Below are 57,671 nucleotides of genomic sequence, written 5' to 3'. Positions count from 1 at the left end.
AGTGCAGTGCTGAGTGAGAAAATTTAGAGCGCGAGATATATATAGCAAAAACTTGTAAAACGGCTACAGAGTTGGTAACATTGTTAGTCAACCTTCCGAAGGGGATGAAATGAATTGGATAAACATGATCACGAGTGGCAAAAGGAGCAGGAGCGGGTAAACGGCATCACGGGGCTGCTGTCTGCCCATATCCGGCTGCTGTCAGAGGAGCTGGGTCTCCACCGCACGGATGTCGTGGATATGCGTAAAGACTTCTGGGAAGAGGTCACAGTGAACTTCAGCAGCCCCGACGACCTGGGGGAGACTTCAACCAGTCTGCGGCAGCAGGCACAGATTCTGAACGAACGCGAACGCCATCATCTGCAATCCAGCAAGGCGCTCAAAAAATATAAAAAGCTGGTGGTATCGCCCTATTTTGGCCGGATTGATTTCTCGGAGGCAGGGGATGCTGCGGCTGATACTATCTATCTGGGCATCGGTTCGCTGATGGAGGATAACGGAACCTTCCTGATCTACGATTGGCGCGCGCCCATCTCCAGCCTGTATTATGACGGGGCGCCGGGACCTGCTTCCTATGAGACGCCAGGCGGACAGATTACAGGCACCATGGAGCTGAAGCGGCAATTTGTGATTGATAACGGTGAGATTGAAGTCATGTTCGACACGGGCGTCACCATCGGCGATGAGCTGCTTCAGCAGGTGCTTAGTCACAGCGCCGATGACCGGATGAAATCGATCGTAGCCACCATCCAAAAGGAGCAGAATGCGGTCATCCGCAATGACCGGAGCCGGATGCTGGTTGTGCAGGGAGCCGCGGGGAGCGGCAAGACATCAGCGGCGCTCCAGCGGGTAGCCTATCTGCTCTACAAATACCGCGAGGTGCTTCAGGCAGATCAGATGCTGCTCTTCTCGCCGAACCCCTTGTTCAACAGCTATGTATCCACGGTGCTGCCTGAGCTGGGGGAAGAGAACATGCAGCAGACCACCTTCCAGATGTATCTGGAACACCGGCTGGGCCATGAATTTCAGCTGGAGGATGTGTTCAGCCAGACGGAGAGTCTGCTGAATGCCCCGGACGGGGAGGAAGCCTACATTCGCCGTGAGGGCATTGCTTATAAATCATCAGTAGCCTTCCTTAGCGCCATCCGGCAATATGTGAATCTGCTGGAGCATGAAGGCATGCTGTTCAAGCCATTGATGTTCCAGGGGAAGGCCGTTGCCTCTAAGGAAGAGATGGAGCGCCAGTTCTACAGCTATGACCCGGGCATCAAGCTGGCGAACCGGATTGAACTGATGACGGGCTGGCTGCTCAAAAAAATTGCGGCCTTCGGCGCAGAAGAGCGGAGTGCGGCATGGGTAGACGAGCAGATTGAGCTGATGGACAACAGCGATTATCAGCGGGCCTATAACCAGATGCGCCGCAAGGGCGGAGGACATAATGACAGCTTCGATGATTATGATGCGGAGCGAATCTTACTTGCCCGCTACGTAGTCAGCCAGCGTCTCAAGCCGCTGCGCGGCTGGACCAAGCGCGGACGCTTCGTGGATGTGAAGGCGCTGTACAGCCGCTTATTCGAGGATCGTGAGCTGATAGAGAGCCTGGATACCCGCCAGCCGCTGCCTGAAGCGTGGGATGAGATCTGTGCGCAGACGCTTACTGCGATCAGGGGGAATGAGCTGGCCTATGAAGATGCGACACCGTTCCTGTACTTGAAGGAGCTTAGCCAGGGCTTCCGGACGAACACGCTGATCCGTCATGTTATTGTCGATGAGGTACAGGACTACTCGCCGTTCCAGCTGGAATTCATGCGCCGTCTGTTTCCCCGGGCCAAAATGACCGTGCTGGGCGACCTGAACCAGGCGATCTATGCCCAAGGCGAGGTACTGGGAGATCTGGCCGGGCTGGTGAGTATCTACGGTGAAGAGAACACTGAGGTGATCTCTTTGACCCGCAGCTACCGGTCAACGTATGAGATTGTTGAATTCACGCGGGCGATGATTCCCGGCGGCGAGAAGATTGTACCCTTTAACCGCCGGGGGGAGGAGCCGCTTCTGACGGTGGTGGACAGTGAGGACGATCTGCTCTCCTTCGTGGAGCAGGATGTGCTTAAGCTTCATGCGGAGGGTTATCATTATGTGGCCGTAATCTGCAAGACCGCAGAAGAGAGTGCACAGGTGCACGGTGAACTGGAGAAGCGGCTGCCGGTACGGCTGGTCACGAAGGAAACGCCTAATTTTCAAAAAGGGACGCTGGTGCTTCCAGCCTACCTCGCCAAGGGTGTCGAGTTCGATGCCGTAATCATCTATGACGGTTCCGCTGAGAAATACGGGCGTGAACATGAACGTAAGCTGTTCTATACCGCCTGTACCCGGGCGATGCATCTGCTTCACATCTACAGTCTGGGACAGCCAAGCCCGTTCATGCCTGCTGCTGTGCGTGAAACGGTTACGGCTGGTACCCAGGAGAAGTGAGTAACTATAAAACCGCCTGCGCGTTTGACGCGAGGCGGTTTTGTCTTTTTATTAGGGAACCATAGTTTCTTGCTGCTGTGGAAAAGGTGTGTGTGACCAAATGTATGTCAAAAACAGCATACGTTGTACTCGCAGGTAGGCATATGGACCAAATGTATGGCAAAAACAGCATACGTTGTACTCGTAGGTAGGCATATGGACCAAATGTATATCAAAAACAGCATACATTGTGTTCGCCAGCAGGTACACGGCCTGGATGTATGTCAAAAACAGCATACGTTGAGCTCGTGAGAAGGTAATCTTATTTGCCCACAGGGTGATTTTGTCTATTTCACGTAAGCGTAATGCTATCCCTCTAAGGCAGCTTTACGTTTACTATTCTGCCGGGTCACGAGTACCAAGAGATAGACAGCGAGCAGCAGGAGAGGTGCCAATATGGAGTACCGGTACATTACGGCATAGCTGGTGAACATGGCGACAGCACCAAGCAGCATGGAGCCGATGGCGACACCGAGATCCAGGGAGTTCAGGAACATCCCGTTGGCTAACCCGCGCTGACGCGGCTCGACAGACTGGATCATCCAGGTCTGGAGCGCAGGCTGCATGGAGCCGAAGCCGAAGCCGTAGCATAGAGCGGCCGGGAATAAGCCCGCCGTTGTAGAAGCGAAGGAGAGCAGCAGCAGACCGGCGATGATGAACAGGCTTCCGGGGATGAGCAGGGCAGCCGCACCGTAGCGGTCGTAGATTCTGCCGGAGAGCGGCCGGATCACGACAATAGCTACGGCATTGAACAGGAAAAAGTAAGCGATATGCTGGAGGTGCGTCTCTTGCCCGTAGAGCGCCAGGAAGCCGAGCAGGCCGCCGTAAGAGATGGATAAGAGAAAGTTAAGCAGGCAGGGAAGCAGCAGCCTGCGGTAAGGATTGCTTCCGGCAGCTGCAGCCGGAACTGCGGACGGCTCCAAATGACCGCCAGGCAGTGACTTCGCCAGGCGGAAGCCCATCGGCAGGATCAGAGCAAGCGCGACAGCCGTCCCCAGGAGCAGGGACCCGAAGCCTGGTCCTTGCAGCAGGCTGAGTCCGATCAGCGGGCCAGCCGACATGGCGAGGCTGGTGGATAATCCGAAGTAGCCCATGCCCTCGCCCATCCGGCGGATAGGGATGACATCGGAGGCCATGGTCGGGAACGCTGTGCTGGCCATACCGAAGCCTATGCCGAACAGGATGCGGAACAGCAGCAGGGTGAGGATACTGCCTGCGAAATAATAGCCCGCTACCGCAGACAAGGAAACGGCAAGGCCGAGGAAGATCAGCAGGTTGCGCCCGCCCTTCTCCAAGGCTCTGGCGGAGAAGAGGCGGGAGGCAATCGCACTGAGGGCGAACAGACTGGTGACAAGGCTAACCTGCACGGGTGAAGCTTGCAAAGCACTTTCCGCATAAGCAGGAAGGGTAGATAAGGTCATCTGCAGTCCTATGAACAGCAGAAGGTTGCAAAGGGTCAGTGTAATGAAGGATGTGGTCCATAGACGTTCAGAGGATTGATTCAATTGGGTTGACTCCTATTCCTGATGTATATTTCCGGTGTTGTGATAGATCTGCTCCAGCATACTGCGGAGATCTTCAAGCTGCTGCGGCTCAAGCCCGGCTACAGCCAAATCTATAGTCTGCTGCTCCAGGGCTATAGTGTTCTCAATTAACGCCCGTCCCTCTCCGGTGGCATAGAGCTGGAACGCCCTGCGGTCCTCCGGGTTGGCCGTTTTGGTAATGAAGCCTTTCTTAAGCAGGAGCTCCACGATCCGGGCGGTGGTTGGCTGGTCTTTGGCGGAGGCAACAGCAACCTCCTTCTGGTTGACTCCGCTGCGGTCACAGATCATCAGCAGGGTGGACCATTGCTCGGGTGTGATGTCATACGGCTTCAGCGCCCGGGCGAAGCTCACTGAGATTCGCCGGTGGGTCGAGCCCAGCAGGAAGCCAAGGAATTGCTGGGGAGAGGAAAGAGTCATAGATGAACTGCTCCTTTGCATTTAATTGTTATAACAATTATAAGCATAACAATTAAATGGGTCAAGGAGGAATGGAGCACGCTCTGCCAAATTCAGCGCTTGAATGCTGCCCGTGTTACCTAATGCAGCATTAGGTGGAAAAAGGTCATTTGTTTTTATGGATTTCCTTCTTAAACTAGTGGAGAAAATCCACCTAATCATTGATCGGGGGAGTTCAAGCTCCTTTGCCACACAAAAAGCCCCGCTCCGCAGAATGCGAGGCCACTGAATAACTTACGATTTTTTTAAAAAGTACGAAAAAGCGGTAATGAAAAGACGGCTATCCTCCCAATGCTATGGGAGAATAGCCGTCTTTTCATGTATTTCCTCTTATTTTAATCTTGTCATTTACTCTGTCAGTTTCAATATTCGCTTCAGATTAACGGCGAATATCGCCATAGCACCTTGCAGTTGCATCCCTAAAAGACCTGAGGACGACGCTACATCGTACCCGTGTCGATGTTTCAGTTCACTGTTCTTCGCTTCAATTTTGTATCGTTCTTTCGCCTTGGTTTTAAAGTACTCCTTTTCCTGAAATTCAGCTTGTTCGGAGTGCTCGTCCGACAGCATGGTTACAGCGTACGTCTTGCTGGCTCCACCGTTGTAACACCCTTCCTTAAAAGGGCAACTCTTGCACTTTTCTACATCAAAGTAGTATACTTCCCTTTGATTTTTTCCGCCTTCTTTCTTCCTTCCTTGTTTGGCTTTCCGAATCGCCATATGGCCCGCCTTACATACGTACATTCCTGCATCTTTGTTAAACTCGAATTCATCTTCTTTCTTACGTCCGCCTTGTGTGATTTGCGGATTCAATTTTGCAATTAATTCAATATTGTTATGTTTGCTGTAAGCGATATTGTCTTTTTCTGAGTATGCCCTATCGCCAATCACCGTCTTCACGTCCATGCCCGCCATTTTGCTTTTCTCTATGAGCGTCTGTAGTTGCTTGCCGTCATTCTTCTCTCCAGTCGTGATTATGGCAGCTGTAATGATTCGTTCCTCGGTCATAGCGAGGTGCGTTTTGTAGCCAAAGAACGACGTGTCCGCGCTCTTGTGACCGACACGCGCATCTTGATCTTCTGAAATGCGTAGCTGTTCCACATTATCGCTTGTAGTTTCTTTGAGCAGATTTAGCGGTTCCGTAATTTTTGGCAATTGGGCAATTTCAAGTTGCGTCTCGACGGCCTTGGCAAGCTTCTCACAATATTCGATCTCTTCTTCGAGCGTATCGACTACGTTCTTGACGGGAAGTTTCTCTTTCAGGGATTCGTCTATAGAATAAATCGCTTTTCGTAACTTCCGGGAACGATCTTGCAAAATCTCTCTCGGAGATTTCTGATTGTAACGGGCTTTCGTATGCGTAGCGTCAACAATAATGGAATGGCTCTGAATAATATTCAACTGGATGGCCAGTTCTACCGTCTTACCAATAAGCATGTCTAACAGATCCATGTCCTTCAGCCGCAGTTTGCGGAATTTCGTCAGGGAGCTTGGGTCGATTACCGAATCTTCTGGTGCCATGCCAAGGAAAAATTTGAACGAGAGGTCATACTTCGAACGCTCGACAATATCGACGTCAGACAATTCAAAGATCGCTTTCAGAAGCAAGTATTTAAACATGCGAATAGGATCAATAGCGTTGCGTCCATTGTCCAAACAGTATTTTTCTTCCAGTTCTTCGTATATGAAAGTGAAGTCCACCCGTTCGTTAATTTGACGGAGCACATTGTCCTTCGGCACGACGATGTCATACAGTGCCGCATAAGGACTCAGAACCAAAGTTTGCTGTTGCCGAATCATCCGCACTCACCCGCTTTCATGATAATTCCATTATACTAAAAAAAGGTACAGCCTCTTCAATTTTATTGAAGGACTATACCTTTTTATATGTTGGACTTTTTCAGTGGCCTCGCAGAATGCGGAAGGGGGCTTGAAAGATTAGCTTTGTTTTTAAACCTGTGGAACCTTCTCCCAGTCCTTCAGGAAGCGTTCAATCCCATTGTCGGTCAGCGGGTGCTTCCAGAGTGATGGCAGGAGTGAGCCCGGGATGGTAGCGATGTGTGCGCCGGCGATGGCAGCTTGCTCTACATGGGCAATATTGCGGATACTGGCGGCGATGATCTCGGATTTCAGGTCATAGTTGGTCAGAATCGTCTTCAGATCCTTGATCAGCTTCATGCCGTCTACACCGATATCATCCAGACGTCCGACGAACGGACTGATATAAGTTGCTCCTGCCTTGGCGGCCATGAGGCCTTGAGCAGCGGAGAATACTAGCGTTACGTTGGTTTTGATGCCTTTTTTGGTCAGTTCATAACAAGCTTCCAGACCATCTTCGGTCATAGGCAGCTTGATGACCACGTTCGGAGCCCATTCAGCGATCTCGTAAGCTTCCTTAAGCATCTCTTCAGCTGTAAGACCGATAACCTCAGCGCTTACAGGACCAGGGACAATAGCTACGATCTCTTTGATTACGTCCTTAAACAATCTGCCTTCCTTGGCGATCAGCGACGGGTTCGTCGTTACGCCATCCACTAATCCGAGGCGGGTAATACGTTTGATTTCCTCAATATTTCCGGTATCCAAGAAAAATTTCATTTCCGGGTATCCTCCCTTGATTTCGTATGGATTGACAAAACAGCAGGCTCCACTTCATTATGAGACATGCTGCGTAAAGTTTCAACTGTTAATTTGAATCTTTCAAAATAACTTTATGGAATTCGCGCAAAAAAATGTTTTTACACGGGTAGGACCATTCACGGCTACTTCTGTCCATGATACTATAGAAGCGGTATTGTTCATTACAGGCGATGGGCTGGTGACAGGAATGTATACTTTAATTGCGGGAGTGGTGCTGTTTCTGCTGGTCACAGCCGGAATTATTGCTTACCAGAACAGCAGAATCCTTGCGGAGCAAGAGTCGGATGCTTCCAGAGCGCATACCGGCAATCTGATGTACTCGGTATATAATCAGAGATTCTCTGCGGGTGAGGAGCTGCCGGAGGCGGTGCCGCTGTTTCAATTCACGGTGGTTGAGCCCGGGGAAGAAGACCTGCCGGAGTCAGAAGCGGGAACCACCCGTGCCCTATGCAGAGTTGCCGCCGGTACGGGCGAGCTCGTGTTATCTGATGCGCAGAATTATATGCTGGGCATTCTCCGCCAAGCCGCAGTGCAGGGGGGCAGGCTTACGTATGTTTCTTTTTCAGGGAAGGCTGCCCGCAGGGGCGAGAAGGAACTGATTCAGGCGCTGGAGACTGCGGCTAAGGAGGAGAGCAGCTATGCAGATCAACGTTAATGATGTCGTCCTGTCGGTTTATGAAGGCGATATCACCTCCTGGCAGGGCGAGATGATCGTCAACGCTTCGAATTCCGGTCTGTATGGAGGCGGAGGAGTGGACGGGGCTATACATCGGGCTGGAGGCCCGGGAATTGCGGAGGAATGCGCGGTAATCCGCCAGAAGCAGGGCGGCATTCTTCCCGGCGAAGCTGCGTTCACCGGTGCGGGGCGGCTTTCTTTTCGCGGAGTGATACATACGGTGGGTCCGATCTGGAAGGGCGGTACGGCCGGTGAAGCAACTGTGTTGGCGAGATGTTATAAGAGCAGCCTTGATCTGGCTTGCGCTCATGGGGTGAAGAGCCTGGCTTTTCCGAATATCAGCACGGGCAATTACAACTTCCCGAAGGAGCTGGCCTGCAAGACGGCTCTGGAAGCTGTAGCCGGATATGTCCGTGCGAAGAGCCCGGCAGAGCTCCCGCTGCGGCAGATTGATTTCGTCTGCTTCGAGCACGAGAATGCCGGGCTGTACGAGGCCATGCTTGGGAACTATAGCTGAACGGCGGCTGGAGAGCCTGGAGAAGAGATGAAGGCCCGGCAGTCAGGCATGATATTTGCCCGCGGGAGCGTTCAGTACCCATTCCAGCATTAGTATCAGATCTTCCAGCCTGGTCAGCTGGGCGTCAAGTGCGGCCCGCTGCGGGTCATCGGGAGGCAGGGGAGCCAGCCGTGATTCCAGGGATCTGCGCTGGAGCGTCATTTCGTTGATTTTGGATTGGATCTGGTTCTCGGTTCTCATGCAGATGCCTCCTGATGGATTATTAGTGTCAGGTTGATGGTAAGGATAGGAATTCCTTGTGGACAGGCACAGCCGATTCCACTTCGTTCATTATAACGGATAACATGGAGGGAATAAAATGAGTATCAATGTGAAGCAGCTGGCAGCGGAGAAGGCAGTCGAATATGTGCAGGACGGCATGAAGGTGGGATTGGGTACAGGTTCTACTGCCTACTGGGCCATACGCAAGCTGGGGGAGAGGGTGAGCGAAGGCCTGCAGATTACGGCCGTAGCTACCTCGCAGGCATCTGAGGATCAGGCCCGCGAGCTGGGCATTCCTCTGGTAGCTTTCGGTGATGTGGATAGCCTCGACTTGACGATTGACGGAGCGGATGAGCTGGACGGGGCGCTGCAGCTGATTAAGGGCGGGGGCGGTGCGCTTTTGCGGGAAAAGATTGTCGCCATGGGCAGCGCCCGCATGATCGTTGTGGCCGATGAGAGCAAGGCCGTGACCACGCTCGGGAAATTCCCGTTGCCGGTCGAGATTGTGCCGTTTGCCTGGGAGTGGACGGTTGCCGCGCTCGCTAAGCTGGGCTGCAAGACGGAGCTGCGGCGCAGCGGAGAAGACCTGTACAAGACGGATAACGGCAATTATATTGCCGACTGCCGGTTTGAAGCCATTCAATCGGCGGCAGAGCTGGCGCTTGCCCTCCAGCGTATTCCGGGAGTCGTCGAACACGGACTCTTCATCGGGATCGCTGATCTGGCGATTATCGGCAAGAGCGACGGCACGATTGAGATAGTTGAAGGTGGTCAGGATCGCTAAGCCGCATGCAAGCCGCCGGAAAGGGAAGACTTCAGCCAAACAGGCACTGCCGCCCGGACGGCGCTTCCTGGCTTGGCTGCTGCTGATCGCATATAGCGGAATGCTGCTGTACTGGATGTTCCTCGGTTTCGGACGGACGGTTCAGCTGGACGGACCGCTCCGTTACAATCTTGAACCGCTGCGGACAGTGCGTTTATACTTTGATATGACCAATGGACTATCCTATGCCAGCAGGCTGGTAAATCTCCTGGGGAATGTGGCAGTATTCGCGCCTTTTGGCATTCTGCTTCCGCTGGTGGTCACCGGTTACCGCTCTTTTATCCGGCTGACGCTGCTGTCTGCACTGGGCATTATTGTACTGGAGCTGCTTCAGATGCTGCTGCATGTCGGAAGCCTGGATATCGATGATCTGCTGCTTAACCTGCTTGGGGTGTGGACGGGTTATGCGCTGCTGCGGCTGGTGCGGGGATAGCGGGACGTGGGGTCAGGTATACTTTTAGGAGGATGAGACATATGTTGATTGATTTGAAGCCGCTTGTCAGCACACCGCAGGTGAACGAGCTGCTGGCTTATGCGGTAATAGATGACCCGGATGCGCTGATACGCACCTCGGAGGAATATAGTAAGCTTGCAGCCCTGCAGCTGTGCGGCTGGGAGGAGGACGGGCTGCTGGTCGGACTAGCTGGATATGAAGAGACCGAAGACGGCTCACTCGACATCCGCCATATTGCAGTGCTCCCGGAGAACCGGGGCAAAGGGTATGCTCGCGGCATGATTCTTGAGCTGGTCACCTCCCGTCAGCCGCGTTACCTGGTAGCGGAGACAGAGGACGAGATTGCCGCTGACTTTTACCGCAGTCTGGGCTTCATGGTGTACAGCCTGGGCGAGAACGCTGCCGGAATCGAAATGTTCCGCTGTGTCTATGAGGTAGAAGAGACGGAGGACGAGGAGTAAGCGGACCGAAGCGGTATCAGGATATGCATCAGGTGAATTCACAGTATTAGCCACTCTGCACTTTGCGTGCGGGGTGTTTTTTTTGCGTCCTTGAAGCTGCTTAATCACCCTGATGAAGGACAATGTAAAATTCATGAAAACCAGTTGACTTTTAATGAAAAGGACAATATAGTTTTACTGTAAAACTGTTCTACACGTGAACTATAAGGACAGAAGGAGGAACCGGCTTTGAGAAAAGATGCAGAGCAATGGATTAACCGCTACGTAGAGGCTTATATGGTCGTTACCAGGCAGATCAACTCGCGGCTCCGGGATATTTTTGGAGAAGGCCTGACCTCGGATCAATTCCGCATTCTCAGGCTGATTGGCGGGCAGGAGAAGTGCACCTCCACCTATCTGGCTGAGGCTGTTGCGGTCGGCAAAAGCTCGATTACGGCCATCATCAACCGGCTGGATGAAGCGGGCATGATTCAGCGGACCCGGGATGAGAATGACCGCAGGCAGGTGTACCTGACGATGACGGAGCGGGGGAAGGATGTGTATGAGACCTCTCAGAAGCAGATGAATGAGCTGATCTCCCCGTATCTGTTCCATTTCGATGATAAGGATATTGAGCATTTTGTTGTGATGTTTGAGAAGCTGGCATTTCTGATGCAGGATACAGGGGGGAGAAGCAATTGAGAACGATTTTGAAGGCAAGATGGGCAGTTATCGCAGTGTGGGTGGCTGTGGCTGTAGTCTTATTCCTCACGGCTCCCGGCATGTCAGATCTGGTTCGGGAGAAGGGCCAGATCGCTGTTCCGGCCGGCTACACCTCTTCGCGGGCTGCGGAGATTATGAAGGAGGTCGCTGCGGCTAAGGACGGGGAGACGGTGCATCAGGTAGCCCTGGTGTTCCATAAGCCTGAGGGGCTGACGGCCGCAGACACCGAGAGTATTAAGCAGGGTGTGGAGAAGCTGGCCGGGAACAAGGATACCCTGAAGCTTGGTGCGATTACAGATCCTTTCTCCCAACCTGAGCTGAAGGATACGCTGATTGCGGGGGACGGCAAAACGATTATGGTGGCATTGTCGGTGCAAGGCGGGGAAGCGGCGGTCAAGGAGCTGCCGGGTAAATCCGCTGAACTGCTAAGTAACGTCACTGCGGAGCATTACATGACCAGCGAAGGGCTGATTACGGAGGATACGATTGCCAGCTCGGAAGCCGGTCTGAAAAAGTCGGAATACATCACAGTCGTGTTTATTCTGCTGATTCTCTTCGTGGTATTCCGTTCGTTCGTGGCTCCGTTCGTGCCGCTGCTGACGGTGGGGCTGAGTTATATCGTGTCCCAGTCGATTGTCGCGTTCCTGGTGGACCGCTTTGACTTTCCGCTGTCGACGTTCACCCAGATCTTCATGGTCGCTGTCATGTTCGGGATCGGGACTGATTACTGTATCCTGCTGATCAGCCGGTTCAAGGAGGAGCTTGCCCAGTCGGAGGATACGAAAAGCGCGATCATTGCCACTTACCGGAAGGCTGGTGGAACGGTGTTCTATTCAGGGCTGGCCGTCTTCGTCGGCTTCGTGGCCATCGGCTTGTCCAAGTTCATGCTCTACCGTTCGGCGGTGGCGGTGGCTGTCGGCATAGCGGTGATGCTGCTTGCACTGGTGACGGTCGTGCCGTTCTTCATGGCGGTATTGGGTCCTAAGCTCTTCTGGCCCTCACGCGGCAAGCTGGAGCACAGTGAGAGCCGGATCTGGGGAGCGGCCGGTTCATTCTCGCTGAAGAGACCCTGGGCTGCGCTGCTGATCGTTGCTGCGGTTGTGGCACCGTTCCTGCTTACCTACAGCGGGAAGCTGAGCTTCAACAGCATGGATGAGATCGGGCCTAACTACGCCTCGGTCAAGGGGTTCAATATTATATCGGAGAGCTTTGGTCCGGGTGAATCCATGCCGGGCAAGATTGTCATCAAGAATGATGACCGGATGGACACTGCTGAATATATGGGACTTGCCGAGAAGATCAGCCGCGAGCTGGAAAAGGTGGATGGTGTTAAGGCCGTACGCAGCATGTCCCGGCCTACCGGGGAGCAGATTAATGACTTCCTGATCCCTACTCAGGTGGCTACGCTGTCGGACGGTCTGGATCAGAGCAGTGAAGGGTTAACCAAGATCCAGAGCGGGCTGAGCGAAGCAAGCAAGCAGCTGAAGGACAACGAGCCTAAGCTTGCTGAAGCGGCCTCGGGCAGTGAGAAGCTTACAGAAGGAACGGCTGAGCTGAAAAAAGGCATTGACGCGCTGGGCACTGGCCTAACGCGGATCGAGGAGGGTATCCGCAGCGGCGGGGCCGGAGCGGGAGAGATCAAAGCGGGCCTTGCGCAGGCGGCAGCCAGTGCGAAGCAGCTGGCACAGGCCAATGCCGCGCTGCTCGAAGGCTACAAGAAGATCGGCAGCGGCCTGACCGCGCTGAACGGAGGCCTTACTGGTCTGCAGACGCAGCTTCAAGGTGTGGCAGATGCGCTTAACGGTCTGGGTGCTTCATTCACCGGCCTGGAAGCCGCCTATCCGGAGCTGCTTCAGGATGTGAATTACCAGACGATCAAAGGCACAGTTACGCAGAGCGGTACGGGAGCAGCGGGACTGGCCGGAGGACTGGGCCAGATCTCGGCTCAGTTGAGCGGGGCGGCGGCCGGATTGACGGAGGCCAATGCAGGGTATTCCAAAGCGGCAGCAGGGCAGGCTGCGCTGGCGGAGGGGCTGGATCAGCTGGTAGCCGGCATTGGCAAGCTGCAGTCCGGGCTGAAGCAGGCGGCTGACGGCCAGGGGCAGATTGTCGGCAAGCTTCCGGCGATTACCGCCGGGCTTACACAGCTTCAGGGCGGGCAGAAGCAGCTTGCCGACGGATTCGGCGAGCTTACGGGCCAGCTTGGACAGCTGACGGACGGACTGACGCAAAGTGCGGACGGTCTGGGACAAATCACCGGAGGCTTAAGCTCGGCGCAGGATTACCTTAAGCAGATTCAGGATGCCAAGGATGATGAGCTGAGCGGGTTCCTGGTTCCGGCAGAGGCGCTCAAGGCCAAGGGCATGCAGCAGGTGTTCGATACCTATCTGTCCGGGGACCGCAAGGTCATGACCCTGGATGTGGTCTTCGCCGGGAATCCGTACAGCGCGCAGGCTATTGACAGTGTCGGACAGATTCAGGCTGCGGTGGACCGTGCTGTGGCCGGAACCAAGCTTGCGAATGCGGAAACAGCCATGAGCGGCGTGACCAGCACCTACAATGATTTGCAGACCATCTCCAATGAAGATTACACGCGTACAGTAATTCTGATGCTAAGCGGTATTTTCATCATCCTGGTGGTGCTGTTCCGCTCGATGATTATGCCGCTGTACATCATTGCCTCATTGTTAATCACTTACTTTACAGCACTGGGCATCACGGAAGCGATCTTCGTGCATCTGCTGAACTATTCAGGCATCACCTGGACGACGCCGTTCTTCAGCTTCGTTATGCTGATTGCCCTCGGGGTGGACTACAGTATCTTCCTGATGGACCGCTTCAACGAGAACAAATCCTGGGATGTGCGTGAAGCCATCCTGCACGCCATGCGCAATATGGGGACAGTGATTCTCTCGGCTGTAGTGATTCTGGGCGGTACCTTCGCTTCGATGTACCCTTCCGGGGTTCTGTCGATGATGCAGATTGCGACGGTTGTATTGTCCGGTCTGGCGTTGTATGCGCTGGTATTCCTGCCGTTCTTCGTGCCGGTCATGGTGCGGATGTTCGGCCGGGCCAACTGGTGGCCGTTCCGTCCGGCGGCTGGAGACGATCAGCCTAGATCGCTGTATATGTAACGTTCTGCACCACAAGAGATGAAACCATAAAGAGCAGGCTTCCCGGTTATTTGGGGCCTGCTCTTTGGCTGTTTACAAAGAAAAAATAAAAAATCACCATGCTGATGTAACCTTATCGGCTTGTGCTTCATCTAAACAGCATATGGAAGAAAGCACTGAATGGGGATGCGGCAGCTTCCCTGGAGAAGGGGGCAATCATATTTGAACACCGGACAAGAGGATCTGGTCAGGCGTGCCCAGGCGGGTGACAGCGAGGGCTTCATCCAGCTGGTGAAGGGTCAGGAGCGGCGGATGTACAGTATGGCCAAGTCCATGGTCAGGAGTGACGAGGATTGTGCAGACGCGATGCAAGAGACTGTACTGAAAGCTTTTAAAGCCATCTCAGGACTGAAAGAAGCGGCGTATTTCAACACATGGATCTTTCGGATTCTAATCAACGAATGCAACTTGATTCTGCGCAGACGGGAAAGGGTAGTCGTCATGCCCAATCCGCCGGAGAGCGTACAAGCCATATCTTCGTCCGCAGAAGAGATGGATCTGCGACAGGCCATTGGCAGGCTCGAAGAGATATCTGGGACCATTGTTAAGCTGCATTATTATCAGGGGTTAACCGTGCAAGAGATTGCCGGGCTGCTTGAGCTGTCAGAGAGTGCGGTCAAGACCAGGCTGCACCGCGCCCGTAAGACGTTACAGCAATCCCTGGAGCAACCTGTGGAAAGGAAGGTGAACGGATGAACAAGCAGCGGTTGGAGAGCAGGCTGGCAGACCTTCAGGAAGAGACTCTTCCTGAACTGCCGGAGCTTGTGCATCTGCGTATGGAGGAGACGTACCGGATCATCAGTGGCAAGGATGAGGTTGGCTTGGAGGCGGCTTCAGAGCATCAGGAGACGCTCAGACGTAAAAGATTGCCCCGGTGGCTGTCCCGGGTGATAATCATCGCAGCATCTGTAGCTGGTGGGCTGGTGCTCCTGATTAGCCTGGGATTCATCTCCCCGGCCATGGCAGAGACCTTGAAGCAGTTACCCTTCATATCAAGCGTATTCCAGCTTGCCGGAGATTCCGGACTGCGAAAAGCCAATGAAGCAGGGTTAACCGCAAATGTTGAGCAGACCGTTACACAGGACGGGATGACGCTAACCGTATCAGAACAAATGTATGACGGAAGCCGTCTGTCGCTGGTGCTGACCCGGTCGAAGGGCGTGTATGCGCACAAGTCTTTTTCAGATACATGGGCTATCCCTGATCCAGAGACGGGCAGCCTTATTAACCATCCCATGGATTTTTATGTAAACGGAGAGCTTGTTAATACGGGAGTAGGGATTGCACCCGGCGGGCGGGAGGCCCCCGATTCTGTCATTATTACAACTCTAAATTCAGGGAATTTGCAGCTGCCGGACACCTTTGATTTCAAAATGTCTGTCTATCTTCCCGGGTATGCCGACCCGTTCATTTTTAAGTTCCCCGTAACCCGCCAAGTATTGGAGGGCGTCGTTCTTACACCGGATATCCTGAAAATGCATGATCACATTAATCTGATGATTAAACGGCTGGAGGTAAGCACTACTTCAACTCAGCTGAATGTAGAGGTACAAGGAGAAGCAGGGGAGCACATTACGGCTATAGAAGCAAACATTCCGGACAAATATAAGGTGAATGGTCACTTCCCGGTCTATTTTGAACTTTCAGATGAGCAAGGGCGGGAAGTTAGGGGACTCGGCGGCGAAGGCGGGACGGGCGAAGGCAATTTCTTATCTTACACTTTTAATTATGAACCGTTTGAGACTATGCCGGCCCGCATCACCATTAAGCCTACCATTTGGAAGGATGGACAGAAGCTGTACATTCCTGAGCTTGCGATCACTGTTCCGGTAAAATAGCATATAAAAGCCTCCGGTCAGCAAAGGTTAATTTGCACCGGAGGCTATTTGCTTAGGAAGACCGGGATGAATTTACTTCAGCTTCGCAAAATAACTGCGCAGCGCCCAGCCGCGTTCCTGCCGCTTCTTATACTTAGGCAAGGAGCGGTAGACAGCGAGGGATTCGTCAAAAGCGAGCTTCGCCTCTTCCGTGCGCCCCAGCGCCTTGTACATCGAACCCGCCAGATAATAGGCCTCACTGGAGGAGGATTGAATCTCCTGGAATTGGCTTACATAATGCAGCGCTTTGTCCTGGTCCACATGCCGGAAAATCTCGGCCAGACGCAGGTAAGGCTGCCCGTATTGCGCCCGGCGGTTGATGTCCAGTCCCTTGAGCATCTGGGCTTCACCTTCAGGAAGCTGTCCCAGCTTAAGGTTGGCGTACCCAAGCTCCACCCAGTATTCAGCGGAAGTCTCATAACGGTCAGCAATTGCGGTCAATAGCTCCTTAGCCTCGCTGTAGCGTTTGCGTTCAATCAGCAGCCGGGCCAGATCGAACTTCGCGGTTACATCGTTCGGGTTCTGGGCGATAGTCAGCCGCAGCTTAGACATCTGGCGGCTGCGGCGGAAGGGCTTGCCCAAGCTGGGGAGAAGGCCGACATAACGGCGGTCCAGGAAATACAGGACGGCGAGCAGGATAATCAGGGCCAGAATCGGATTACCGAGCAGCCGGTAGAGCAGCAGGAAACCTAAGATTTTAATCATGAATATGAATTCCCTCCGTTACGTGTGTGGTTCGTTTGCGCTTCCTGCAAGTTGGATATGAATAGGCAGGGTAATTATACCATATCAACCTTTTTTGAGACTACGATAAAAAGATCCAGGGTGCTGCTGTTCTGTTAGCCCTGGACGATCGTGTGACTTTAGCTTCCCCCTGCATTGCTGTAATTGACAGCCCGCCTTAGAAGTCATAAGCTTTGTGTACAGTTAAATTGTCTCATAGCTATATTAGCTTTTATAGAAAGAAGGATGAAACATGGACACACTTACAAGCAAGGTCCAGCTGCGCCCCCTGGGGCGCTCTGAGTTGTCCGTATCACCGCTCGGCCTGGGCTGCTGGCAATTCAGCCGGGGCAGCGGAATCGTAGGCCGCTACTGGAGCAATATTACAGATGAGGAGATTCTAGATATTGTGCGGGTTAGCCTGGAAGGCGGCATGAACTGGGTGGATACGGCAGAAATCTACGGCGGCGGCAAATCCGAGGAAGCGCTGGCACATGTGCTGGATCAGCTGCAGAAAGAGGGCAGTCCCCACGCGGCTCCGCTCATTGCGACCAAATGGTGGCCGATGCTGCGGACGGCAGGCTCAATTCCCTCTACTATTGACCAACGCATTGCCTGTCTGGGCGGCAGAGAGATTGATCTCTATCAGATCCATCAGCCGTTCTCGTTATCCTCCATTGCCAGTGAGATGAAGGCGATGGCAGGACTGGTGAAGACCGGCAAAATCCGTTATGTCGGAGTGAGCAATTATTCCGCCAAGCAGATGACAGAAGCGCACCGGCTGCTGAAGACCTACGGTCTGTCGCTCGTATCGAATCAGGTCAAATATAATCTGCTGCACCGGAGTATCGACCAGAATGGTCTCATGGCGGCTGCCAAGGAGCTGGGAATCTCGATCATCGCGTATTCTCCGCTTCAGCAGGGCATCCTGACCGGTCGCTTCCACAATGATCCTTCTCAGGTGGCAGCTGTCTCGCGGTCCCGGCGGATGATGTCCGGCCTGGACGACAAGAGCCTGGCCCGCAGCAAGCCGCTAATCGCCTCCCTGACCACACTGGCTGACAAATACGGATGTACACCGGGACAGATCTCGCTCAATTGGCTGATTAATTATCATGGCGACACTGTAGTTGCGATTCCAGGCGCGTCCAAGGTCCGCCATGCCCGGGAGAATGTCGGTGCCATGACCTTCCAGCTGGAGCCGGCGGAGCTGGAACTGCTGAACGAGGCTTCCTGGGCAGCCTTGAAGAAATAACCCGTAAGTAACCCATAAGTTCGGTGGTGAACACAAATGAATGAGAAGCATTGGCTCGTGGTACAGTATCCCTTGAAGAGCGCAAAGGGAAGTAAGCGTGATGAATGGCTTAGAGACAAAGTGACCGAATACTTGAATCTGTTCCTGGCGGATGCCGGACTTGGTTATGTAGATGGCTTTGATATGGGAAAAAGTGTGGCTGACCCGGTTAAATATGTGCTTAACCTGTTCTGCGTAGTGACGGATGAAGCACGGGGAATTGCCCTGGTCCAAAGAGTCTTAAAAAATCACCGGCTGGACTATACCCGCATCACCATCGCCACGATGCCTTTTGAGGGCGGAGGAACGTATACGCTGAAGTATGCCGCCAAGAAAGGCGTGACTGATTTTTCGTTATAAGTCTTTCTTAAAAATATAAGAAATTATATGTTTCACACGATAACTTGTTCTTCTATTTCTCGCTGAAATGGTACCGTCCTTACAAAGGACGACAAAGCAGTTTCCACTTGTATCAATCAGGGGTTGTGTATCACGTAACGTGATACAGTACGATTGGTGTAAGAGGTGATAGAAATGAATAATATTATACGAATGCTGTCCGTGAACCAAGATTTCAGAATGGCTGTTGCGGATACCCGGCAGATAGCTTCAAAAGCATTAAATGCGTTTACCGGGACAACCGGAATGCGCAGCCTTTTGCAGGAGATCATAACGAATTGTGCATTATTATCTTCCATCAATGATGCTCCTTCTAAAATAAGTTTTTCTTTCCGCCTTTCGCAAGGCGTCTCAATTTTTTGCCAGATCTCTGATGCGAATTGTACTTTGGAGTATAGTGCTGAAATGAATGAATTTGGCGGGACAGCCGCTGAGCTGTTTGACGGTAAATCTGTGGTCTCGGTAACGACAGGGAATTGGGAGACAGGGATACACACCAGTACAGTTGAGGCGCATATGGATAGTGTTGTTATGCTGTTTTCTCACTTTACAGTACAGAGCGAGCAGCTTCCAAGTCATATTATCCTCGGTGAGGACAATGCTTCCAGGGGGATTTTGATGCAGCCCTTACCCTTCGCAGATAACCAATTGATGGGAAAGGCTGCTTATGAACTGGTATATCAAGCTAAGGAATGGGGACAACTGCCTTGGGGGCAGGTTCCCGGGAGGTTGTCCTGTTTAGCAAAGGTGATCTCAGAAAATACGATAGAGTAGAGTGTATGACTATGGAAAAATACATTAAAACCAAAGAATTTGCAGAGCTGACTGGGGTTAGTGTGCGTACCCTGCAGTACTATGATGACATAAAGGTTCTCACTCCGGCCTATGTCAATGAGCAGGGGCACCGCTTTTATGACTCCGATTCCTTCTCCAGCATGTTTGTTATTCTTTCACTTAAAAATATGGGGATGGCGCTCAGCGATATTCAGCAATATCTTAACAATGGCAGCTTTGACGTCAGGCTCTTTATCCGTGAGGAAAAAGACAGGATTGAGAATGCGTTATCAGATCTGCAGCTTCGATTCATGCGTTTGTCCGTTCTCGAGGAGAAGGTTAGTGAGGGACAGGACATAACCCCTTATATTCTTCCGCTTTTTTCACAGCTGCCGGATACAGGCGATCTTCCAACAGGCAAACCGGCTTCCTTTAACCTCAAGCATTGGAATACCTTCATCAAGGAATTGAATTTCTGTGCTGAACACCGCTTGTCTGCAAAAGATGATAGAGCGGAAAAATGTGTTCAATACTGGAAAAAGAATATTCTTGAGGCAAATCAGGTAACGGAGGATACGGTAAAGGAATCAGAGGCATATTATCAGCAGAATCCGGCGAACACTTTCGGGATCACGGAGGAAAATTACCGCTATTTAGTCCAGCTGATTGATGAGTATGATGCCGGCTTATAAACCACAACAAAGAGCAACGATTCTCCATGAGGGGAGAACCGCTTGCTCTTTTTATTTGGATAAATGTATAGCATCCTTACCTATATTTGAGATAAAACTGTTTAGGATTGGAAAGAGCGGTTTATATAAGGGATAAGATGCTTCGCACTCACGCAAATTCAGGGTGAAGATTATGGAAGGAGGTTGAACTTCAATGAGTATGAGCGTACATAACCTTATGGCTTTTAATCATCAGTTTTTTAGACCTCAGCCCGTTCTAAGTCCCAAAGTGCAGAGACAAGAAGACAAGGTCCAGAGCTTTCAGGAAGTCCTCAATGAGAAGCTGAGCAGTTATGGCGACATTAAGAAATAAGCAATAGATCCGCAGAACTATTTTACACAGAAGACCTTGCAGCAAATCATAGAGCCTTCAGCAAAAGCAGCAAAAAGGTGCCTCCCGGAACTCGGAAGGCACCTTTTTGCTGTTAAGGAAATTATTATTGGGAGTATATCAGATTTCACCGGTTAAAGGCTGAAGGTATGCTGGCACATGATCCGAATGTATGCGGAAAACAGCATACATTGTGCTCATCAGCCTGCTTCCCAGCAGATTAACGCTTGCTTCGTACGCGCTTTGATTTGCGCAGCTTCGGTTCGGCGCCTGGCGCCTGCCGCATGATCCATTTCAGATAAGCGGCAATCTGCGAGTCGCTCCGCAGGCTGTCCAGTGTCGTAAGGCCAAGAACAACGAGATCGCTGTTGGTATAGAGGGCATGAATCTGCCGGTGGCAGGCCTTGCACAGAAGGGCAGTCGGGAGCAGGCCACCGCCTTTCTCGCGGGGGATTAAATGATGAACGGTAGTTGCAAGAGGAGAACGGCCGCACAGCTCACACGTGTCCAAGGCCCGGGCAGTCATCCTTTAAGACCGGACTTCGAAGAATTCACAGCGGCTGCGCGAGTAATAAGTTAGATCACTGACCCGTGACTGGATCACAACATCCGAATCCGTGAACCGCACTATAGTAGCGCCGGAATTCACCAGATGGTCATCCTGGAAGACGCGGACGGGCAGCTTGCGGTCAATCGCTTCCTGCAGATCCTGGTCAGTGAGTAGTGGTCGGTTGATGGGCATGGATATAAATCTCCTTTAGATAGGGATAACTGCTGCTTCAGCAAATACGATCAGTATACCCGTCTGCCCGCCAGAAATCCACTTAACACTTACTTGGCCTGCTCCTTTATTTTATAAGTACAGGAGGACGGGGTACCTTGAATGTCATATTGAAGGGTAAGAACATCATCCTTCCTTTCGGCCTCCACAGAGAATGCCGGCGCTTCCGGGTTGGTCAGCTGCACCTCAAGGGACTTGTTTTTGCCGGCTGAATATTTTCCGTAAGACATCTGCACAACGTTCCCGTTGGTCTCTTCTATAGAGACGGCTCCTCCAGAAGTAGCAGGGGTTGCTACAAAACGGACTGTCGTATAACAGCCTGTGTCTCCAGAAGACAAGGCCCACCTGCCTTCGACGTCTGCTGCGACGCCTGAGCGTTTGGTGTAGCTGTACCAGCCCAGCGCGGCGATCAGCACAATGAGCACGGGAACTATAATTGTCAATTTTTTCATCGCGGAAGCTCCTTTCCTGGTAACTAATACATTATTTACCCGCTGGAAATGGATCTTAAGCTGCTGCGTGAGAGGACAATCAGAATAATTTCCACCATAAATCAGCAATATGCCTCCTCAAAAAAAACAGTGGCCTACGGTACACTAAGTCTTGTAAAAGAAACCTTTGAGAGGGGTACAGAGGAATGAAAAAAACAAAGAACCTGGCGCTGGCGCTGGTCTCCATTATGCTCATGAGCTCACTTGCGGCATGTGGAGGAAGTAACAACGGCGGCAACAAGGCGGCGGAAGGAAATTCGGGTAACAAGGGAGCAAGCACAGCAGCACCTGCAGCTGAAGGAGACAAGTCAGAGTCCGCAGAGAAGGTCGAGCTGTCATTCTGGACGCTGGGCAACGTGAACTATGAAGAGCTGGCGGCTGCCTACACCAAGGAACACCCTAACGTAACCATTAAAATTCAGAATACCGGTGACCAGACGGCCCACCACAACAATCTGACCACAGCACTCTCGGCGGGTTCAGGCGCACCTGACATTTTCCAGCTTGAGATCGGTTTCATGGAACGCTTCCTGGGAGCCCAGGACAAATTCTACAACCTGAATGACCTCGGAGCCAAAGACATCCAGGCTAACTATCTCGACTGGAAATGGAAGCAGGCTTCCTCCATCGACGGCAGCTTCCAGCTCGGACTTCCGACAGATATCGGCCCGACCGTAGTCTACTACCGTACGGACCTGGCTGAAGCAGCCGGACTGCCAAGCGATCCTGAAGGCTTCGGCGCAGCCATTGATACATGGGACAAATTTGCCACTGTAGCAAAAGCATTTAAAGACAAGACAGGCAAGTATTTCTCTGACCTTACCGATCTGACATACAATGCGCTTCGTGACCAGTCGGCGGATGAGATCTATTTCAGCAAAGCAGACGGCAGCTTCATCGGCGATACCAATCCGCAAGTGAAGAAAGCATATGACTTTACCGTTAAAGGCATTCAAGAAGGCTGGATCAGCAATGTTATGCTCTGGTCGCCTGAATGGGGTCAAGGCATGAACGATGGTTCGTTCGCCGTCGTGATGGGCCCGGCCTGGATGGCCGGCAATATCAAGAGCAACGCGCCGGACTCCTCCGGCAAATGGAGAATTGCCCAGCTTCCTGAGGGTGCCGGTAACTGGGGCGGTTCGTTCATCACGCTGCCGAAGGAAGGCAAGCACTCCAAGGAAGCTTATGATTTCATCCAGTGGCTTGTGAACAAGGATAACCAGCTGGAATCCTTCAAGACCAAAGGCCTGATGCCTTCTATCCCTGCACTGTACGAAGATCCTGCGTTCGTAGATTTCAAGGATGACTTCTTCGGCGGACAGCAGACGGCGGTGGAATTCGGTAAAGCGGCTAACCGCGTGAAGCCGGTATACTACGGACCGCTGCATGACCAGACCGATACCTTCTTCAAGAACGCACTGAAGAATGTGCTGGAGAAGAAAGCCGATCCGGCCAAAGAGTGGGACGATGCTGTGAAGCAGTCTAAGACGCTTGCAGAACGCGGCTAACCTGTAATTCGCGGGGAACAGGCTTCCCCAAATGTCCGGATTCACGGAGTATTCCTCTGTGAATCCGGATTTAGATATGAATTCCCTGGAGGTGTGACATGGCTGAGCCCGTAATTACGAGTCCGCATGCCGAGAGCAAAAGACCCTTCTTCACTGAACAAAGACGGAGCCGCTTCACTGCGTATACTTTTATTTCACCGTTCTTTATTCTGTTCTCGATATTCGGACTATATCCAATCTTCTTCACATTCTATTTATCGTTCTTCAAGTGGGATGCCCTGGGTCCAATGAAATACGTCGGCTTCAAAAACTTCGAGCTGATCACCACGGACCCGACCTTCTGGATCTCCTTCAGTAACACTCTGATTATGGGGCTTATGGGTACTGTGCCGCAGGTCATGCTGGCGCTGCTTCTGGCGGTGCTGCTGCATTCGGGGATGACCCGGTTCAAGAAGACCTTCCGCATCCTCTATTTCATGCCGAATATCACTTCGATTGTGGCAGTTACACTGGTATTCAGTACGCTGTTCGGCAATAACGGGATGATCAACTGGCTGCTTAACGGTATCGGGTTAGAGAGCATGGCCTTTAACTCCGGCTGGTGGGGGGTCAAAATAGCGATCTCCACCATGGTCATGTGGCGCTGGACGGGCTACAATGCGATCCTGTTCCTCTCGGGCCTGCAGAGCATTCCGATGGATCTGTACGAATCCGCCAAAATCGATGGGGCCAACCGCAGACAGCAGCTGTTCTTCATTACACTGCCGCTGCTTAAGCCGTTCATTATCTTCGTATCCCTGCAATCTACTATTGGTGCCCTTCAGCTCTTCACAGAGCCTTATGTCTTCCTCGGCCAATCCGGTACCGGATCTACCCGGCAGGAAGGGATTACGATGGTCACTTACTTGTACAGTGAGGCCTTCCGTAACGGCTTCTTCGGCACGGCGGCGGCTACAGCGGTTCTGCTGTTCCTCGTTACGATATTGTTCTCTGTCTTGAATATGCTGATCTCCAGAGGCGGCGGCAGAGTGACTGGAGGGAAAAAAGCGTGAGTACACTGCGTATGTTCAGAAAAAAACCGGATGATCTCGGCTTCTTCGGCAAGCTGGGCTTCTATCTTCTCCTCATTCTCGGGGCGCTGGTCTCCATCTTTCCGTTCTATTGGATGTTTGTGGTCGGGACCAATGACAAGGGAGCCGTGTTCCACGTACCGCCGCTCTTGACCATTGGAGACCAGTTCTTCGAGAACTTCAAGCGGGTGCTGGATAAATCGGACTTCTTCCAGGCGCTTGGTAACTCGCTGTTCGTCTCGTCCATGGTGACGGTCTCGGTCGTGTTCTTCTGTACGCTGGCCGGGTATGCTTTTGCCAAATATGAATTCCCTGGTAAAAATGTGCTGTTCGTCTTCGTTATCGCTACCCTGATTGTTCCGCAGCAGCTCGGCGTATTGCCAACCTATGTCATTATGGCCAAGCTTCACTGGATCGACAGCTTCAAGGCGCTGATAGTTCCCGCTATGGTCAATGCCTTCGGCATCTTCTGGATGCGGCAGTACATCTCCTCGGCCGTGCCTACCGAACTGATTGAAGCCGGACGTATTGACGGGGGAGGCCACTTCCGGATTTTTTGGAGAATTGCCGTTCCGGTCATTACACCGGCGATGGCTACCCTGGGTATTCTGAATTTCATGACCGTATGGAATGACTTCTTCTGGCCGCTGGTGGTCTTGAAGAACAAGGAACATTTCACGATTCAAATTGCATTGCAGCAGCTGTTCACAACACGCGACGGTCTTGATTACGGGATGATTATGTCCGCTACCTTCACGGCCACGCTGCCGCTGCTGGTTGTCTTCCTGCTGTTCAGCCGCTGGGTCATTGCCGGACTGACTTCAGGTGCCATCAAGAGTTAACGTCTCTATCTGAGAAGTAAGAGGATTTACAGAATGCTGTGAAGAATAATAATCAAGTGGAAACGGCTTTGCCGTTCTTTTAAAGGACGCAACTGTTTCAATGACGATTTGGACAGAGACCGCAGGAGGAAGGGACCCGTCATGAAGCTCCGCCGCAAAATCTTGTTCGCTATTATTCTTCTAGTATTCATTCCTGTGATTGTTATGGGGATTGTTACGTATGTGAATTATTCGAACGCCATGGAGAAGAAATCAAGCAATTTCTACTGGATTTCCCTGCTGGAGACGGACCGCAAGCTGAAGTTCGCCCTCAGTGAGATTTCATCGATCACCAATTCAGCGATCACACAGCCCGCGATTCAGCAGTCGCTGAAGCAGCAGAATTTCGTCCTCACCTATGACCGCAAGCAGGAAATCAACAACCTGCTGATCAACCATCCGATGATCACCTCGTTCAGCCTGTACGGCAAAGACCGGCTGCTGTACCAATACAATGCGCCGATGTCTTTTGCAGATATGCACAAGCAGGTCTGGTTCGGGGCTATGGAGGCTGCCGAAGGGCGTCCTGTCTGGTCCGGTCCAGGAGAGAACGGCTCGGCCAGCGGCGATAAGCCGGTGCTGGTCCATGCCAGAGTGATTAAGGACTATTATTCGCTGGAGGATATCGGCTATCTGGTTGTATATGTGAAGCCGGATCTGCTCGATCAGATTTTCTGGGAGGCTGCCACCCTGAAGAAAGGGGATATTCTGCTGGTCAACAAGCAGGGCAATATCGTCTTTAACAAGTCCGGGGAGCATATCGGGGAACGGACGGATTTTCCTTTTTTACAGGAGAATTATAAGCAGGAGCAGGATTATTACATTGATAATTATCAAGGGGAGCGGTCACTGATCACTTTCTTGCCTTCACATAACGCGGACTGGTATCTGGCGGCCATTACGCCGATGAACCTGATCTCCTCCGAATCGGACTCCATCCGCAATATTGCGATTATTCTCGGCATGGTCTCGCTATTGTCTGCCTTCCTGTTCGACCGTTATTTCATCCGCAGGCTCGTCCGCAGCATTAACAGTGCCGTGAACGGCATGAAGCGGGTCAAGCAGGGGATCTTCACCCCGATTCCGGCACCGCTGCGGGCCAATGATGAGAGCGATTCCCTCATAGACGGCTTCAACCGGATGAGCTCACAGATCAATGAACTGATTGATCAGGTCCAGACTGAGCAGGGGCGCAAAAAGGAAGCGGAGATGCAGGCGCTGATGGCCCAGATCAACCCGCATTTCATCTATAATTCACTGGAATCGATCAATTCCATGGCGGTGCTGGCAGGCAACAGGGATATCAGCAAGATGGTCATCTCACTCGGCCGGCTGCTGCGGATCAGCATCAGTCAGAATCAGGAGCTGATCCCGCTGCAGATGGAGTTCGAGCATGTCCGCCATTACCTGGATATCCAGAAATTCCGGTTCGAGGACAAATTCTCCTATGAGCTGGAGCTGCCAGAGCCGCTGAAATATGTGATGACCCAGAAGCTGATTGTTCAGCCGATTGTGGAGAATGCCTTGTATCATGCCATTGAGCAGATGGAGGAGCACGGGACAATTACGGTTACCGCCCAGGAGAACGGCAAGGATATAATCATTATTGTGAAGGATAACGGGCCCGGGTTCGATCTTGAGGTGCTGATGAGCCAGTGGGACAAGGAGCGGAGCAATCCCAAGAAATACAGCGACAGCGGAGTCGGGCTGAAAAATGTGCATGAGCGCCTGAACATCCGGTTCGGCAATCCCTATGGTATTCTGGTCTGTTCCTCACCGGGCTTCGGATCAGCCATCTGCATCCGGATTCCGAGGATACAGCCGACATGAGGGGGAGAAGCCAAATGAAGGATCAGCGGCATGTGTTTAGATGGTTGACCAACTGGGGATGGATTCTCCTTTATATTGTGCTGATGTCCGGCGCTGTATGGTTCATTATGCAGGAGGACCGGGAGCAGATTGAGGATACCTCGCCCGAGAAGATCACACTGACCTTCCGGCATTTCTGGATCAAGGAGCATGACCGGCCGCTTCTGGCGATCTTCGAGGAGGTTGTGCGAAGCTACCAGGAGAGCCATCCGAATGTGAAGGTGAACTTCGAGGGGCTGGATCAGAATATCCACCGCGAGCAGAAGCTGAAGAGTGAGATGGTAACCGGAACAGCGCCCGATATGTTCGTTCTGTTCGGCGGGGCGGAGATTGAGCCATATGTGCGTTCAGCCCGGCTGATGGATCTGACCGATTTCACAGCCGAGAACGGTCTCAGCAACCAGTTCAAGGATCTGCATCTCTGGACATTTAATAACCATATCTACGGACTGCCAATTGAGGGCAATGCAGAACCGCTCTACTACAATAAAAAAATCTTCACCAAGCTAGGTATTAATACTCCGACTACGTTGGCTGAGCTGGATACGGTGATGGCGAAGCTGAAGGCAGCGGGTTACATCCCGTTTGCGCTGGGGAACGAAGACCGCTGGCCTGCGGGGATATTCGCCCATTATCTGATGGACCGCTACGCCGGACCGGACTTGATTCAGAAGCTGGTTACAGGAGAGGACATGTCGAGCTTCCGCAGCAGCGGCTACCTGGAAGCGTTCCGGCACCTGAACAGATGGGTGGAGGCAGGCTATTTCAGTGAAGACTCTAACGATACCTCTACTGAGGGGGCGGTCCGTCTGTTCACTGAAGGCAGGGCAGCTATGTACCTGAACGGCAACTGGGATATCAATTTATTCTCGGGAGACAATGCACCGGACGATTTCCAGAGCCGGGTAGGAGTCATTCCCTTCCCGGCGCGGGAGGCCGGGACAGAGCCGTCCATTGCCGGAGGGTATACGATTGGCATCGGGCTGTCTTCAAGTCTCACCGGAGCGAAGCGGACAGCGGCCCTGGAATTAATGAAGGGCTTCTATACGAAAGAGATTCAGACGCGGATTGTCTATGAAGGGCTCCGGATTCCGTCGATGCGGATTGCATTTGACCCGGAGAAGACCGGACCGGTCTTCGCCCAGGTAATGGATATGATGGAGGAGCACCAGCAGAGCTTCGTCCCGTATGATAATCTGTTATCGCCTGAAGTGAAGAAGACCTTCCTCAGTGTCATTGAAGAGATGATTGATGGAGGGCTGCAGGCGGAGCAGGCCTTGCAGCAGCTGCAGGATGCATCCAAGCAGTATTGGAATCTGATCCGGAGTTCTTCGGGTCAATAAGCCTGGGGGTGTAGTAGATGAAGGAACAGCAGGAGAAATATAAGGTCCTGCTCGTTGATGATGAGCCGATTATACTTCGCAGCCTGAAGGTTGCAATTCCATGGGAGGAGCTGGGCCTGAGCATTGTGGGGGAAGCGAAGAACGGCGAGGCCGCATTGCAGCAGATTCAGCAGACCGCCCCGCATATCATAATCAGCGATATCCGCATGCCGGTAATTGACGGGATTACGCTAATGAAGGAGGTGCTGCCGCGCAGCGCCAAGCTAATCTTCATCTTCATCAGCGGCTACGGGGAGTTCGAATATGCCAGGGAAGCGCTGCGGCTGGGGGCTTTTGATTATTTGCTGAAGCCGATCGACCATGACGAGCTGGTAGAGATGCTTAAGCGGGCCAAGGAGCGCCTGGACCGCCAGAAGGAGAACGAGCAGCTGATGCTCTCGGTGCAGACCTTGTCGCTGCTGGCCCGCGAACGCATGCTGGCCGAATTCACGCTGGGCAATCCGCGGCCGCTTCAGCATCTCAAATGGCTGGAGAGCAGCGAGCTGGAGGGCGAATACTTCATGGCCGTGGTCCGTCTGGACGACTATGCCGCCTTGACGGCGAAATGGAGCGCAGAGGAGAAGCAGCTGTGGCTGTTTGCCGTGCGCAATATCCTGGAGGAGTGGTCACTTACGAACGGGGCTTTGTCTATCTTCCCGTTCTATAACGGGGAATGGATTCTGCTCTTCCCGGCCAGCCTGAATGACGGCAAGCGGGAGCTAGGGGAACAGCTTATTGCCGGGATCAAGCGCTATTCCAAGCTGAACTGCTCGGTCGGCATCAGCAGAAGCACCAGCGGGATTGATCAGCTTAGCGCGGTATACCCGTTAGCCTCCCAGGCGCTGTACCAGCGCTTCTATTCCGGGCAGGCCGGAGTCTTCCTGGAAGAGGAGACAGCAGCGGCGGGCAACCGAGAGGTGCAGTATCCGAAGGAGCTGGAGCTGTCGCTGATTGAGAGCATCCGCACGTTGAACCTTACGCGGATGCTGGCTCTTTTTGACGAGATGTCCCTCTTCATTGAAGCCCAGAGTCTGCCGCAGCCGCTGGCGGAGCGCCTGATGATTGAGATGAGTGTAGTGCTGTACCGGCAGTTCGCACATCTGAATACCCATAATGACTGGTCCATTGAAGGGCTGCTCAGCAAGCTGAACGGACTGGGCACATTACCGGACATGATGAATGTTCTGAAGACCACCTTCCGCGACTGGCTGGAGCAGAGTCATAAGACCGCTGCCCGGGAGGACGGGCGAAGCATCATTGAGAAGGTCCAGCGGTACATTGAATCCAATTACCATAAGGATCTCAGCATCGAAGAGGTATCCGAGGTGGCCGATCTCAGCATCAGCCATTTCTGCACCCTGTTTAAGCAGATTTCCGGCTACACATTCCTCGAATTCGTCACCCACTGCCGGATGGAGAACGCCAAATACATTTTGCGCAGCAGCAATGTGAAGGTCTATCAGGTCGCGCCGCTGGTCGGCTATCAGGACCCGAGATATTTTACCCAGGTATTCAAAAAAGCGACCGGCAAGACCCCCACAGAGTACCGTGAGGAGCATGTGGAGGAGGCTTAGCCCGGGCGGCGTGGAATACCGAAACACCAAACCGCTAAATCGCCAAACCGCCAAACCGCCAAACCGCCAAACCGCCAAACCGCCAAACCGCCAAACCGCCAAACCGCCAAACCGCCAAACCGCCAAACCGCCAAACCGCCAAACCGCCAAACCGCCAAACCGTCAAACCGCCAAACCGCCAAACCGCCAAACCGCTAAACCGCCAAACCGCCAAACCACCGTGCACCCATACGCCCCATGGGTGTTTTTTTGTCGTTCGGTAAAGGGATAAATCCCTTTGAATGCGCCGGAAGCGGGCGTAGGCGAAAATGAAAGGGATAAATCCCTTTGAATGCGCCGGAAGCGGGCGTAGGCGAAAATGAAAGGGATAAATCCCTTTGAATCAGCCGGAAGTGGACATTAGGCGAAAATGAAAGGGATAAATCCCTCTAAATCAGCCGGAAGTGGGCGTCAGGTGAAAATGAGAGGGATAAATCCCTTTGAATCAGCCGGAAGTGGACATTAGGCGAAAATGAAAGGGATAAATCCCTCTAAATCAGCCGGAAGTGGACATTAGGCGAAAATGAAAGGGATAAATTCCTTTGAATCAGCCGGAAGTGGGCGTTAGGTGGAAATGAGAGGGATAAATCCCTTTGAACGAGCCGGAGGCACGCTTTCACAGCGTGATGCCGCAGGCGGCCGCTATCGCTTCTACAGTTTGTAGGTTCCCCACTACTTTTGCTTTTCCTTTAGATATTCTATATAGACAATTTACTGATTATCTATAAATAAGTAGACAAAAATACTTAAAGTCTATATATTAATAAACATATTAGATACATATCTATTTAGTATATTTTGAATGATGGAGGATGTTAACGTGTTAAGTAACAAGTATGTACGGACGATTATGCTGTCCAATGTGCTATTGCAGCTCGGGGTGTGGGTGCGGAATTTTGCGATTCTGCTGTATGTGACGGAGATTACGCAGAATGATCCTTATTATGTATCGCTCATTTCGGTGGCTGAATAAGGCCGGCTCTTTCTGTTCGCGATCATCGGGGGAACCTTCGCAGACCGCTGGCGGCCCAAACGGACCATGATTGTTAGCGATCTGTTATCCGCATGCTCAATCTTTGTTGTGCTGCTGGTGGTCATGTCAGGCTCATGGAGGGCCCTGTTGTTCGCAACGCTGGTGTCGGCTATCCTGTCCCAGTTCTCACAGCCTTCGGCGATGAAGCTGCTTAAGCAACATGTGCCTGAAGATCAGTTGCAGAATGTAATGGCTATGTTTCAGTCGCTTACGGCGTTCTTCATGGTCATTGGTCCGGTCATCGGCACCTTCATCTTTAGTCATTACGGCATTGAGGCCTCGCTTACTGTGACGGGCGTGATGTTCATCGGCTCGGCGCTCATTCTGGTCAAGCTGCCCGCTGACCGGATGGAGGAGACCGGACAGGTCCGCAGAGGGTTCCTGGTGGAGATGATTTCTGGACTGAATTATGTGCATGCAAGCCGGGTACTGAAGAACCTTGGAGTAACCTTTGCCTTCGCCGGGCTTGCCGCCGGACTGGTTCAGCCGCTGGGCGTCTTCGTTATTATGGAGAATCTGGGCAGAGACAAAAGCTTCCTCCAGTGGGTGATGATGGCGAATGGAGCAGCGATGCTGCTGGGCGCAATGTTTATTATGAGTAAAGGCAAAACTATGAAACCGCAGACGATGTTATCCCTAGGCCTGCTGATCAGTGCGGCAGGAACGGTAGGGGTAGGTTGGTCGCATCACACAGCGCTGACGCTGGTGCTCCAGACGGTTAGCGGATTCTTTTACCCTTGTATTCATATTGGTATCAATACCCTGCTGCTTCGTCATACGGAGACTGCTTATATGGGCAGGGTGGGCGGCATTATGGGGCCGATGTTCATGGGCTTCATGGTGATCGGAATGTCTGTAGCCGGTTATGCAAAAGGCATGTTTAACCTGTCCGCAGTCTTCGCCGGAAGCGGCGTACTGTTCCTGATTGCGGTGCTGATTCTGCTGCCGCTGCTCAGAACGAAGAAGGCGGGCAGACAAGCAATCCAGAGCAGACTATGACATTTGTCATACATCAGAGTTGATATATATGACTTACGGGGATGACACTTCCTTCTTTATACTGGAAATATAAGAAGTATCCTTGAATGGATGCATCCGAGGAGGAAGCGATCCCGATGACCAACAACCAGATACCCCAGCTCTCTACATTGAAGAAAAGCGTAGCCCCTTACGAGAAAACAGACCTCAATACGAGCATAAAGCAGCTCATTAATACGCTTGGGCCCTTGGTGCTATTATGGACCGCCGCTTACTTAAGCTTATCCGTGTCCTACTGGCTGACGCTGCTGTTCGCTATTCCGGCTGCCGGCTTTGTCATCCGTACCTTTATTATTTTTCATGACTGCTGTCATGGGTCGTTCTTCAAGAACCGCAAGGCCAATGATATTGTCGGCACCATCACCGGCGTGCTTACCCTGGTTCCTTACCGCCAGTGGAAGCACAGTCATTCGATTCATCACGCCGGAAGCAGCAATCTCGACAAAAGAGGCATCGGGGATATCTGGATCATGACGGTGGAAGAATATGTGGCTGCCAAGCCGCTTCAGCGGCTCTTTTACCGGATCTACCGCAACCCGCTGGTTATGTTCGTCATCGGACCGATTGCCGTATTCCTCATCCAGTACCGGTTCAATGCCAAAGGAGCAAGACGCAAGGAGCGCATGAATACGTACCTGACTAATGTATCCATTGTGGCACTATATACCGGAATTATTCTGCTCATTGGCTGGCAGGCGTTCCTGCTGGTACAGCTTCCAATCGTGTTTGTGTCCGGGTTCCTCGGCATTTGGCTGTTCTATGTGCAGCACCAGTTCGAACATACTTACTTTGAGCATGATGAAGAGTGGAGCTACGTGAACGCTGCTGTAGAAGGAAGCTCTTACTATAAGCTGCCGAAGGTACTACAATGGATTACGGGTAATATCGGGTTCCATCATGTGCATCACCTCAGTCCAAAGGTGCCGAATTATAATCTGGAATTGGCCCACAATGCCAGCCCGCCCTTGCAAAAAGCAACCACCATTACACTCAGCACCAGTCTCGAAGCGCTGAAATACCGTCTGTGGGATGAAGAGCATAAGGTCTTCGTCAGCTTCAAGCAATTGAAGCAGCGGCTGCGGAAGAGTGAGCCTGCCGTGAAAGAGGGGCTGAAGGTAATCAAACCGGGGTTCCAGAGCGAATAGAAGCGTTAACATGCCAGAAAGACAGATCCGGGGAGCAGGATGCCGGGTCTGGTCTTTCTTTTTAGAATACACAGGTTGTTTCGAAGGAAGTTGCCGGTCGGATGCTGCTTTATGTTAAAATGGGGGTATAAACTTGCTGGCAAAAAGGATGGCTAACATGCAGAAGTGGCATCATATTTTTCATAAAAGCACGGGACTCAGCCCTTATGTATGGGTTATTTTTTACATTCTTCCGTTCTATTTCATCTTCCGCTCCTCCTCGGCGGACCGCTGGGTATATGGCATCCTGATGATTATGGTCTTCTTCGCCTGCTACGTGCTGTCGTTTAAGTCAAGGGGCTGGGTGGTCTATTTCTGGACCAGTGTGCAGATGATAGTTTCTGTTACGATGACACTGTTGTTCGGATATATGTACTTTGCGCTGTTCCTGGCTTTTTTTATCGGGAATATTCAGAAAAGAGCAGCCTTCTTCACTCTCTATCCGATTCATCTGCTGACGACTATTGTAGCGATTAACTATGAGCTGATTATGCGGAATCCCGTCTTCCTCTCGCAGCTGCCGTTCGTACTGGTCAGTATCATTGCTGTGGTGCTGCTCCCGGTTACAACGTATAACCGCAACAGGCAGGATAAGCTGCAGGGGCAGCTGGAGGACGCCAACAAACGGATCTCCGAGCTGGTAATTATGGAAGAGCGCCAGCGGATCTCCCGTGATCTGCATGATACGCTGGGGCAGCGCCTGTCACTGATCGGACTGAAGAGCGACCTGGCGGGGAAGCTGGTCACGAAGAATCCGGCGCAGGCGATTATCGAGATTAACGATGTCCGCATGACGGCCCGCAGTGCGCTGAAGGAAGTCCGGGAGATGATTACGCAGATGCGGGGCATCCGGGTGGAAGACGAGCTGGTGCGTATCCGGCAGCTGCTTCAGGCCGCAGAGATTGAATATGAGCTGGAAGGCAATTCCGATCTTTCCCAGACCTCGCTGATTACCGAGAATGTACTGAGCATGTGTATGAAGGAGGCGGTAACCAATGTGGTCAAGCACAGTGGCGCCACGCTCTGCCGGATTCAGATCGAATCCTCGCGGACGGATCTGATCATCCGGGTGAAGGATAACGGCAGCGGGATTGACGGGACCAGAATATATCATAAGGGACATGGCCTGCAGGGAATGAGGGAGCGGCTGGAGTTCGTCAACGGCTCGATGGAAGTGATCCAGGATGAAGGAACAACGCTGGTGATTAAGGTGCCGAATGCGGCTCCGCAGCCGGATATGGAGGTGAATGCGCAATGATATCAATCGTAATAGCCGAAGACCAGCGGATGCTGCTGGGAGCGTTATCGGCTCTTCTGGATCTGGAGGAAGACATGCAGGTAGTCGGTAAGGCGGGCAACGGGGAAGAAGCGGTTAAGCTGGTGAAGCAGCTGCGGCCGGATATCTGTATTATGGATATTGAAATGCCGGCCATGACCGGCCTGGAGGCGGCAGAAGCGCTGAAGGGGGAAGGCTGCAAAATCATGATTCTGACCACCTTTGCCCGGGCAGGTTATTTCGAGCGTGCGGTCAAGGCGGGAGTGGACGCCTATCTGCTTAAGGACAGTCCGAGCGAGGAGCTCGCGCTGTCGATCCGCAGTGTCATGGATGGCAAGCGCATGTATGCGCCGGAGCTGATGGATGAGGCCTACAGTAAGGAAGCGAATCCGCTGACCGAGCGGGAGAAGGAGGTGCTGGGGCTGATTGCCGACGGCAAGAATACGAAGGAGATCGCCAGCCAGCTCTATATTACGACGGGAACAGTCCGCAACTATATCTCGGTCATTCTGGACAAGCTGGATGTAGGTAACCGGATCGAGGCGATTACACGCTTCAAGGAGAAAGGCTGGTTTAAATAAAATATCCCTGCGGGGAAGCAGGAACGGCGGCTGTCCTTAGAGGGCTGGCCGTTTTTTTGTTTGAATCTAGGACCAATCACCCATTTTTCATCTGAAAGCGGTTACTCTATTGGCTCGGACGCCAAGATTTGCTAAAATAAATGCAAACATATGATCCTATTTGTAGTCGCTTTATGTGAAGTTGGGTAATAAATACTTGTGCCCCGTATGCACGTTTATTCATTCTGCTTACATCCTAATTCAGCCGGGAGGAATCTAATTTGCCAGAGCTAACATCCACGTACGTCGATTCACTTGCACCCAATGCTGCTGCGATCAAGAACGGCCAGGGACTGGTCCGCAAGAAGAGCTTTGTGGAGCTCCATCAGTCGGAGAACGGTGAGCTGTTATTCGGAAAATGTGCCGGAAGCGGCAAAACGCCCTATGAGTGTTCAGTGGACTTCATCGCAGCAGACAGCCCGGTCTTCCGCTGCAGCTGCCCCAGCCGTCAATTCCCCTGTAAGCATGCACTAGGTCTGCTCTATGCGTATACCGAAGGCCAGACGTTCACGCCTGCTCCGGTTCCCGAGGACATCGCATCGAAGCGCGAGAAGGCGGAGAAGCGGGAAGAGAACAAGGCCAAGCAGGCGGCTGAAGGAACAGATCCCAAGCCGAAGAAGGTTAACAAATCCGCCCTGAAGAAAAAAATCAACGCACAGCTCGAAGGGCTTGATCTGCTGGAGAAGCTGGTGCTCTCCTTCGTACGCAGCGGCCTGTCCACGATTGACAAGTCTGCGGCTAAGACGGTTCAGGGGCATGTGAAGCAGCTCGGGAACTATTATCTGTCCGGGGCCCAGATTGAGCTGCGCCGCTTCGCGAATCTGATATTCAGCGGCAAGGATCAGGAGCAGAACTATACATATGCAGTGGAGCAGCTGACACGGCTACACGCATTTATCAAGAAGGGCCGGGCGTATCTCCAGGCCCGGAGCGAGGACCCGGAGCTGGCTCTCGATCACGAATCCGCTATTGATGAATGGCTGGGCCATGCCTGGCAGCTTAGCGAGCTGAAAGAATACGGGCTGGTGAAGGAGGGGGCAGAGCTGCTGCAGTTATCCTTCTACAGCTACAACGATGCGGCCCGCCAGGAGTTCGTAGACCTTGGTTTTTGGCTGGATCTCACTGCGGAAGGCGGGGAGATCCGCCGGACCTTTAACTACCGCCCATACAAGGCGGCGAAGCTGATGCGTGAGGAAGACAGCTTCTTCGACATTGCCGTAGTTCCTCAGCTGTACACCTATCCCGGGGACATGAATGCCCGGATCAGGTACGAGTCCATGTCTCCAAGACCCGTCCAGGGTGCTGATCTTGAGCGGGCGGCCGCCAAGGCTCACCGTTCATATGCAGAAGCCTTCAAGAAGGTGAAGAACCAGATCAAGAACCCGCTGAGCGACAAGCAGCCGGTCATGCTGCTCCATGCCGCAGCTCTGGGCATTACAGAGAACGGCCAGTATGTTATGACTGACGGGGAAGGAACAAGGCTGCTGCTGGAGGATCTTCCGTCGATGCCGCAGGGCACGGTGGGACTGCTGCCGTTCCTTCCGGCCGGCGCCCGCGAGGATTGTACGGTTCTGGTCATGTTCGAGCATGACCTGGATGAGGGACGTCTGCGCGCCCAGCCGCTAAGTGTCATTAAGGACGAAGAGATCATTCGTCTGCTGTACTGACAGGAGGCCATCTATGAGTACAACGTTACTACTGGAGCTTCATCAGGAGTATAGGAGATTGTACATTGCCGGAAGCAAGCTGGCAGCGGGAGATTTCCGTCTGAACCGGCTGCTTCCGCAGGTTCAGCAGCTCGGCGGGCGGTCACCGGTCTTCAAGAGACTCGGTGAAGGAATCACAGCGCTGCTTGAACCCGGCAGTCCTGACGGTCCTGCCCCCGGCGTTCTATTGCAGGAGCAGACTCTGCTGCTGGAATCTGTGCTGTACACCCAAGGAACAACGGCTGTAGAAGGAACCCCAGGCCCTTTGCCTGTGCGGAGCTTCACTCTTCAGACTGCTCAGCCTTACCGGAAGCTAGCTCCTGTGCTGGAAGCACTCAGCACGACGGGCAGCGGCAGATATGAAATCGTGGCCGATGCCTTCAAGGAAGGCGTCTTCGGGGATCTGCGTCTGCTGCCGCTGGCGGTCACAGCGCTGAATGACTCTTACTCGGAGCTTGCGGATTACGTGAAGGACCATATCCTCCCGTCCTACGGGCCGGAGATTAGCGGCTACCTGCTGGAGAGCTTCAACCCGGCAGGCGGGCGGAGCGAGGCCCGTAAGCTTGCGGTCATCGCCAAGGCAGGTGCCGCCCAGCATCTGGATACGGTCTTTCAGGCTGCAGAGAGCGGCAGCAATGAGGTCAGAGTTGCTGCTATCCATTGCCTGGCAGGGGAGGAGCAATATACAGACGCATTGCTGGAATGGTCGGCTGACAAGAAGAAGACGATTCGTGAGGCAGCGTACACGGCGCTGGCGGCCGGCGAGAGTGAACAGGGAGCAGAGCGGCTCTACGAAGCTTTCTGTGACGGGAAGGACCGTGAGATGGTTACCGGGGTGCTTGCGAACCGGCCCGCTGCCCTGGCCGCGGAGAAGCTGGCAGACTTGTTCATGGAGAAGCTCCGCCAGGCGCCGCAGGATAACAGAGACCCGCAGCAGACGGAGGCTGCCTGGACGGAGATCCAGCAGCTCATGAGGGCGCTGCTTAGTGCGCGGAGCAGCAAGCTTGATGAAATCTACAGTTATGTAATCAGCGAATATGACCGCTTCCAGTCGCTGGGATGGAAGCATCTTATCATTCAGGCAGTGCGGTACAAGGAGTGGACAGTAACAGCTTCCAGCCTCAGGGAGCTGCAGGAATTGGCGGAGCGTGACTACAACTATCTGCTGTATTATTTCCGGGCGGCCCGGAAAATGATGACTCCGCAGGAGCTGTATAACCAGTTCGCCGGGGGCTTGAAGCAAAGGCTGCTCTCCTTCGTGAAGAAGGATGCGGCACAGCGGGAACAGGCACTAATTGACATTCTGGACCGGGTGATTATTAACCCGAAGTCACCTTACTATTACAAGGCTGAGGATACCTTCGATCGAATGAGCGCTGAGGAGATTGAAGCCGCCTGGGACCCGCGCTGGCTCGACTGGTTCATCCAGCGGGATGCACTTAATCTGGTCTGCACTTTCGCCCGGCCGGGACATAAGGGGGTGCGGGAATATCTGCTGAAGAAGCTGAAGGTCCCCCCGCAGCCCGGAGATAACGAGGTTCTTCCTAACATCTTCATTGGACTTGAACGTGCAGGAGTTCCCGAGCCGGAACGCCTGGAGCTGCTGATGTCTGCTCTGGAGAGCGGCAGATTCGATCAGACGAAACAGTTTAGCAATTCCCTGACCCGCCTATTGGAGCGGTTGCCGGCTGTATACCGTTCCCGGCTGGAAGCTGCGGCGCCAAGGTACACGTTCGTGGCCAAGCGGCAACTGGAGCACCTGATCAGCATCATGAACGAATCAATTTCACTTAGGGAGGATAATCCATGAGCACAGCGTTATTGCAGGAGCTGCATCAGGAATACAGAAGACTGTATATTGCCGGAAGTGAGCTGGCGGCCGGAGATTTCCGCCTGAAGCGGCTGCTTCCGCAATTTCAGCAGCTAGGCGAGCGGTCACCAGTTTTCAAGAAGCTAGGCGAGGGAATCACTGCACTGATTGAAGCGGGTAGCCCGGACAGTCTTGCGCCGGGTATTCAATTGCAGGAGAATACCCTGTTGCTGGAGTCCGTGCTGTACACTCAGGGGACGACAAGCGTAGAGGGAACTCCCGGACCCCTGCCGGTCCGTAAGTTCACTCTTCAGACGAATCAGACTTACCGGAAGCTTGCACCTGTAATTGAAGCGCTCACCACTACTGGTAGCGGCAGATATGAGATAGTGCTGGATGCCTACAAGGAAGGAGTCTTTCAGGATCTGCGTCTGCTGCCGCTGGCGGTCTCAGCGCTGAACGACCCGTATTCGGAGCTGGCGGAATATGCGAAGAACCATATTCTCCCTTCTTATGGGCCGGAGATCGCCGGATACCTGCTGGAGAGCTTCAACCCGGCCGGGGGGCGGAGCGAGGTCCGCAAGCTGGAGGTCATTGCCCAAGCAGGCGCTTCCAGTCACCTCGATGTTATTGTTCAAGCAGCCGAGAACGGCAGCGATGAGATCCGGGCAGCGGCCATCAAGTGTCTGGGAGAGTATGAGGAATATACAGGACTGCTGCTGGAGTGGTCTGCCGACAAGAAGAAAATCATCCGTGAAGCTGCCTACACAGCGCTGGCAGCGGGTGGATCGGCACAGGGAGCGGAGAGGCTTATTGAGGTGTTCCTCCAGAAGAAGGACCGTGAGATGTTAGCCGCAGTGCTGGCGTATGGGGCTCCTGCAGCGGTGTATGCGAGGCTTACGGCATTATTCATGGATGAGCTTACGGCCGCACCGGAGACGAATGCCGATAAGAAAATCACTGAGAAGGCCTGGGATGAGCTGGCTCCCTTCATGGCTGCCCTCCGCCAGGCAAAGAGTGCGGAACTGGATGCCATTTATAGCTATGTTCTTAAGGAGTATAACCGTTATACTTCCCTCGGCTGGATACACCTGATCGACCATGCGGCCCGATACAAGCAGGAATCAGCGGATAACGCTGCACTGGAAGAGCTCGCAGAGCTGGCGCAGCGCAGTGTGCGGTATCTGCCGAATTATTTCCATGCGGCCAAGGGAAGAGTCAGCCCGCAGGAGATGTTTGACCGGTTCGCTGGAACCCTCACGGAGACCAAGCTGATCGGGCAGGCGGCCAAGCAGGCGGCTCAGCGCGCACAATTGCTGATCCATACGATCGAGGAGCAGGTAGTGGACCTGTACTGGGACTATGAGGTACGTTGGGATGCTTCAGGCGTCAGGCAGTATAATAAGCGCATCCTGTCGGCTGAGGAGGTTGCTGCGGAATGGGACCCGCGCTGGCTGGAATGGTCCATCAAGCAGGATGCCATGAATCTGGCCTGTGTCTTCGCCCGGCCTGGACATCGGGGAGTGCAGGAATACCTGCGGGGCAAGCTGGAAGGGACGCTCAAGCGGTACACGTATGAACGTCTCACTAATATTTTCAAAGGACTGGAAAGGGCAGAACTGCCTGAAGCGGAACGGCTGGAGCTGCTGATCTCTGCGCTGGAAGAGAACAACGTCCGCAATTTGTATACCTTTGACCACTACTTGTTCGAGATGATGGAGCGCTTCCCTGCCAGCTATGTGGACCGGGTGAAGGAGATCGCCCCCCGGTTCAAATATGAATCCAAGCGCCAGCTGGAATATATACTGGACCAGCTAGTAAGTAAGCAGTAAAGTCTGCAATATACTTAGTGTCATCGGCACAAGAGATTGTCCCGGATGGACGGGATATATAAAGGAGAGGTGTACATGTCAACAGAACAAGGTCAGCTTCAGGATTATATGCGTCTGCCGGCTGAAATCCTGTACCGTGAGGAGCTGGAGGCTCTGCGCAAGGAGGACACCGGACGTATTCCGGCCGGCTGGCAGATGTCTCCGCGTTCAGTGCTCACCTTCATTACTGGCGGCAAGGCGGGCAATACCGTAATTACCCCGAAATATATCGGGAACACCCGGCTGATTGAGATGGCCGTTGCCACACTGGTTACTGACCGGGCACTGCTTCTGATCGGGGAGCCGGGCACCGCGAAATCCTGGCTGTCCGAGAATCTGGCAGCGGCGATCTACGGCAACTCAGGCATGGTAGTGCAGGGGACAGCGGGAACAAGCGAAGAGCATGTGCGCTATTCCTGGAACTACGCCATGCTCCTGGCGAACGGTCCGACGCCGGAGGCGCTGGTCAAGAGCCCGATTATGCGGGCTATGGAGGACGGAGGTATTGCGCGGTTTGAAGAAATCTCCCGCTGTGCCTCCGAGGTGCAGGATGCATTGATCTCCATTCTGTCGGAGAAGACGATCTCGGTGCCGGAGCTGGGTAAGGAGACCAGTGCCCGCAAGGGCTTCTCGATTATTGCCACCGCTAATACGCGGGACCGCGGAGTCAATGAAATGTCCGCTGCCCTGAAGCGGCGCTTCAATATCATCGTGCTGCCTGCGCCGTCGGACCTGGAGACGGAGCTGTCCATTGTGAAGAAGCGTGTTGGTGAAATCGCCTCCTCCTATGAGCTGCAGGCTGCTGTTCCGGCAAATGAAGCGCTGCTGAAGGTGGTTACCATTTTCCGCGAGCTGCGCAGCGGCATGACTCTCGACAAGAAGGAGAAGGTGAAGACTCCAGCCGGTGTAATCTCCACGGCAGAAGCTATCTCGCTGCTGACGAACAGCATGGCACTGGCGGCAAGCTTTGGGAGCGGAGAACTGACTGACGAGGATCTTGCAGCGGGACTCCAGGGTGCGATCGTCAAGGATGACGACAAGGATAAGCTAGTATGGAAGGAATATCTGGATAATGTAATGAAGAAAAAAGGAGCGGACTGGCGCGGACTCTATCAGGCCTGCAAGGAGATGAACGAGTGAGCAGGGCAGCGGTTGCCGGCGTTCATGTCTTCGGAGTCCGGCATCTGTCTCCGGGCGGTGCCAGGCATGTCCTGGAATACTTGAACGAGCTGCAGCCGACCGCCGTGCTGATCGAGGGGCCGAGTGATGCAAGCGGAGAAATCCGTCATTTAACCCACGCAGTGACGAAACCGCCGGTGGCTATTCTGGCCTTCACTGATGATCTGCCCGTGCGGACGGTGCTCTGGCCGTTCGCTGTGTATTCCCCGGAATATCAGGGGATGAAATGGGCGCAGGAGCATGGAGCACAGGCAGAGTTCATTGACCTGCCTTCCTCTGTAACGCTGGGACTCCAGGATGCGTTACGGCAGGATGCCAGCGGCCGGCCGGAGCTGAAGCCTGTAGCTGAAGAACAAGGGGAGCCGGCGGAAGAGGAAGTCCGTGAGCAGGAGTCCGTATACAGCCGGATTGCCCGGCTTGCCGGTGAACATGATTATGATATGTACTGGGAGCGTAATTACGAGCATAACGCCAGCAGCGGAGCTTACCGCGCCGCGATACTGGCCTTCTCTGCCCAGATGCGGGAGCTGTCGGAGTCCACGGAGCGCGCAGAGCAGCCGCGGGAATATGCTTATAACGCATTGCGCGAATCTTATATGCGGCGGCAGATCCAGCTCAAGATTGACGAAGGGCATCTGCCGGACAAAATTGTTGTGATCTGTGGCGCATACCACGCAGCTGCGCTGGCCGATCCCTCGGAGGGGATGACCGATGCAGAGCTGGCAGCACTGCCTGCACGCTCTACCAAGCTGACGCTGATGCCGTATTCCTATTACAAGCTCTCCAGCATGTCGGGCTATGGTGCGGGCAACGCGGCTCCGCACTACTTCCAGATGATGTGGGAGCTGATGGCCTCCGGCCGCTCAGAGGAGCTTCCTCATCTGTATCTGTCCTCTGTGGCCCGGCTGGTGCGCAAAGCGGGTACACACCGCTCGACGGCGGAAGTGATTGAAGCGGTGCGGCTGGCGGAGTCGCTGGCTGCGCTGCACGGCGGAAGCGCACCTACGCTGCGTGATCTGCGCGATGCCGCACAGACCTTGCTCGGGCATGGGGATCTGTCTGTTATCGCTGATTCGCTGGCCCGGGTCGATGTCGGCACGAACATCGGAAGGCTGGCCGATGGCGTCAGCCAGACACCGATTCAGGATGACCTGAACCGGCTGCTGAAATGCTACAAGCTGGAGAAGTACAGATCGACTGTAGCTAGCGACCTGACACTGGATCTGCGCGAGAACCGCCGGGTGTCAAGCAGTGAAGCGGCTTATCTTGATCTGCACCGCTCCGTGTTGTTCCACCGGCTGGAGCTGCTCGGCATCCACTTCGCCCGGAATGTGCCTAGCGGCCAGTCCGGGGCGACCTGGGCAGAGCACTGGATACTCCAGTGGGCGCCGGAGGTAGAGATTGAGATTGTGGAGTCAACCCTGCTGGGGGAGACCATAGAAGTGGCGGCAGCCTATGTGCTGCGCGAGAAGCTGCTGGAATGCAGCTCCATCGCTGAGGCATCCGCGCTGATTGTCACCGCCTGCGAATGTGCCATGACCACGCAGATGGAGGAGAGCAGCCGCGTGCTGCAGCGCCTTGCGGTAGACAGCCGGGATGTCGTCTCGATTGCCACAGCTGCAAGGGAGCTGGCCAAGATCATCGGCTACGGCGATATCCGCAAGGTGGATACGGCCCCGTTCATCCCGCTGCTGGAGGAGCTGTTCCGCCGGGGCTGCCTGTTCCTGCTGGATGCCAGCGGCTGCAATGATGAAGCGGCGGGGCTGATGATCGGCGCAATGAATGACCTGAACAACATCTCGCAGGAGCATAGCGAGATTGCGGATACGGCTCTGTGGCTGCAGGAGCTGCTGCAGCTGGCGCAGCGGGATGAGCGCAACCCGCGGCTGTCGGGCTTCGCCTGCGCGATCCTGATGGAACGCGGAGCCATCCCTCCAGGGGAGGTAGCGGCGGAGGTATCGCGCCGCTTGTCTCCAGGGATACCGGCGGATCTCGGGGCAGGCTGGTTCGAAGGGCTGTCCATGCGCAACCGCTATGGGCTGCTGTCGCGGATGAGCCTGTGGGAGCAGCTGAATGACTATATCAACGCCTTGGAGGATGAGGAATTCAAACGAGCCTTGGTCTTCCTGCGCCGGGCGTTCAGTACCTTCTCCCCGCGTGAGAAGACGATGATCGCCGAGCTGCTGGGTGAGCTGTGGGGCGTGAACACAGAGCAAGCCGCCGAGATTCTGACAGGAGAACTGAAGGAGGAGGAAGCCAAAATGCTGGATGATCTGAATGATTTTGACTTCGGGGATCTGTAGATGGGTGATGAAGAGCTGAAGGAAGAGTTGAAGGAGGATAACCAGAACAGCGCCCTTACACGCTGGCGGCTGATTCTGGGGCAGGAAGCGGAAGAGGCCTTGCCCGGATTCGGCCCAGGCAGCGGCAGGATCTTAAGCGAGGAAGAGCTGATTATGGATGCAGCGCTGGCTGCTATCTATAATGAGACAGGCGCAGGTAAGGCGGAAGGGAGTGCCGCCGCATCGAAGGGCAGAGGTTCAGGCTCTGGACAGGCTGCAATTAACCTGTCCAAATGGCTCGGCGATGTGCGGAATTTCTTCCCGGAGGATGTGGTCTCGGTTATTCAGACCGATGCGATGGAGCGCAAGGGCTGGAAGCAGCTGCTCTTCGAGCCGGAGCTGCTGGCGGCGGTGAAACCGGATATTCAGCTGGTGGGCACGCTGCTGGCACTCAAGGGCAAAATCCCGGAGAAAACCAAAGACACCGCAAGAATGCTAGTCCAGGCGCTCGTGGATGAGCTGGTAAAGCTGCTGGAGACTGACATCCGCCGTGCGGTTACCGGTGCACTCAACAAGCGGCAGCATTCCCCGCTGCCTTCACTCAGCGGGCTGGACTGGAAACGGACGATAGAGCGCAATCTGAAGCACTACGATGCGGAGCGGCGGATGATTATCCCCGAGCGTTTTTTCTATTTTGACCGGGCCCGCCGCAGCAAGGAATGGACGGTCATTGTAGATATTGACCAGAGCGGCTCGATGGCCAGCTCTGTAATCTGGGCATCGGTGATCGGCTCGATCTTTGCCAGTATCCCGGCGCTGAACACGCGTGTCGTTGCTTTTGACACCGAGGTGGTAGACTTGACGGAGCAATGTGCGAATGATCCTGTTGATATGCTCTTCGGCATCCAGCTCGGGGGCGGCACGGATATTCATAAGTCGGTGAAGTATTGCGAGCAGTTCATCGAGGAGCCGAAGAAGACACTGTTCATCATCGTATCTGACCTGTATGAGAACGGCAATCAGGCCGGTCTGGTCCGGCGGATGCGCGAGCTGCGGGAATCCGGGGTGCGGACGATGACGCTCCTGGCCCTCTCCGATGAAGGCAAGCCTTCCTATGATGAACGGCTGGCCGCCCAGCTCGCCCGTGACGGAACGCCTTGCTTCGCCTGTACTCCGGCACTGCTGCCTGTCCTGGTGGAGGGAGCGCTGAAGGGCCAGGAGTTGGGGGAGTTGGCGAAGCGGCTGGGGATGACGCGGTGATTTTGTTTAAACAGGAAACACTTACTTTATAATCACATATTGTGTAACATGCCGCTATCCTTTATAATCGGTTATTAAAAAGCGCTTTTCGCTAGGCGCTGCTTGAAAGGAAATGAATTTCTTATGTCGAGTAAGCTCAGAGCGGGTATTGTTGGCGGTACCGGTATGGTCGGTCAGCGTTTCATTGCACTTTTGGAGAATCATCCATGGTTCCAGGTAACAGCGATTGCGGCGAGCGCGAATTCAGCCGGCAAGTCCTATGAGGAATCTGTTCAAGGCAGATGGAAGCTGTCCACCCCTATGCCCGAAGCAGTCAAAGGCATCATGGTTCAAGACGCCTCCAAGGTGGAGGAAGTGGCTGCGGAAGTGGATCTGATCTTCTGCGCTGTAGATATGAAGAAGGAAGAGATCAAGGCCCTGGAAGAGGCTTATGCACGTACCGGAACTCCGGTGATCTCCAACAACTCAGCGCACCGCTGGACACCGGATGTGCCGATGGTGATTCCCGAGATCAACCCGGAGCATCTGGAGGTTATCGCCCAGCAGCGCAAGCGTCTGGGGACAGAGACCGGCTTCATCGCCGTGAAACCGAACTGTTCCATTCAGAGCTATATGCCTACCCTGAATGCACTTCAGGAGTTCAAGCCTTCCAAGGTGGTTGTAACCACTTATCAGGCGATTTCAGGTGCAGGCAAGACCTTCGCGGACTGGCCGGATATGGTGGATAACGTGATTCCTTTCATCGGCGGAGAAGAAGAGAAAAGCGAGCAGGAACCGCTTCGGATCTGGGGTAAGGTAACCAGTGCAGGGATCGTCCCAAGCGAGCAGCCGGTAATCACTACACAGTGCATCCGTGTACCTGTGGCTGACGGCCATATGGCGGCTGTCTTTGCCTCCTTTGAGCAGAAGCCTTCCCGCGAAGAGATTCTGGAACGCTGGAACAGCTTCCAGGGGCGTCCGCAGCAGCTCGGTCTGCCGAGTGCTCCTAAGCAGTTCATCACGTATTTTGAGGAAGAGAACCGTCCGCAGACCCGTCTGGACCGCGACATTGAGAATGGCATGGGCATTTCCGCAGGACGGTTGCGCGAGGATTCACTGTACGATTACAAATTCGTCAGCCTGTCCCACAATACGGTAAGAGGTGCTGCCGGTGGTGCGGTACTGATCGCCGAATTGCTGAAGGCCGAAGGATATATTCAGCCCAAATAAGCATACTCATGCTTATAGATGGATACCCGTTATGCAGCCTGCCGGAGGCTCCTTCGCGCAGGCTGTTTGCAGTTGGACCTGACAATCCGCCCGAAATAATGGTAAGATAGAGTAATGTACGGCGAAAACTGAATATTGACGGAGTGATATTGTGGCAAAAAGTAAAGGCGGCGGCACAGGCAGAGGAACAGGCAGTAAGGGCTGGACCCGCTGGAACAAGACGGCAAAACCCGTGAAGCCGGCCCGAAGCGGCCCTCCCGGCAGCCCGGGTGCCAAAGGAGCCAAACCGGCTAAGAGCAGCAGCGGCAGCAACAAAACCGGAGGCGCTAAATAAGCGGGCATCTGCCCCTTGAGAATGACTAAATATAAGGGTTATAGGTTGGAGGCAACATCTGATTTCTATGTGAATCAGGTGTTCTTTCATATGTAAGACCTGAAAGCGGGAGCTTCATGAGAATTAACAAATACATCAGTGAGACCGGCGTCTATCCGCGCAGAGAGACGAGCCGGCTGATTGCCGCCGGAAGGATCACGATTAACGGGAAGGTCTGTGTGCCTGGAGCAAGTGTTGAACCTGGAGATACGGTGGCTGTAGACGGAATTATTGTGACTCCAGACCGGGAGGAACGGGTCTATCTGGCGCTGAACAAGCCGGTAGGCATCACCTGTACAGCCGCCCGGCACGTGGAAGGGAATATTGTAGATTATATCAATTATCCCTCCCGGATCTTTGCCGTCGGCAGACTGGACAAGCACTCGGAAGGGCTGATTCTGCTGACCAATGACGGTTCGATTGTCAACCGGATGATGCGTTCCGAGCATAGTCATGAGAAGGAGTACCGGGTGAGCGTGGATAAGCCGGTCACAGAAGACTTTTTGGCGGAGATGTCAGCGGGTGTAGATATTCTGGAGACCCGTACCAAGCCATGCCTCACCCGGCAAATCTCGGAGAAGGAGTTCATGATTGTTCTGACCCAAGGGCTGAATCTGCAGATCCGCCGGATGTGCAAGGCGCTGGGCTATCGTGTGCTCCGTCTGGAGCGGATACGGATTATGCATATCACGCTCAGCGGTCTTCCGCAAGGGCAGTGGAGACGGCTGACAGAGGAAGAGCTCGCGGAGCTTCATACCAGATTGGAAGGATAGCCGCTACTTACATACCAGTGTATGTTTCAGACAGAGGGCTCCCGGATGAGTATACAGGAAGTCATGCCACCACGACACGACATTTAGGAGGATCACATGCGGATTATAAGCTTATTGTTAGCCTTAGCAATCATAGCAGGTTGCTCACGAACAGGGGAGGGCGGATCAGCAGATCCGTCTGCAGCGCCAGCCGCTTCCCCGGCAGCGGATCTCTCGGCAGCACCTGGAGGCAGACAGGAGGAAGAGGCGGCTGCCGCAGCACTCGCGGAAGTATCCCCGGAGATTGCAGATGAGTATTCGGGGTTCGTACATATGGATGCGGTTCAGTTGAACGGGCAGATTTTTCAGGTGTATTACTGGAATAAGGGAGAGTTCAGCTATACACAGTTCGCCATCGTCAAGGAGGGTAAGATGGTCTTTGACAGCAAAAAGGCCGGGCTTACCCTGGAAGGCGGCGACATTTGGAATGCGGAGGAGGAGCTCTGGGCTGAAGCGATTGTGCAGAACAACCGGAATACCTTCTTGTTCAGTCTGATGGATAACCGTCCTAACTACGCGTCTATTGTGGTCGAAGAGATTGACGGAACGATGCAGGTAACCGTTAACGACCTGTTCAGCGTGAATTATGAGGACGTGGATCAGGACGGGAGCGAGGATCTGCTGGCCAGTCCTTATCCGGGGCAATCCCCCCTGGGTCCGGTGCTGATGGGCATCTACCAGCTGGAAGGGACGAACTATGTACCGGATAAGCTGCTTACCAGGCAATATGCGGACGATCAGCTTCAGCTCAGTGAGCAGGAGTATAAAAACAATCCGTCCGAGCAGACGTTAGAGCAGCTGCTGAACGCCTACCTGATTCTCGGGAAGCGCAGTATCGCACTGACACGCTTCGAAGAGTTCCATGAGTGGGCCGGACAGCTCGCCGGGGACGGCGGTTATGTGGACGAATATCAGCAGCTGCTGCGGAATACGGAGACGGCAGAACAAATCAGCGGCTGGATGGACAAGCTGAAGCCGCTGCGCAGTGCGCGGTAAGCCGGAGTAATCGCGGACAAGAAGAGAAGGGATTCCCAGGGCAGGCGATGCTGCTCCGGGAATCCCCTTTTCAAAATATAAGAATGTATATGTTTCACTCTATACATTATCCTTCTATTTCTCGCTGAAACGGTACCGTCCTTTTAAAGGACGGCAAAGCCGTTTCCTCTTGTATGCGAATATGCCTAATGGCTTATGAATCTTCCCGCTGAAACTGCTTGTTGTACAAATCCCGGTATACCCCATTCACTGCCAGCAGGGAGGCATGCTGCCCCGACTCTACAATCCTGCCGTCCTGAACAACCAGAATATTGTCGGCTGCCATGATGGTGGAGAGACGGTGGGCGATGACCATGCTGGTCTTGCCGCGCAGCAGTTCATGCATCGCTTGCTGGATGTAATATTCCGATACGGTGTCCAGCGACGAGGTGGCTTCGTCCATGATGATAATGGGCGGATTCTTGAGCAGCACGCGCGCGATGGACATCCGCTGCTTCTCACCACCGGACAGCTTAATGCCCCGGTTGCCGACGACGGTGTTGTAGCCCTCAGGCAGCTTCAGAATGAAATCATGAATATAAGCAGCTTCGCAGGCGGCCGTCAGCGCGGCTTCCGTGGCTTCAGCGTTAGCATAGAGCAGATTCTCACGGATCGTTCCGTTGAACAGGTACGTGTCCTGGGTGACGAGGCCAATCTGCGAGCGAAGCGAATGCAGTGTGAACTCGCGGATGTCCTTACCGCCAATACGTATTGCACCTGAATCCAGCTCATAGAGACGGGGGATCAGGTTGGTAATGGTGGTTTTGCCTGCTCCGCTGGGTCCGACCAGGGCAGTCAGTGATCCGGCGGCTGCCGTGAAGGAGATCCCGCTCAGAGCGGGCTTGTCCGGGGCATAGGCGAAATTTACTTGCTCGAAGACGATGTCTTGTCCCTCCACACGGCTTGGAAGAGCCAGCTTAGTGTCCACAATCAACGGATCCATATCGAAATAGTCAAAAATCCGTTCAAACAGCGCTACCGAACGGTTCACATCCACGTAGAGATTGGTCATTTGCATAACCGGAATATACAATCTGCTCAGCAGTGCCACAAAGGTGATAATTGCTCCGATGCTCAGCTCTCCCTGGATGAATAAATAACCTCCGTACAAATAAATCAGCATCGGCCCGATACTGGTGAAGGTGGTAAGGACCAGCATGAACCAGCGGCCAGCCATGGATTCGCGGATTTGCAGCCGTGTTGCCTGGGCATTTACGGTCCGGAAGCTGTCCAGCGCGGTGTCCTCTCTCGTGAACAGCTTCATTAGCATGTACCCGCTGAGGCTGAGCGTCTCCTCAATGATCTGATTCTGCTCCGAGATCTTCTCCTGCGTCTCTTTGGCCAGCTTCCAGCGCACATTGCCCATTTTGCGGGTGGGTATGATGAATAAGGGGATGACCAGGACACCTAGCAGTGCGAGCTTCCAGTTCATGATGAACAACGTTGCCGCTGTGGAGATCAGAATGAACAGATTGCTGGCACAATTGACGATGGTGCTGTTGAAGACGCCCTGAATTCCGGCAATATCACTGGTCATCCGTGTGATAACCTCGCCTTGCTTAACACCTGAGTAGAACTGCAGCGGCATGCTCTGCAGATGGCGGTACATCTGGTTTTTCATATCATGGACAATATTCTGGGAGATAAAAGAGTTCAAATAATTCTGCAGCACGCCGAGCAGTCCTGACACTACCGTTGTAGCCAGCGAGGCAGCAACGAGCAGGAAGAGCAACTGCAGATTCTTGTCCGGGAGCGCCCGGTCAATGATCTGCTGAATCAGGATAGGAGGGAGCAGCCCCAGCACTGCGGATATGCACAGCACAGTCATCACCAGCAGCGTCTGCTTCCAGTATGGGACGAAATATTTCACTATGCGTAATAGCAGCGCTTTGGATATATCCGGCTTCGCCTCCTCCTCATCGAACTTTAATTTGCCATGCCCGAAGCCTCCTCCGGGTCCCATGGCTCTGAAGCCTCTCGACAATAGGGTCACCAGCTTTGCTTAAATTTTAGGGGATGCGTTATATGTAAAAATAATCCTGCACAGGGTCTGACATGGGCATTATACGCCTGGATTATCCGGATGTAAATGCTAAACTGGATAGGCTGGAATGAACTGGAGAACTAAATTGCAGCCCCAAGATTGAAAGGAGAGGAACAGAATGATTATTAATGCACTGGGATATGAAAATAAAGGGCTCCACTATACGGTGAGATCCGCCGTGCCGCAGGATGCCCCGCAGTTGTCCGCGCTGAGATTGAAGGTTGACGGGGAGACGGAGAATTTAGACCGGGTTCAGGGGGAAGCCTTCATCGGCCCGGAGGGCTTCCGGTCGCTCATAGCGACAGATACGGCCAGCGGCACGAACCTGTTCCTGGTTGCCGAGGTTCAGGACAGGCTGGCAGGTTTCGCCAGATGTGAAGGAAGTCCGCTCCGCAGACTGGCCCATCAGGCCGAATTCGGAGTCGGAGTGCTCCAGGAGTTCTGGGGATACGGCATCGGCCGGAGTCTGCTGGAGCAGTCTATCAGCTGGGCGGAAGCCATCGGTCTGGAAAAGCTGAGCTTGAAGGTTCTAGAACGAAATGACAAGGCGATCCTACTCTATGAGAGCCTGGGCTTCGAGGTCGAGGGTGTCCTGCGCAGAGACAAGCTGCTGGCCGACGGACAATTCTATTCCACTATTGTTATGGGCAGATTACGCGGGGACAGAGGGGGGAGCGCAAGCCAAATGTAATCGAATAACCGAATATAATTGGACTGGGCGCGCCACGTAAGCCAAATGTAATCGAAAAACCGAACATAATTGGAATGGGCGCGCCACGTAGGCCGAATGTAATCAAAAAACCGAACACGATGTGTGTGCGCCCTGGTTAATGTTATATGCCGCTACCATGAGGCGGGGGAAAAGTGGGGTACAACTTATGCGCGGTGTGAGTATCAACATCGTACCACCCGCAGTGTGCCTGGTCTAAAATTAAGGAGCGGTGACGAGCTGCGCGAATCTTCGCGTGGTCTCGTATATATCCTCAGCTCCGGCAATGGCCGAGATGATGGAGATCCCATCTGCACCTGCCCGGAAGACCGGCGGGGCATTCACCAGGGTGATGCCGCCGATTCCGACTACAGGAATGCTCAGGCCGCTTCGTCTTAGCTCTTCAATGACAGTAGTTCCCCGGACGGCCTGGGCATCATCCTTGGACGAAGTAGGATAGACAGGGCCGACTCCGAGATAATCGGCTCCGTCCGCAATGGCCTGCCGGGCTTCCGTCAGACTATGTGCGGAGACTCCGATGATCTTATGCTCACCGAGCTGCTCCCGGATCAGCCGGGCAGGCAGGTCATCCTGGCCGACATGAATGCCATCGGCATCCAGCGCAGTTGCAAGCTCCAGGTCATCGTTTACGATGAACGGGATGCTATAGCTCCGGCATATCTGCAGGAGCTGTTGCCCCAGACGGAGCAGAGCGGCACCTTTAAGCGCAGCGGGACCCTTTTCCCGGAACTGGAACAGAGTAATGCCCCCGTCAGCGGCAGCGGTTAATGTCTCCTCCGGCGAGAGGCGGCAGTTCACACTGCCCATAATGAAGTACAGCTTCAGCAGTCTGCGCATATCCTCGTTGTCAATCCGTGTCATAGCGTGATCCCCCTTGATCTCATCCGGTTCCCGTAAGCAAAATGATTCGTCGGCCCCTGCCCGGCCCCGATGTTCAGGCTATCCTCAATCGCCGCTTGAATGAAGACCTTGGCGGTCTGGACAGCTTCTGGCATGGAATGGCCCAACGCAAGACCTGCCGTCACCGCAGCTGAGAAGGTGCAGCCGGTTCCGTGAGTATGCTTCGTCGCAATCCGTGGACTGGACATGTAATGGAATTCCCTTCCATCATAGAGAAGATCCACCGCCTCGTCTCCCGAAGGGTCATGTCCGCCCTTCAAAATAATGTACTTGGGTCCCATCCGATGAAGCAGTCTTGCTGCCTGTTCCCGGTCTTCCCGGCCCTGAATCTTCATTCCCGTCAGCATCTCTGCTTCAGGAAGATTGGGCGTAATGGCGAGCGAAAGTGGAAGCAGGCTTGTAATCAGGGCCTGCACTGCCTCCTGGAGCAGCAGCTGTGAGCCGCCCTTGGCGACCATGACCGGATCGATCACCAGCTTTTGCTGCCAGCCGTACTGCTGCACTTTACCGGCAACCACGCGGATAATGTCACTGCTGAACAGCATCCCTGTCTTAATGGCATCCGGCGGCAGATCACTGCCGATCGAATCCAGCTGGGCAGCAACGGTTTCCGGCTCCATCGGATAGACTCCCTGAACACCAAGTGTGTTCTGGGCAGTGAGTGCAGTAAGTGCAGACATGCCGTACACTCCCAGCTCCTGAAAAGTCTTCAAATCCGCCTGGATCCCGGCCCCGCCGCCGCTGTCAGAGCCGGCAATGGTCAACGCTTTGCGTATGCTAGTCATCTTGTTCTCTCCTTTGGGGTGCACGTTTTAGGCTTCGAGCAGCTTCAGCCGTGAGCGGCTGCTGTATTGCTCCGGGGTCACCAGCGCCAATTGGTTCAGGAACCCAATTTGGAAGCTGCCCGGACCTTGGTCTTCAGCCGCCTCAGCAGCAAGCTCTGCTGCCACGCCGTAGAAGGAGAGGGCCTCGGCAGCCGCCTCAAGCACATCGCCTCCGCATACGGCAAGAAATGCACCCACCACAGCACTTAACAGGCAGCCGGTTCCGGTCACCCGGGTCAGGATGGAGTGCCCGTTGCTGGCGATATAAGTGCGCTTGCCGTCTGTGATGATGTCTTCCTTGCCGGTGATAATTACGACACAATTCAGCTTCTGCGCCGCCTTATTCGCTAGAGCGACTACATCGCCTTCGCCTGCTCCGGCATCCACGCCTTTGCTTGCCCAGCTCACCCCGGCTACATTGGCAACCTCGGCCACATTGCCGCGAAGCGCTGTAAGCTGAAGCTCACTGAGCAGCTTAGCCGTAACATCGGTGCGGTAGGCGGTAGCCCCGGCTCCAACGGGATCAAGCACGAGCGGCACATGGTGGCGGTTAGCAGCCTTCCCGGCTTCGATCATGGAAGCAATGGCGGCTTCATTCAGTGTGCCGATGTTCAGCACAACCGCCCCGGACATGGCGGCGACATCCGCTACTTCTTCAATGGCATCGGCCATGAATGGCGAAGCTCCCAGAGCCAGCAGCCCGTTCGCAGTGAAGTTAGCAACTACGATATTCGTGATATTATGCACCAGCGGGTTCGCCTGGCGTACTTTGGACAGATAAGACATATGAATTCCTCCTAAAGATGTAATTAAAAATTAATAAAAGCATTCTTAACATCCACTTCTCCAGCCAGCAGGCCGTTCTCGCTCAGCCACTGGTTCACCTTCTCCCATGAGGCGCTGTCCTGGTAGCCGAAGGGCTGGGAACCGGCATCCATCAGCGGCAGCAGGATCTCCAGACTGCGCTTCTCAATCTTTTCATCCAGCGGCGCGGTGTCCTCCTGATGGGAGAGCAGCAGCTTCAGCGCTTCATCCGGGTGATCCGCTACATACTGCTGGCCTTTTCTGATAGCATCCACGAATTTCTGATAAAAGCCCTGTGAATCCTGCAGTCCCTGCTCACTGGCGACCAGCACCAGCTCATAATAATCCGGGACCCCGTAATCCACGGGATTGAAGGAGCGGACCGGATGGCCTTCCTGCTCCAGAATCAGCTGCTCATGATTGATGAACCCGCCCATAATTCCATCTACCCGCCCGGTAGAGAGAGCAGGAATCAGCTCAAAGCCGACATCCACCAGCTTGAGGGAGGAAGGGTCTCCGCCGTCGCTCTTGACCATCGTATTCAGCATCGCTTCATATAACGGAACGGAGGAATATCCGGCTTGTCTGCCTGACAGCTCTCCCGGGCGGGTAATGCCGCTGTCTGCGGCTACCATGAGATGATTCATCGGGTGGCGCACCAGCGCAGCGATCGACTTGACCGGAATCTGCTCGCCACGTGCCATCAATACCTGCGGCTGATAGCTGAGTGCCAGATCCACCTTTCCCGCCGCCACCAGCTTCAGTGCATCATTGGTATCGGCCGGCATCTGAATCTCAACTTCCAGACCTTCCGCAGCGAAATAACCTTCAGCCTCTGCCGCGTACAAAAAAGAGTGAACAGCATTGGGGTACCAGTCTAGCATAATCGTAAGTTTATGGGCTCCATCTTTAGCCTCAGCCCCTGCCCCAGAGGTGGCGGTAGTAACAGCCGGAGAGCCGGAGGCCGCCGGACTATTCGTATTGGCGCAGCCTGCCAGGACAGGCAGCATACAGAGCAGCAGAACGGACAGCAGCATGGCTGGCCTTGAGATTGCATGGTACAGATAACGGGTATAGCGGATAGTAGTCATGAATAACGTCCTCTTTTCTTCAGAATAAACTTCTCCAGCGCGGCGACTGCCAGAAACAGCAGGATACCGAGTATAGATAACAAGACAACAGCAGCGAACATCTTGGCGGTCTGGAGATTCCCGGCCATTCTGCGGCTGAAATAGCCCAGCCCTTCGCTGCCCCCAAGCCATTCCCCGATCGTTGCGCCAATCACACAGTACACTGCCGACAGCTTTAGACCGGAGAAAAAAGAGGGCAAAGCCAGCGGAACGCCCACCTTCCTTAGAATCTGCCAGCGGTTCGCGCCGTACGTCAGCAGCAGCTCCCGGTAGGCGTCTGTATTCTTGGACAAGCCATCATAGGTGCCAATGACCACCGGAAAGAAAGCGGTCAGGAAGACAACGGCGACCTTGCTCCATAAGGTGTAGCCGAACCACATGATGAACAGGGGCGAGAGGGCGATCAGCGGAACCGTCTGGCTGATAATCAGCAGCGGATACAGCGCCTTGGCCAGCGGACTGAACAGGTGCATGGCGATTCCCAGCAGGCTGCCGCAAATCACCGACAATGCGAAGCCTGTGAGTACCTCCAGCAGTGTAGCAGGCAGATGCACCCCGAATAACAAGCGGCGTTCCTCCAGTAAGGCCTTGCAGATGGCGGACGGAGCCGGAAGGATGAAGGGAGGAGCCAGCCCCAGGCAGGCTACAGTCTCCCAGACCGCAAGCGTCAGCAGAGCGAGAAGGACTGCTGGAGCGTAATGCTGGAGCAATCTTCTAGGGGCGGCGGTTCTCATATAGCTTCAGCTCCAATTCCTGGCGCAGGGCGGCGAACTGCGGTTCATAGTTCAGACTGTGATGGCGCGGACGGGGGAGGGCGGTTGAGAATTCCTGCATACCGCTGCCCTCCCGGCCAGTCATTAGATAGATTCTGTCACTAAGCAGGAGCGCCTCCTCCAGATCATGGGTGATGAACAGCACTGTCTTGTCCAGCTCCGCCCATAACTCCAGCAGCCAGCGCTGCAGCGAGCGCTTCGTAATGGCATCAAGCGCCCCGAACGGCTCATCCAGCAGCAGCAGGTCATTCCCGGCCGCCACGGTGCGGAGGACAGCCACACGTTGGCGCATTCCGCCGGACAACTCCTGCGGATAAGCTCCTTCGGTCCCGTCAAGGCCGAAGCGCTGCAGCAGGGTGCGGATCTCGGCCATAGCGGCTGCTTTGGGACGGCTGCGCTTGAGCTCCCAGGGCAGCAGACAATTGTCCATTACGGTCCGCCAGGGTAGGAGGAGATCCTGCTGCGGCATGTAGGCGACACTGCCCAGTCTCTTCGCTGCTGCAGCGGACTCGGCTCCGTTCAGCATAATCCTGCCGCTGCCGGGCTCCAGCAGACCGGCGATGATTTTGAACAAGGTGCTTTTGCCGCATCCGCTTCCGCCTACGACAGATATGAATTCGCCGCGCTGCACATTCATGGATAGCCCTGAGAAGACGGGGGTCCGGGATGAACCGGTCCCGAAGGCATAGGACAGATTGCTAATGTTGATCATAAGACTATGTATGAAGCCTCCTCGGATTGAAATATTTACTGCGCTGAACACCAAAAAGCCCCATTCATTCCCGGAGGCAATGAATGGGGCGGAAGGTACAGTCAGCTGCGGCCCTGTGACGGGAACCACTGATACATTCTGCTCCACTTCCCTCCGCTGGTATGATCCAGATCAGGTTCAAAGGGTCCGGAGCTTAAGCTCCGTCTCAGTCGGCCGACTCCCCTAGTGAATAATGCTGCTATTGAATTCGTAATTGCTACTTAATATACCACAAATTCCCCTCTTGTAAAGAGCAGGCGGTCAGCGTTTTGCCAGTCCGGTCACGAACAAAGCGACGATGCCCCTGGAGATGTCCAGCTTGGAGGAGTGGTGCCGCTTCTGCTCATACAGGTACAGATCGGGACTGAGGACAGAGATTAAGGCCGTAGCCGCAAAGGCCGGATCAATGTCAATAATCTCACCGCCCGCCGCAGCACGCTGCAGCAGCTCTGTCATCATCACCCCCAGCCGCTGGAAAAAAGGATGCTCAAACTGGGTCAGCTGCTTCTTGCCGGTGAACTCGGCTTTGATCATATTCAGCAGCTCGGCATATTGCTCAATGAAATCGGCAATCTGCTCAATGCTGCTCTGCAGCTGAGCTAGCGCCGGAGCTTCACCGGCACTGGCAGCGACCTGCTGCTCCAGACTGGACAGGAATTGATCTGCGCTGCCCTTCAGCAGGGCAGAACAGATCTCACCCTTGTCCGTGAAACGGCGGTACAGGGAGCCTTGCCCTATACCTGCCCGCTTGGCAATGCTGTACATGCTGACCGCCTCAAGTCCGCTCTCGGTGAATAACTGGCGGGCAGCTTCAAGAATCCGCTGTACATAAGGATCGGCGGACTCCGGAGGGGAGGATTCTATGGCTTGCGGAGCTGACGGAGGAAGCAGTGCAGCATCGGTGTCTGGCTTGTTCATGAGGACCCCTTTCAGAAATGAATCAGTGATTTACAGAAAAACAAATAAAAGAATTGACACAACGGACAATTGTCCGTAGACTATGAATTGCAATTACGGACAGTTGTCCGTTCACTCATTATATAGAACAATCTGCCCGCAGGTCAATGTAGAACGCGGACAGCTTT

The 57,671-nt window shown here is 53.9% G+C and carries 54 protein-coding genes, 1 pseudogene and 1 riboswitch (1 of these 56 running past the window's edge); of the genes and pseudogenes, 38 read left to right on the top strand and 17 right to left on the bottom strand.

Going from position 1 to position 57,671, the window contains the following annotated elements; all coding sequences use genetic code 11:
* Positions 1 to 27 carry the final stretch of an FUSC family protein gene (locus NSU18_RS05830; RefSeq protein WP_341148500.1) on the top strand. Its footprint begins 1,029 nt before the window's first position, so the window shows 27 of its 1,056 coding nt (coding positions 1,030-1,056); its start codon lies beyond the left edge, outside the window; its stop codon occupies positions 25 to 27.
* A gap of 87 nt (positions 28 to 114) precedes the next feature.
* Positions 115 to 2,472, top strand: coding sequence for an RNA polymerase recycling motor HelD (helD, locus tag NSU18_RS05825; protein ID WP_341148499.1), 2,358 nt, complete (start codon positions 115 to 117; stop codon positions 2,470 to 2,472).
* Between the two features lie 347 nt (positions 2,473 to 2,819).
* Here helD and NSU18_RS05820 read toward each other — a convergent pair whose 3' ends face one another.
* The 4 genes from NSU18_RS05820 to fsa form a co-directional block, all read right to left on the bottom strand.
* Positions 2,820 to 4,016 (bottom strand): MFS transporter, encoded by a 1,197-nt coding sequence (locus tag NSU18_RS05820; RefSeq protein WP_341148498.1) that lies wholly within the window; start codon positions 4,014 to 4,016, stop codon positions 2,820 to 2,822.
* A 12-nt stretch (positions 4,017 to 4,028) separates the two neighbouring features.
* Positions 4,029 to 4,472 (bottom strand): MarR family winged helix-turn-helix transcriptional regulator, encoded by a 444-nt coding sequence (locus tag NSU18_RS05815; protein ID WP_341148497.1) that lies wholly within the window; start codon positions 4,470 to 4,472, stop codon positions 4,029 to 4,031.
* Positions 4,473 to 4,859: 387 nt separating this feature from the next.
* The gene (locus tag NSU18_RS05810) at positions 4,860 to 6,311 is read right to left on the bottom strand and encodes an IS1182 family transposase (RefSeq protein WP_341148496.1); all 1,452 of its coding nucleotides are present in this window, start codon (positions 6,309 to 6,311) and stop codon (positions 4,860 to 4,862) included.
* Positions 6,312 to 6,461: 150 nt separating this feature from the next.
* Complete coding sequence (gene fsa / locus NSU18_RS05805; RefSeq protein ID WP_036694437.1) at positions 6,462 to 7,109, bottom strand: fructose-6-phosphate aldolase; 648 nt, start codon at positions 7,107 to 7,109, stop codon at positions 6,462 to 6,464.
* Positions 7,110 to 7,338: 229 nt separating this feature from the next.
* Between fsa and NSU18_RS05800 the strand changes: the two genes are divergently transcribed.
* The gene (locus tag NSU18_RS05800) at positions 7,339 to 7,806 is read left to right on the top strand and encodes a hypothetical protein (protein ID WP_341148495.1); all 468 of its coding nucleotides are present in this window, start codon (positions 7,339 to 7,341) and stop codon (positions 7,804 to 7,806) included.
* Positions 7,790 to 8,344, top strand: a complete 555-nt coding sequence (locus tag NSU18_RS05795) for a macro domain-containing protein (protein ID WP_341148494.1) — start codon at positions 7,790 to 7,792, stop codon at positions 8,342 to 8,344. Before NSU18_RS05800 ends, NSU18_RS05795 begins: the two co-directional genes overlap by 17 nt.
* A 42-nt stretch (positions 8,345 to 8,386) precedes the next feature.
* Here NSU18_RS05795 and NSU18_RS05790 read toward each other — a convergent pair whose 3' ends face one another.
* A complete protein-coding gene (locus NSU18_RS05790) occupies positions 8,387 to 8,584 on the bottom strand; it encodes a hypothetical protein (RefSeq protein WP_341148493.1) in 198 nt (65 codons plus the stop codon).
* A 124-nt stretch (positions 8,585 to 8,708) separates the two neighbouring features.
* Between NSU18_RS05790 and rpiA the strand changes: the two genes are divergently transcribed.
* The 8 genes from rpiA to NSU18_RS05750 all read left to right on the top strand — a co-directional run bounded on the left by rpiA (position 8,709) and on the right by NSU18_RS05750 (position 16,056).
* A complete protein-coding gene (gene rpiA / locus NSU18_RS05785; protein WP_341150988.1) occupies positions 8,709 to 9,389 on the top strand; it encodes a ribose-5-phosphate isomerase RpiA in 681 nt (226 codons plus the stop codon).
* The gene (locus NSU18_RS05780; protein ID WP_341150987.1) at positions 9,373 to 9,861 is read left to right on the top strand and encodes a VanZ family protein; all 489 of its coding nucleotides are present in this window, start codon (positions 9,373 to 9,375) and stop codon (positions 9,859 to 9,861) included. The genes rpiA and NSU18_RS05780 overlap by 17 nt, the downstream gene beginning before the upstream one ends.
* Positions 9,862 to 9,902: 41 nt before the next feature.
* Complete coding sequence (locus tag NSU18_RS05775; protein ID WP_341148492.1) at positions 9,903 to 10,343, top strand: GNAT family N-acetyltransferase; 441 nt, start codon at positions 9,903 to 9,905, stop codon at positions 10,341 to 10,343.
* Positions 10,344 to 10,571: 228 nt separating this feature from the next.
* The gene (locus NSU18_RS05770) at positions 10,572 to 11,024 is read left to right on the top strand and encodes a MarR family winged helix-turn-helix transcriptional regulator (RefSeq protein WP_341148491.1); all 453 of its coding nucleotides are present in this window, start codon (positions 10,572 to 10,574) and stop codon (positions 11,022 to 11,024) included.
* Entirely contained in the window at positions 11,021 to 14,179 is a 3,159-nt protein-coding gene (locus NSU18_RS05765; protein ID WP_341148490.1) for an MMPL family transporter, read from the top strand. Before NSU18_RS05770 ends, NSU18_RS05765 begins: the two co-directional genes overlap by 4 nt.
* A gap of 64 nt (positions 14,180 to 14,243) precedes the next feature.
* Positions 14,244 to 14,384 carry a hypothetical protein gene (locus NSU18_RS05760; RefSeq protein ID WP_341148489.1) on the top strand — a complete coding sequence of 47 codons (141 nt, stop codon included), beginning with the start codon at positions 14,244 to 14,246 and terminating at the stop codon, positions 14,382 to 14,384.
* Positions 14,381 to 14,914, top strand: a complete 534-nt coding sequence (locus tag NSU18_RS05755; protein ID WP_341148488.1) for a sigma-70 family RNA polymerase sigma factor — start codon at positions 14,381 to 14,383, stop codon at positions 14,912 to 14,914. Before NSU18_RS05760 ends, NSU18_RS05755 begins: the two co-directional genes overlap by 4 nt.
* On the top strand, positions 14,911 to 16,056 hold the full coding sequence (locus tag NSU18_RS05750; RefSeq protein ID WP_341148487.1) for a DUF4179 domain-containing protein: 1,146 nt from the start codon (positions 14,911 to 14,913) through the stop codon (positions 16,054 to 16,056). The genes NSU18_RS05755 and NSU18_RS05750 overlap by 4 nt, the downstream gene beginning before the upstream one ends.
* 72 nt (positions 16,057 to 16,128) lie before the next feature.
* Here NSU18_RS05750 and NSU18_RS05745 read toward each other — a convergent pair whose 3' ends face one another.
* Positions 16,129 to 16,800, bottom strand: a complete 672-nt coding sequence (locus NSU18_RS05745) for a tetratricopeptide repeat protein (protein ID WP_341148486.1) — start codon at positions 16,798 to 16,800, stop codon at positions 16,129 to 16,131.
* A 271-nt stretch (positions 16,801 to 17,071) separates the two neighbouring features.
* On the opposite strand from NSU18_RS05745, the gene NSU18_RS05740 reads away from it, so the two are divergent.
* From NSU18_RS05740 to NSU18_RS05720, 5 genes are all read left to right on the top strand, one after another.
* A complete protein-coding gene (locus NSU18_RS05740; protein WP_341148485.1) occupies positions 17,072 to 18,073 on the top strand; it encodes an aldo/keto reductase in 1,002 nt (333 codons plus the stop codon).
* Positions 18,074 to 18,109: 36 nt separating this feature from the next.
* Positions 18,110 to 18,472: a hypothetical protein gene (locus NSU18_RS05735; protein ID WP_341148484.1), complete on the top strand. Its 363-nt coding sequence runs from the start codon at positions 18,110 to 18,112 to the stop codon at positions 18,470 to 18,472.
* A gap of 174 nt (positions 18,473 to 18,646) precedes the next feature.
* The gene (locus NSU18_RS05730) at positions 18,647 to 19,285 is read left to right on the top strand and encodes an Hsp33 family molecular chaperone HslO (RefSeq protein ID WP_341148483.1); all 639 of its coding nucleotides are present in this window, start codon (positions 18,647 to 18,649) and stop codon (positions 19,283 to 19,285) included.
* Positions 19,286 to 19,290: 5 nt separating this feature from the next.
* Complete coding sequence (locus NSU18_RS05725; RefSeq protein WP_341148482.1) at positions 19,291 to 19,977, top strand: MerR family transcriptional regulator; 687 nt, start codon at positions 19,291 to 19,293, stop codon at positions 19,975 to 19,977.
* A gap of 193 nt (positions 19,978 to 20,170) precedes the next feature.
* Complete coding sequence (locus NSU18_RS05720) at positions 20,171 to 20,329, top strand: hypothetical protein (RefSeq protein WP_341148481.1); 159 nt, start codon at positions 20,171 to 20,173, stop codon at positions 20,327 to 20,329.
* Between the two features lie 238 nt (positions 20,330 to 20,567).
* Here the strand turns inward: NSU18_RS05720 and NSU18_RS05715 are convergent, their stop codons facing one another.
* The 3 genes from NSU18_RS05715 to NSU18_RS05705 all read right to left on the bottom strand — a co-directional run bounded on the left by NSU18_RS05715 (position 20,568) and on the right by NSU18_RS05705 (position 21,580).
* The gene (locus NSU18_RS05715; RefSeq protein WP_445321791.1) at positions 20,568 to 20,858 is read right to left on the bottom strand and encodes an HNH endonuclease; all 291 of its coding nucleotides are present in this window, start codon (positions 20,856 to 20,858) and stop codon (positions 20,568 to 20,570) included.
* Positions 20,859 to 20,876: 18 nt separating this feature from the next.
* The gene (locus tag NSU18_RS05710; protein WP_341148479.1) at positions 20,877 to 21,089 is read right to left on the bottom strand and encodes a hypothetical protein; all 213 of its coding nucleotides are present in this window, start codon (positions 21,087 to 21,089) and stop codon (positions 20,877 to 20,879) included.
* Positions 21,090 to 21,178: 89 nt separating this feature from the next.
* Positions 21,179 to 21,580: a hypothetical protein gene (locus NSU18_RS05705; RefSeq protein ID WP_341148478.1), complete on the bottom strand. Its 402-nt coding sequence runs from the start codon at positions 21,578 to 21,580 to the stop codon at positions 21,179 to 21,181.
* A gap of 185 nt (positions 21,581 to 21,765) precedes the next feature.
* Between NSU18_RS05705 and NSU18_RS05700 the strand changes: the two genes are divergently transcribed.
* The 20 genes and pseudogenes from NSU18_RS05700 to NSU18_RS05605 all read left to right on the top strand — a co-directional run bounded on the left by NSU18_RS05700 (position 21,766) and on the right by NSU18_RS05605 (position 48,591).
* Positions 21,766 to 23,127: an ABC transporter substrate-binding protein gene (locus NSU18_RS05700; protein WP_341148477.1), complete on the top strand. Its 1,362-nt coding sequence runs from the start codon at positions 21,766 to 21,768 to the stop codon at positions 23,125 to 23,127.
* A 98-nt stretch (positions 23,128 to 23,225) separates the two neighbouring features.
* On the top strand, positions 23,226 to 24,179 hold the full coding sequence (locus tag NSU18_RS05695) for a carbohydrate ABC transporter permease (protein ID WP_341148476.1): 954 nt from the start codon (positions 23,226 to 23,228) through the stop codon (positions 24,177 to 24,179).
* Positions 24,176 to 25,039, top strand: coding sequence for a carbohydrate ABC transporter permease (locus NSU18_RS05690; protein WP_036729216.1), 864 nt, complete (start codon positions 24,176 to 24,178; stop codon positions 25,037 to 25,039). Before NSU18_RS05695 ends, NSU18_RS05690 begins: the two co-directional genes overlap by 4 nt.
* A gap of 141 nt (positions 25,040 to 25,180) precedes the next feature.
* On the top strand, positions 25,181 to 26,908 hold the full coding sequence (locus NSU18_RS05685) for a cache domain-containing sensor histidine kinase (protein WP_341148475.1): 1,728 nt from the start codon (positions 25,181 to 25,183) through the stop codon (positions 26,906 to 26,908).
* Positions 26,909 to 26,922: 14 nt separating this feature from the next.
* A complete protein-coding gene (locus NSU18_RS05680) occupies positions 26,923 to 28,290 on the top strand; it encodes an ABC transporter substrate-binding protein (protein ID WP_341148474.1) in 1,368 nt (455 codons plus the stop codon).
* Between the two features lie 17 nt (positions 28,291 to 28,307).
* Positions 28,308 to 29,903, top strand: coding sequence for a response regulator (locus tag NSU18_RS05675; protein ID WP_341148473.1), 1,596 nt, complete (start codon positions 28,308 to 28,310; stop codon positions 29,901 to 29,903).
* A gap of 859 nt (positions 29,904 to 30,762) precedes the next feature.
* Positions 30,763 to 31,974, top strand: a pseudogene (locus tag NSU18_RS05670) (MFS transporter).
* Between the two features lie 116 nt (positions 31,975 to 32,090).
* The gene (locus NSU18_RS05665; RefSeq protein WP_341150986.1) at positions 32,091 to 33,158 is read left to right on the top strand and encodes a fatty acid desaturase; all 1,068 of its coding nucleotides are present in this window, start codon (positions 32,091 to 32,093) and stop codon (positions 33,156 to 33,158) included.
* 157 nt (positions 33,159 to 33,315) lie between these two features.
* Complete coding sequence (locus tag NSU18_RS05660) at positions 33,316 to 34,455, top strand: sensor histidine kinase (RefSeq protein ID WP_341148472.1); 1,140 nt, start codon at positions 33,316 to 33,318, stop codon at positions 34,453 to 34,455.
* On the top strand, positions 34,452 to 35,054 hold the full coding sequence (locus tag NSU18_RS05655) for a response regulator transcription factor (RefSeq protein ID WP_341148471.1): 603 nt from the start codon (positions 34,452 to 34,454) through the stop codon (positions 35,052 to 35,054). The genes NSU18_RS05660 and NSU18_RS05655 overlap by 4 nt, the downstream gene beginning before the upstream one ends.
* A 260-nt stretch (positions 35,055 to 35,314) precedes the next feature.
* Positions 35,315 to 36,760: an SWIM zinc finger family protein gene (locus tag NSU18_RS05650; protein ID WP_341148470.1), complete on the top strand. Its 1,446-nt coding sequence runs from the start codon at positions 35,315 to 35,317 to the stop codon at positions 36,758 to 36,760.
* 13 nt (positions 36,761 to 36,773) lie between these two features.
* Positions 36,774 to 38,609 (top strand): HEAT repeat domain-containing protein, encoded by a 1,836-nt coding sequence (locus NSU18_RS05645; protein WP_341148469.1) that lies wholly within the window; start codon positions 36,774 to 36,776, stop codon positions 38,607 to 38,609.
* Positions 38,606 to 40,441: a HEAT repeat domain-containing protein gene (locus NSU18_RS05640; protein WP_341148468.1), complete on the top strand. Its 1,836-nt coding sequence runs from the start codon at positions 38,606 to 38,608 to the stop codon at positions 40,439 to 40,441. Before NSU18_RS05645 ends, NSU18_RS05640 begins: the two co-directional genes overlap by 4 nt.
* A gap of 75 nt (positions 40,442 to 40,516) precedes the next feature.
* Complete coding sequence (locus NSU18_RS05635; protein WP_341148467.1) at positions 40,517 to 41,620, top strand: AAA family ATPase; 1,104 nt, start codon at positions 40,517 to 40,519, stop codon at positions 41,618 to 41,620.
* Positions 41,617 to 43,962, top strand: a complete 2,346-nt coding sequence (locus tag NSU18_RS05630) for a DUF5682 family protein (RefSeq protein ID WP_341148466.1) — start codon at positions 41,617 to 41,619, stop codon at positions 43,960 to 43,962. The genes NSU18_RS05635 and NSU18_RS05630 overlap by 4 nt, the downstream gene beginning before the upstream one ends.
* Positions 43,963 to 45,201: a VWA domain-containing protein gene (locus tag NSU18_RS05625; RefSeq protein ID WP_341148465.1), complete on the top strand. Its 1,239-nt coding sequence runs from the start codon at positions 43,963 to 43,965 to the stop codon at positions 45,199 to 45,201.
* A 123-nt stretch (positions 45,202 to 45,324) separates the two neighbouring features.
* On the top strand, positions 45,325 to 46,410 hold the full coding sequence (asd, locus tag NSU18_RS05620) for an aspartate-semialdehyde dehydrogenase (protein ID WP_341148464.1): 1,086 nt from the start codon (positions 45,325 to 45,327) through the stop codon (positions 46,408 to 46,410).
* A 148-nt stretch (positions 46,411 to 46,558) separates the two neighbouring features.
* Positions 46,559 to 46,744 carry a DUF3934 family protein gene (locus NSU18_RS05615; protein ID WP_036729188.1) on the top strand — a complete coding sequence of 62 codons (186 nt, stop codon included), beginning with the start codon at positions 46,559 to 46,561 and terminating at the stop codon, positions 46,742 to 46,744.
* A 116-nt stretch (positions 46,745 to 46,860) separates the two neighbouring features.
* The gene (locus NSU18_RS05610) at positions 46,861 to 47,556 is read left to right on the top strand and encodes a pseudouridine synthase (RefSeq protein ID WP_341148463.1); all 696 of its coding nucleotides are present in this window, start codon (positions 46,861 to 46,863) and stop codon (positions 47,554 to 47,556) included.
* Positions 47,557 to 47,652: 96 nt separating this feature from the next.
* A complete protein-coding gene (locus NSU18_RS05605; protein ID WP_341148462.1) occupies positions 47,653 to 48,591 on the top strand; it encodes a hypothetical protein in 939 nt (312 codons plus the stop codon).
* Between the two features lie 193 nt (positions 48,592 to 48,784).
* Here NSU18_RS05605 and NSU18_RS05600 read toward each other — a convergent pair whose 3' ends face one another.
* Positions 48,785 to 50,593 carry an ABC transporter ATP-binding protein gene (locus tag NSU18_RS05600; RefSeq protein ID WP_341021339.1) on the bottom strand — a complete coding sequence of 603 codons (1,809 nt, stop codon included), beginning with the start codon at positions 50,591 to 50,593 and terminating at the stop codon, positions 48,785 to 48,787.
* A 199-nt stretch (positions 50,594 to 50,792) separates the two neighbouring features.
* Between NSU18_RS05600 and NSU18_RS05595 the strand changes: the two genes are divergently transcribed.
* Positions 50,793 to 51,365 (top strand): GNAT family N-acetyltransferase, encoded by a 573-nt coding sequence (locus NSU18_RS05595; RefSeq protein WP_341148461.1) that lies wholly within the window; start codon positions 50,793 to 50,795, stop codon positions 51,363 to 51,365.
* A 240-nt stretch (positions 51,366 to 51,605) separates the two neighbouring features.
* Here NSU18_RS05595 and thiE read toward each other — a convergent pair whose 3' ends face one another.
* From thiE to NSU18_RS05560, 7 genes are all read right to left on the bottom strand, one after another.
* Complete coding sequence (gene thiE, locus NSU18_RS05590) at positions 51,606 to 52,265, bottom strand: thiamine phosphate synthase (RefSeq protein ID WP_341148460.1); 660 nt, start codon at positions 52,263 to 52,265, stop codon at positions 51,606 to 51,608.
* Positions 52,262 to 53,089 (bottom strand): bifunctional hydroxymethylpyrimidine kinase/phosphomethylpyrimidine kinase, encoded by an 828-nt coding sequence (gene thiD, locus NSU18_RS05585; protein ID WP_341021344.1) that lies wholly within the window; start codon positions 53,087 to 53,089, stop codon positions 52,262 to 52,264. Before thiD ends, thiE begins: the two co-directional genes overlap by 4 nt.
* Before the next feature lie 27 nt (positions 53,090 to 53,116).
* Positions 53,117 to 53,914: a hydroxyethylthiazole kinase gene (gene thiM, locus NSU18_RS05580; protein ID WP_341148459.1), complete on the bottom strand. Its 798-nt coding sequence runs from the start codon at positions 53,912 to 53,914 to the stop codon at positions 53,117 to 53,119.
* 23 nt (positions 53,915 to 53,937) lie between these two features.
* On the bottom strand, positions 53,938 to 55,023 hold the full coding sequence (locus NSU18_RS05575) for an ABC transporter substrate-binding protein (RefSeq protein WP_341148458.1): 1,086 nt from the start codon (positions 55,021 to 55,023) through the stop codon (positions 53,938 to 53,940).
* Positions 55,020 to 55,796 (bottom strand): ABC transporter permease, encoded by a 777-nt coding sequence (locus NSU18_RS05570; RefSeq protein WP_341148457.1) that lies wholly within the window; start codon positions 55,794 to 55,796, stop codon positions 55,020 to 55,022. The genes NSU18_RS05575 and NSU18_RS05570 overlap by 4 nt, the downstream gene beginning before the upstream one ends.
* Positions 55,777 to 56,547: an ABC transporter ATP-binding protein gene (locus NSU18_RS05565; protein ID WP_341021352.1), complete on the bottom strand. Its 771-nt coding sequence runs from the start codon at positions 56,545 to 56,547 to the stop codon at positions 55,777 to 55,779. The genes NSU18_RS05570 and NSU18_RS05565 overlap by 20 nt, the downstream gene beginning before the upstream one ends.
* 131 nt (positions 56,548 to 56,678) lie before the next feature.
* Positions 56,679 to 56,781: riboswitch (TPP riboswitch) on the bottom strand.
* Positions 56,782 to 56,847: 66 nt separating this feature from the next.
* Positions 56,848 to 57,504 (bottom strand): TetR/AcrR family transcriptional regulator, encoded by a 657-nt coding sequence (locus NSU18_RS05560; protein ID WP_341148456.1) that lies wholly within the window; start codon positions 57,502 to 57,504, stop codon positions 56,848 to 56,850.
* Positions 57,505 to 57,671 lie beyond the last annotated feature (167 nt).

The organism is Paenibacillus sp. FSL H8-0048, assembly GCF_038002825.1.
Taxonomy (GTDB): Bacteria; Bacillota; Bacilli; order Paenibacillales; family Paenibacillaceae; genus Paenibacillus_AQ.
Note: the sequence above shows the minus strand (reverse complement) of the source record. Positions and strands in the feature narration are given on the sequence as shown.

Excerpts from the sequence above, each read along its gene's own strand:
- NSU18_RS05595 (WP_341148461.1), top strand. The coding sequence starts at position 50,793 with ATGATTATTAATGCACTGGGATATGAAAATAAAGGGCTCCACTATACG.
- NSU18_RS05800 (WP_341148495.1), top strand. The coding sequence starts at position 7,339 with ATGTATACTTTAATTGCGGGAGTGGTGCTGTTTCTGCTGGTCACAGCC.
- asd (WP_341148464.1), top strand. The coding sequence starts at position 45,325 with ATGTCGAGTAAGCTCAGAGCGGGTATTGTTGGCGGTACCGGTATGGTC.
- NSU18_RS05600 (WP_341021339.1), bottom strand. The coding sequence starts at position 50,593 with ATGGGACCCGGAGGAGGCTTCGGGCATGGCAAATTAAAGTTCGATGAG.
- NSU18_RS05640 (WP_341148468.1), top strand. The coding sequence starts at position 38,606 with ATGAGCACAGCGTTATTGCAGGAGCTGCATCAGGAATACAGAAGACTG.
- NSU18_RS05605 (WP_341148462.1), top strand. The coding sequence starts at position 47,653 with ATGCGGATTATAAGCTTATTGTTAGCCTTAGCAATCATAGCAGGTTGC.
- NSU18_RS05790 (WP_341148493.1), bottom strand. The coding sequence starts at position 8,584 with ATGAGAACCGAGAACCAGATCCAATCCAAAATCAACGAAATGACGCTC.
- NSU18_RS05660 (WP_341148472.1), top strand. The coding sequence starts at position 33,316 with ATGCAGAAGTGGCATCATATTTTTCATAAAAGCACGGGACTCAGCCCT.
- NSU18_RS05685 (WP_341148475.1), top strand. The coding sequence starts at position 25,181 with ATGAAGCTCCGCCGCAAAATCTTGTTCGCTATTATTCTTCTAGTATTC.
- NSU18_RS05575 (WP_341148458.1), bottom strand. The coding sequence starts at position 55,023 with ATGACTACTATCCGCTATACCCGTTATCTGTACCATGCAATCTCAAGG.
- NSU18_RS05720 (WP_341148481.1), top strand. The coding sequence starts at position 20,171 with ATGAGTATGAGCGTACATAACCTTATGGCTTTTAATCATCAGTTTTTT.
- NSU18_RS05610 (WP_341148463.1), top strand. The coding sequence starts at position 46,861 with ATGAGAATTAACAAATACATCAGTGAGACCGGCGTCTATCCGCGCAGA.
- thiD (WP_341021344.1), bottom strand. The coding sequence starts at position 53,089 with ATGACTAGCATACGCAAAGCGTTGACCATTGCCGGCTCTGACAGCGGC.
- NSU18_RS05695 (WP_341148476.1), top strand. The coding sequence starts at position 23,226 with ATGGCTGAGCCCGTAATTACGAGTCCGCATGCCGAGAGCAAAAGACCC.
- thiM (WP_341148459.1), bottom strand. The coding sequence starts at position 53,914 with ATGTCTTATCTGTCCAAAGTACGCCAGGCGAACCCGCTGGTGCATAAT.
- fsa (WP_036694437.1), bottom strand. The coding sequence starts at position 7,109 with ATGAAATTTTTCTTGGATACCGGAAATATTGAGGAAATCAAACGTATT.
- thiE (WP_341148460.1), bottom strand. The coding sequence starts at position 52,265 with ATGACACGGATTGACAACGAGGATATGCGCAGACTGCTGAAGCTGTAC.
- NSU18_RS05625 (WP_341148465.1), top strand. The coding sequence starts at position 43,963 with ATGGGTGATGAAGAGCTGAAGGAAGAGTTGAAGGAGGATAACCAGAAC.
- NSU18_RS05710 (WP_341148479.1), bottom strand. The coding sequence starts at position 21,089 with ATGCCCATCAACCGACCACTACTCACTGACCAGGATCTGCAGGAAGCG.
- NSU18_RS05730 (WP_341148483.1), top strand. The coding sequence starts at position 18,647 with ATGAATAATATTATACGAATGCTGTCCGTGAACCAAGATTTCAGAATG.
- NSU18_RS05700 (WP_341148477.1), top strand. The coding sequence starts at position 21,766 with ATGAAAAAAACAAAGAACCTGGCGCTGGCGCTGGTCTCCATTATGCTC.
- NSU18_RS05775 (WP_341148492.1), top strand. The coding sequence starts at position 9,903 with ATGTTGATTGATTTGAAGCCGCTTGTCAGCACACCGCAGGTGAACGAG.
- NSU18_RS05740 (WP_341148485.1), top strand. The coding sequence starts at position 17,072 with ATGGACACACTTACAAGCAAGGTCCAGCTGCGCCCCCTGGGGCGCTCT.
- NSU18_RS05565 (WP_341021352.1), bottom strand. The coding sequence starts at position 56,547 with ATGATCAACATTAGCAATCTGTCCTATGCCTTCGGGACCGGTTCATCC.
- NSU18_RS05570 (WP_341148457.1), bottom strand. The coding sequence starts at position 55,796 with ATGAGAACCGCCGCCCCTAGAAGATTGCTCCAGCATTACGCTCCAGCA.
- NSU18_RS05655 (WP_341148471.1), top strand. The coding sequence starts at position 34,452 with ATGATATCAATCGTAATAGCCGAAGACCAGCGGATGCTGCTGGGAGCG.
- NSU18_RS05635 (WP_341148467.1), top strand. The coding sequence starts at position 40,517 with ATGTCAACAGAACAAGGTCAGCTTCAGGATTATATGCGTCTGCCGGCT.
- NSU18_RS05745 (WP_341148486.1), bottom strand. The coding sequence starts at position 16,800 with ATGATTAAAATCTTAGGTTTCCTGCTGCTCTACCGGCTGCTCGGTAAT.
- NSU18_RS05795 (WP_341148494.1), top strand. The coding sequence starts at position 7,790 with ATGCAGATCAACGTTAATGATGTCGTCCTGTCGGTTTATGAAGGCGAT.
- NSU18_RS05810 (WP_341148496.1), bottom strand. The coding sequence starts at position 6,311 with ATGATTCGGCAACAGCAAACTTTGGTTCTGAGTCCTTATGCGGCACTG.
- NSU18_RS05645 (WP_341148469.1), top strand. The coding sequence starts at position 36,774 with ATGAGTACAACGTTACTACTGGAGCTTCATCAGGAGTATAGGAGATTG.
- NSU18_RS05705 (WP_341148478.1), bottom strand. The coding sequence starts at position 21,580 with ATGAAAAAATTGACAATTATAGTTCCCGTGCTCATTGTGCTGATCGCC.
- NSU18_RS05675 (WP_341148473.1), top strand. The coding sequence starts at position 28,308 with ATGAAGGAACAGCAGGAGAAATATAAGGTCCTGCTCGTTGATGATGAG.
- NSU18_RS05815 (WP_341148497.1), bottom strand. The coding sequence starts at position 4,472 with ATGACTCTTTCCTCTCCCCAGCAATTCCTTGGCTTCCTGCTGGGCTCG.
- NSU18_RS05560 (WP_341148456.1), bottom strand. The coding sequence starts at position 57,504 with ATGAACAAGCCAGACACCGATGCTGCACTGCTTCCTCCGTCAGCTCCG.
- NSU18_RS05680 (WP_341148474.1), top strand. The coding sequence starts at position 26,923 with ATGAAGGATCAGCGGCATGTGTTTAGATGGTTGACCAACTGGGGATGG.
- NSU18_RS05750 (WP_341148487.1), top strand. The coding sequence starts at position 14,911 with ATGAACAAGCAGCGGTTGGAGAGCAGGCTGGCAGACCTTCAGGAAGAG.
- NSU18_RS05725 (WP_341148482.1), top strand. The coding sequence starts at position 19,291 with ATGACTATGGAAAAATACATTAAAACCAAAGAATTTGCAGAGCTGACT.
- NSU18_RS05735 (WP_341148484.1), top strand. The coding sequence starts at position 18,110 with ATGAATGAGAAGCATTGGCTCGTGGTACAGTATCCCTTGAAGAGCGCA.
- NSU18_RS05665 (WP_341150986.1), top strand. The coding sequence starts at position 32,091 with ATGACCAACAACCAGATACCCCAGCTCTCTACATTGAAGAAAAGCGTA.